40 protein-coding genes and 1 tRNA gene (1 of these 41 running past the window's edge) are annotated in these 57,671 nt (G+C 35.2%); 18 read left to right on the top strand and 23 right to left on the bottom strand.

The genetic code is table 11. From position 1 onward, the window contains the following. Window positions 1-622: 622 nt before the first annotated feature. Window positions 623-1,486, top strand: a complete 864-nt coding sequence (locus IEV50_RS17830; RefSeq protein WP_188416964.1) for a trypsin-like serine protease — start codon at window positions 623-625, stop codon at window positions 1,484-1,486. 487 nt (window positions 1,487-1,973) lie between these two features. On the opposite strand, the gene IEV50_RS17835 is transcribed toward IEV50_RS17830, so the two are convergent. Continuing rightward, window positions 1,974-2,045: transfer RNA gene (locus IEV50_RS17835), tRNA-Arg, on the bottom strand. 234 nt (window positions 2,046-2,279) lie between these two features. On the opposite strand from IEV50_RS17835, the gene IEV50_RS17840 reads away from it, so the two are divergent. Next, the gene (locus IEV50_RS17840; RefSeq protein ID WP_188416965.1) at window positions 2,280-2,525 is read left to right on the top strand and encodes a PleD family two-component system response regulator; all 246 of its coding nucleotides are present in this window, start codon (window positions 2,280-2,282) and stop codon (window positions 2,523-2,525) included. 1,069 nt (window positions 2,526-3,594) lie between these two features. Here the strand turns inward: IEV50_RS17840 and metG are convergent. Next, window positions 3,595-5,700 (bottom strand): methionine--tRNA ligase, encoded by a 2,106-nt coding sequence (gene metG / locus IEV50_RS17845; protein ID WP_188416967.1) that lies wholly within the window; start codon window positions 5,698-5,700, stop codon window positions 3,595-3,597. A 38-nt stretch (window positions 5,701-5,738) separates the two neighbouring features. On the opposite strand from metG, the gene IEV50_RS17850 reads away from it, so the two are divergent. Beyond that, window positions 5,739-6,638, top strand: a complete 900-nt coding sequence (locus tag IEV50_RS17850) for a S66 peptidase family protein (RefSeq protein ID WP_188416970.1) — start codon at window positions 5,739-5,741, stop codon at window positions 6,636-6,638. Window position 6,639: 1 nt separating this feature from the next. Then, window positions 6,640-7,047, top strand: a complete 408-nt coding sequence (locus IEV50_RS17855; protein ID WP_188416972.1) for a DoxX family protein — start codon at window positions 6,640-6,642, stop codon at window positions 7,045-7,047. A gap of 78 nt (window positions 7,048-7,125) precedes the next feature. Here IEV50_RS17855 and IEV50_RS17860 read toward each other — a convergent pair whose 3' ends face one another. The 12 genes from IEV50_RS17860 to IEV50_RS17915 form a co-directional block, all read right to left on the bottom strand. Continuing rightward, window positions 7,126-8,763 carry a RagB/SusD family nutrient uptake outer membrane protein gene (locus IEV50_RS17860; protein WP_188416973.1) on the bottom strand — a complete coding sequence of 546 codons (1,638 nt, stop codon included), beginning with the start codon at window positions 8,761-8,763 and terminating at the stop codon, window positions 7,126-7,128. Between the two features lie 11 nt (window positions 8,764-8,774). Then, on the bottom strand, window positions 8,775-11,885 hold the full coding sequence (locus IEV50_RS17865; protein WP_188416975.1) for a SusC/RagA family TonB-linked outer membrane protein: 3,111 nt from the start codon (window positions 11,883-11,885) through the stop codon (window positions 8,775-8,777). A 197-nt stretch (window positions 11,886-12,082) separates the two neighbouring features. Continuing rightward, window positions 12,083-12,724: a hypothetical protein gene (locus IEV50_RS17870; protein WP_188416977.1), complete on the bottom strand. Its 642-nt coding sequence runs from the start codon at window positions 12,722-12,724 to the stop codon at window positions 12,083-12,085. A gap of 132 nt (window positions 12,725-12,856) precedes the next feature. After that, window positions 12,857-14,242, bottom strand: coding sequence for a RagB/SusD family nutrient uptake outer membrane protein (locus IEV50_RS17875; RefSeq protein ID WP_188416979.1), 1,386 nt, complete (start codon window positions 14,240-14,242; stop codon window positions 12,857-12,859). 11 nt (window positions 14,243-14,253) lie between these two features. Then, entirely contained in the window at window positions 14,254-17,313 is a 3,060-nt protein-coding gene (locus IEV50_RS17880) for a SusC/RagA family TonB-linked outer membrane protein (protein WP_188416981.1), read from the bottom strand. A 374-nt stretch (window positions 17,314-17,687) separates the two neighbouring features. After that, a complete protein-coding gene (locus IEV50_RS17885; protein WP_188416982.1) occupies window positions 17,688-18,353 on the bottom strand; it encodes a hypothetical protein in 666 nt (221 codons plus the stop codon). 82 nt (window positions 18,354-18,435) lie between these two features. Beyond that, window positions 18,436-19,401, bottom strand: coding sequence for a DUF1735 domain-containing protein (locus tag IEV50_RS17890; RefSeq protein ID WP_188416983.1), 966 nt, complete (start codon window positions 19,399-19,401; stop codon window positions 18,436-18,438). 35 nt (window positions 19,402-19,436) lie between these two features. Then, window positions 19,437-20,873 carry a SusD/RagB family nutrient-binding outer membrane lipoprotein gene (locus tag IEV50_RS17895; protein ID WP_188416984.1) on the bottom strand — a complete coding sequence of 479 codons (1,437 nt, stop codon included), beginning with the start codon at window positions 20,871-20,873 and terminating at the stop codon, window positions 19,437-19,439. A gap of 31 nt (window positions 20,874-20,904) precedes the next feature. After that, a complete protein-coding gene (locus tag IEV50_RS17900; protein ID WP_188416985.1) occupies window positions 20,905-24,159 on the bottom strand; it encodes a SusC/RagA family TonB-linked outer membrane protein in 3,255 nt (1,084 codons plus the stop codon). Between the two features lie 463 nt (window positions 24,160-24,622). Then, window positions 24,623-26,164: a SusD/RagB family nutrient-binding outer membrane lipoprotein gene (locus tag IEV50_RS17905; RefSeq protein ID WP_188416986.1), complete on the bottom strand. Its 1,542-nt coding sequence runs from the start codon at window positions 26,162-26,164 to the stop codon at window positions 24,623-24,625. A gap of 21 nt (window positions 26,165-26,185) precedes the next feature. Then, window positions 26,186-29,335, bottom strand: a complete 3,150-nt coding sequence (locus tag IEV50_RS17910) for a SusC/RagA family TonB-linked outer membrane protein (RefSeq protein ID WP_188416987.1) — start codon at window positions 29,333-29,335, stop codon at window positions 26,186-26,188. Between the two features lie 247 nt (window positions 29,336-29,582). Beyond that, window positions 29,583-32,078, bottom strand: coding sequence for a M14 metallopeptidase family protein (locus IEV50_RS17915; protein ID WP_188416989.1), 2,496 nt, complete (start codon window positions 32,076-32,078; stop codon window positions 29,583-29,585). Between the two features lie 83 nt (window positions 32,079-32,161). On the opposite strand from IEV50_RS17915, the gene IEV50_RS17920 reads away from it, so the two are divergent. Beyond that, complete coding sequence (locus IEV50_RS17920; protein ID WP_188416991.1) at window positions 32,162-33,463, top strand: UDP-N-acetylmuramoyl-tripeptide--D-alanyl-D-alanine ligase; 1,302 nt, start codon at window positions 32,162-32,164, stop codon at window positions 33,461-33,463. A gap of 16 nt (window positions 33,464-33,479) precedes the next feature. Here the strand turns inward: IEV50_RS17920 and IEV50_RS17925 are convergent, their stop codons facing one another. Genes IEV50_RS17925 through IEV50_RS17935 form a run of 3 tightly spaced genes read right to left on the bottom strand, consistent with a single transcriptional unit; the run spans window position 33,480 to window position 36,533 of the window. Further along, a complete protein-coding gene (locus IEV50_RS17925; protein WP_188416993.1) occupies window positions 33,480-33,974 on the bottom strand; it encodes a gliding motility lipoprotein GldH in 495 nt (164 codons plus the stop codon). Continuing rightward, complete coding sequence (locus IEV50_RS17930; protein WP_188416995.1) at window positions 33,943-35,382, bottom strand: PSP1 domain-containing protein; 1,440 nt, start codon at window positions 35,380-35,382, stop codon at window positions 33,943-33,945. Before IEV50_RS17930 ends, IEV50_RS17925 begins: the two co-directional genes overlap by 32 nt. A 2-nt stretch (window positions 35,383-35,384) precedes the next feature. Beyond that, window positions 35,385-36,533, bottom strand: a complete 1,149-nt coding sequence (locus tag IEV50_RS17935; RefSeq protein WP_188416997.1) for a DNA polymerase III subunit — start codon at window positions 36,531-36,533, stop codon at window positions 35,385-35,387. A 196-nt stretch (window positions 36,534-36,729) separates the two neighbouring features. Here IEV50_RS17935 and IEV50_RS17940 point away from each other — a divergent pair, with 196 nt between their 5' ends. From IEV50_RS17940 to IEV50_RS17975, 8 genes are all read left to right on the top strand, one after another. Then, the gene (locus tag IEV50_RS17940; protein ID WP_188416999.1) at window positions 36,730-39,153 is read left to right on the top strand and encodes an outer membrane beta-barrel family protein; all 2,424 of its coding nucleotides are present in this window, start codon (window positions 36,730-36,732) and stop codon (window positions 39,151-39,153) included. Between the two features lie 120 nt (window positions 39,154-39,273). Next, on the top strand, window positions 39,274-39,690 hold the full coding sequence (gene ruvX, locus IEV50_RS17945; protein ID WP_188417001.1) for a Holliday junction resolvase RuvX: 417 nt from the start codon (window positions 39,274-39,276) through the stop codon (window positions 39,688-39,690). Window positions 39,691-39,699: 9 nt separating this feature from the next. Continuing rightward, complete coding sequence (locus IEV50_RS17950) at window positions 39,700-40,335, top strand: O-methyltransferase (protein WP_188417002.1); 636 nt, start codon at window positions 39,700-39,702, stop codon at window positions 40,333-40,335. A gap of 112 nt (window positions 40,336-40,447) precedes the next feature. Then, window positions 40,448-41,125 carry a glucosaminidase domain and LysM peptidoglycan-binding domain-containing protein gene (locus IEV50_RS17955; protein ID WP_188417003.1) on the top strand — a complete coding sequence of 226 codons (678 nt, stop codon included), beginning with the start codon at window positions 40,448-40,450 and terminating at the stop codon, window positions 41,123-41,125. Between the two features lie 33 nt (window positions 41,126-41,158). Further along, the gene (locus tag IEV50_RS17960; protein ID WP_188417004.1) at window positions 41,159-41,995 is read left to right on the top strand and encodes a glucosaminidase domain-containing protein; all 837 of its coding nucleotides are present in this window, start codon (window positions 41,159-41,161) and stop codon (window positions 41,993-41,995) included. A 48-nt stretch (window positions 41,996-42,043) separates the two neighbouring features. Next, complete coding sequence (locus IEV50_RS17965; protein ID WP_188417005.1) at window positions 42,044-42,796, top strand: hypothetical protein; 753 nt, start codon at window positions 42,044-42,046, stop codon at window positions 42,794-42,796. Further along, window positions 42,793-43,128, top strand: coding sequence for a hypothetical protein (locus IEV50_RS17970; RefSeq protein WP_229746786.1), 336 nt, complete (start codon window positions 42,793-42,795; stop codon window positions 43,126-43,128). Before IEV50_RS17965 ends, IEV50_RS17970 begins: the two co-directional genes overlap by 4 nt. 124 nt (window positions 43,129-43,252) lie before the next feature. After that, window positions 43,253-44,251, top strand: a complete 999-nt coding sequence (locus tag IEV50_RS17975; protein ID WP_188417006.1) for a DUF3078 domain-containing protein — start codon at window positions 43,253-43,255, stop codon at window positions 44,249-44,251. A gap of 308 nt (window positions 44,252-44,559) precedes the next feature. On the opposite strand, the gene IEV50_RS17980 is transcribed toward IEV50_RS17975, so the two are convergent. Together IEV50_RS17980 and IEV50_RS17985 are read right to left on the bottom strand one after the other, a co-directional pair. Beyond that, a complete protein-coding gene (locus IEV50_RS17980) occupies window positions 44,560-46,983 on the bottom strand; it encodes a DUF5916 domain-containing protein (protein ID WP_188417007.1) in 2,424 nt (807 codons plus the stop codon). 122 nt (window positions 46,984-47,105) lie between these two features. Next, window positions 47,106-47,273 (bottom strand): hypothetical protein, encoded by a 168-nt coding sequence (locus tag IEV50_RS17985; RefSeq protein WP_188417009.1) that lies wholly within the window; start codon window positions 47,271-47,273, stop codon window positions 47,106-47,108. Between the two features lie 318 nt (window positions 47,274-47,591). Between IEV50_RS17985 and ffh the strand changes: the two genes are divergently transcribed. The 4 genes from ffh to IEV50_RS18005 all read left to right on the top strand — a co-directional run bounded on the left by ffh (window position 47,592) and on the right by IEV50_RS18005 (window position 53,111). Next, window positions 47,592-48,929, top strand: a complete 1,338-nt coding sequence (ffh, locus tag IEV50_RS17990) for a signal recognition particle protein (RefSeq protein ID WP_188417011.1) — start codon at window positions 47,592-47,594, stop codon at window positions 48,927-48,929. Window positions 48,930-49,189: 260 nt separating this feature from the next. Beyond that, window positions 49,190-50,728 carry a YifB family Mg chelatase-like AAA ATPase gene (locus IEV50_RS17995; RefSeq protein WP_188417013.1) on the top strand — a complete coding sequence of 513 codons (1,539 nt, stop codon included), beginning with the start codon at window positions 49,190-49,192 and terminating at the stop codon, window positions 50,726-50,728. Between the two features lie 358 nt (window positions 50,729-51,086). Next, window positions 51,087-51,458, top strand: a complete 372-nt coding sequence (locus IEV50_RS18000; protein ID WP_188417015.1) for a hypothetical protein — start codon at window positions 51,087-51,089, stop codon at window positions 51,456-51,458. 159 nt (window positions 51,459-51,617) lie between these two features. After that, on the top strand, window positions 51,618-53,111 hold the full coding sequence (locus IEV50_RS18005; protein WP_188417017.1) for a tetratricopeptide repeat protein: 1,494 nt from the start codon (window positions 51,618-51,620) through the stop codon (window positions 53,109-53,111). On the opposite strand, the gene IEV50_RS18010 is transcribed toward IEV50_RS18005, so the two are convergent. The 4 genes from IEV50_RS18010 to rsfS all read right to left on the bottom strand — a co-directional run bounded on the left by IEV50_RS18010 (window position 53,108) and on the right by rsfS (window position 57,479). Further along, a complete protein-coding gene (locus tag IEV50_RS18010; RefSeq protein WP_188417019.1) occupies window positions 53,108-54,184 on the bottom strand; it encodes a 3-oxoacyl-ACP synthase III family protein in 1,077 nt (358 codons plus the stop codon). The genes IEV50_RS18005 and IEV50_RS18010 overlap by 4 nt on opposite strands. A 71-nt stretch (window positions 54,185-54,255) precedes the next feature. Beyond that, complete coding sequence (locus IEV50_RS18015; protein WP_188417020.1) at window positions 54,256-54,900, bottom strand: LutC/YkgG family protein; 645 nt, start codon at window positions 54,898-54,900, stop codon at window positions 54,256-54,258. 69 nt (window positions 54,901-54,969) lie between these two features. Beyond that, window positions 54,970-57,078 (bottom strand): ATP-dependent zinc metalloprotease FtsH, encoded by a 2,109-nt coding sequence (ftsH, locus tag IEV50_RS18020; protein ID WP_188417021.1) that lies wholly within the window; start codon window positions 57,076-57,078, stop codon window positions 54,970-54,972. A 26-nt stretch (window positions 57,079-57,104) separates the two neighbouring features. Next, window positions 57,105-57,479: a ribosome silencing factor gene (gene rsfS / locus IEV50_RS18025; protein WP_188417028.1), complete on the bottom strand. Its 375-nt coding sequence runs from the start codon at window positions 57,477-57,479 to the stop codon at window positions 57,105-57,107. A 44-nt stretch (window positions 57,480-57,523) separates the two neighbouring features. Between rsfS and IEV50_RS18030 the strand changes: the two genes are divergently transcribed. Further along, on the top strand, window positions 57,524-57,671 hold the 5' end (the start) of the coding sequence (locus IEV50_RS18030; RefSeq protein ID WP_188417029.1) for a biotin--[acetyl-CoA-carboxylase] ligase. 629 nt of this gene lie beyond the right edge of the window; only the first 148 of its 777 coding nucleotides appear in the window; its start codon is at window positions 57,524-57,526; its stop codon lies off the right edge, out of view.

Here is a 57,671-nt window from a genome sequence, read left to right on the forward strand (position 1 = left end):
TTCGTTTCTGTTGGGAGTGCAAAGGTAGAAATCTTTTTTTAACCTCCAAATAAAATAAATTTTATTTTTTTAGCCTCTCTTTAATTCATAACCCCAGCTTTTCAATTATTTCCGCTTCTTCCGAACCGGGTTGCAAAGGTAATAAAATTTCTCCCTCCCACAAGAACTATTTCCAAATAATTCTAAACCTTTTCTTTTAACCTTTCAAACATTTTCCCTTCCTCCGAAGCGGGTTGCAAAAGTAGAAAAAAATCCTTTATAGCCAAAAATTATCTCCCTATTATTCTTCTATTACTCATAACTTCATCATTCTCAATAAGAAAAAAATTAAGCTACCGAAAGAACTTTTATCAACAACGTTTGTTTCACGGCTAGTTTGCCAGCAAAACGAGTATTCCATCTTATCGGTTTATATATTTCAGAATATCAATACATCCAATAATTCGATAACATCAGAAATATCTCCTACATTGTATACAATTCATCATTAAACCAGCCTATGTGTTCCATTGGCGTATCCGTAAGCTATTTGTTTCACTCGAAAGCGTTTTGCAATGGTGGAAACACAAAATGCATAAAAGGACGCGAAACCAAAGCTACCAGTTCAAATTAACTAATTAATATGAGAGCAATAAAAATCTTCCCTTTTTTCCCTGTAGTATCCTTTTGCCTTTTCTTTTGTGGAATTTCCAGGCACGATGCAAATCCCGAAGCTTTGTCCAAACTGGCATCCTCAAAACAGTTCGATTGTGTGGGTAAAGCATTGGAAAATGGAAAATTCATCGGATCAGGGGTGCTGATTACACCGAGATTTGTGCTATCGGCAACTCATGTACTCATGACTGCAAATCAAATGTTCACAAAGAGAAGAAAGCTCAATGATCTCGAACCCGGAGATTTCTCCCTCGATTTTAACGGGAATATTTTTAAGGTTAAAAGAATTATTACCTATACTGGTAGAGGGGATTATAGTACGGAGACCGAAACTGATCTGGTATTGCTTGAACTAGATAGGGATGTTAATAATATTGCTTTGCCTGGGCTGAACACGAAACTCAACGAGCTCGGAACTCAAGTAACTGGAGTGGGCTATGGTATATACGGAATAGTGAATGAAAAAGGGAGACTTAAGATACAGAATTCCGGTGTAAAATCGGCAGGGAAAAATATTATAGATAAGCTCGCTGGAAAAGAAGTAAACGGAAAACCGGCTATGCTACAATTTGATTTCGATAGCCCTTTAAATCCCGCTGTCAGCAAAATGGGATCTGATCACCCAATTGAAATGGAGTATACACCATCGGGTGGAGACAGTGGTGGCGGTTTGTTTAGAGAGGCTGGAGGCAAAATGGAATTAATAGGTATTCTACATTCTACACAAGGGGACATCGAAAACTTCCGAATCAATGGTTATTATGGAGAAGTGTCCAATTGGACACGGGTTTCCGTATTTACGGACTGGATAAAAAGTTCGATTATAAAATAACAAAATGACTTTTTTATTTAAAGCAATGGTACTTCATGTAGACCTTGCATTTTTGATTGTGCTAAAACATCAGGACTATTGCACAATTGCCAGAATAGGCAATCGCCAGCGAAATGATTTTTTCCTTAATGTGATGTTCAAACGCTTCACTATGAGAAGATGTGGCGCTGTCGAAAACGCAGACGATCTAATGGATATTAAATGTTCCATTTGAGCTGATTCAATATGCGATCTTCATGTACAAAATTGAATTAACATCAAATAAAATTTATGCTGTTGGGTGCTTGAAAGGAATTTCGAAATTAAACCCTATCCTTTCCATGACCCTCTAACGAAAGCCAAAAACAACTAACTCATACACAATTTGCCTGTTGATATTGATATTCAAATTGTAACAACAAACGATGCTGAAATCAATTGAATTTGTATGGAGGGAAAAAGAAATCTGCGATTTTACTCGAAATTTCGCAGATTTTGACAAAAATAGTGGTCCCGACGAGAATCGAACTCATATCTAAAGTTTAGGAAACTTCTATTCTATCCGTTGAACTACGGGACCTTTGTAATAAGTGTTAAATAAAATAAACATTTTTCACACTGATTGTCAATTAATTACAAGACAATCTCAGCTATTAGAGCTTTTGCTAAAATCCTATTAATTGTTGCAAATATATTAAATTATATCAGAAATTGTTGGTCATTTGCCTAAACGGATTGGAGCATGCAGGATTTGAAACAAAATGTTCATCTGACCCAATTAAATCTATTTCGGCCATATTAGAATTTAGCCCAAATGTTATTACTACCTGATGTACAACTCGGTAGGCATGAAGGAAGGAAATTGAACGAGAATTTAAAAAGTATGCATGATACTAAAAATATACCGCTGGTTCTAATATCGATGAGGAGCAAATTGAGCTTGATGAATGGCTATGGATGTAAACCTGATGATTTTATAAAAAAGACTTTTGAGGTGAATGAATTAGTAAAGAGGATAACCATTCAAACAGAAAATCAGATCTCGAAAAAAGAAGCTTAAGATTTTCTGGTAGATATATTTAGCTTGCCTGCAATACCTGGACATATCAATTATTGAGTATTAATACCTTATATCAAAACCATATAATTTAAAACTCCTATTTAACATTACCTTCGTGCAAAACGAAGGACATCATTCTATGCACTAAGTCTTTTACATTAAATATGAGACATGGTGTGATAATTTCCTTTAATAAGGATAAAAATTCTGGTATTATACAAGACGCAAATGACCAAGAAATTGATTTTTTTTTGGATTCGAAGGAAAACTCATTTTCTGTCAACGATTTGGTAAGTTTTAGCATCGTAATGACAGAAATAGGATTAGTTGCAAATAATTTAATAATAGTAATGATTAATTTCGGTTCAAATTACGTTTTAAAGACCAAGGAAAACAATACTAACATAGATAATATTGACTTAGTAAAATAGATTTTTATAAAAGATCAAATATAAAAACGCTCTTATTTATATATAAACTTTAATGATTTAGAGGAAAGGAATAATCACCAAATCTATTAAACCTTATAAGTTTACCTAAAGCACTTGAGAAACTTATAAGGTAAAAATTGCAATTAATTAATTTGAATACTTTTTACACCTACTTTCTAAGTCAGTATCATTTACAACTTCGATAGAGGAAGAGCCTTTAACCCTGAAAGCTTTAATATCCGTCATACCTAAAAAGCCAAATACGGTAAAACAAAGTCATAAGCTTGTATAGGTTCATCCGAATAAATTCTACCGTGGCATTACTTAATTTTACTCGGATGGATATCGATGCAAGGACTTGAAATGATATGATGAATCTTTTTAAGATGTTGTTAAATTTATTGGACAAATTTAGAGCTGCTCTTTTAGCTAATATCCTAAACGTTAGTGCTATCATTTTAGATAGCTATTATATAGCCAAAAGCCCCGACAGTAATGTCGAGGCTTAAGAATTATTATTCAGAGTTTTTAAAGTGATTTTTTACAAAAAACACTTTTGGTAAGACAGGTTAAGGATTGTAGCTGTTTCTTTCTAATTAGCTTAGTTGTAAATCTAAAATCATAAGACGTAAACATCTTTATCTTATCACGCTGCCTTCTTCAAATTTCTCAGCCGGAGTAATAAAGGCAAGTTTACCTTCTGAATTTTCAGCCATTAAAATCATTCCTTGTGATAGAATACCTTTGATTTCTCTTGGAGCCAAATTCACAATTATACTTACTTGTTTACCAATAATATCTTCAGGTTTATAATATTCTGCTATACCAGAAACAACTGTGCGTTCATCAATACCAGTATTTACAGTAAGCTTTAATAGCTTTTTAGTTTTATCAACTTTTTCAGCTGCGATAACCGTTGCAACACGTATATCCATTGCAGAAAAATCGTCAAAATTGATGTTTTCCTTTGCCGGAATAGAAGCAACAGCCGTAGCGTTTGAAACTTTACTTTGGTTTAGTTTTTCTACTTGGAAATCAATCGCAGCATCTTCTATTTTTTCGAATAACAGAATACCTTCTTTAATATCATGACCTCGTTTGATTAGTGTTATAGTGCCTGCTTCTTCCCAACCTTGTTTACCGTTGTTTAGCATTTTCATCAGCTTATCGGCTGTGAAAGGCAAAAATGGCTCCATAAAAATTTGAAGATTGGCACAAATTTGTAATGAGATGTACAAAATTGTACGAACACGATCTTCATCTGTTTTTATCAACTTCCATGGTTCAGTTTCTGCCAGATATTTATTTCCCAAACGGGCAACATTCATTACTTCTGATAGTGCTTCTCTGAAACGATAATTTTCAATAGATGCGGATATTTTTGCCGGAAAGGCTGCCAAATCATCTATTACAGCTTGATCTTGTTCTGTAATTTCCATTAAAGTTGGCACCACTCCATTAAAGTATTTATGTGTAAGCACCATAACACGATTTACAAAATTACCGAGAACGGCAACCAGTTCATTGTTGTTTCTGGCTTGAAAATCTTTCCAGGTAAAGTCGTTATCTTTTGTTTCGGGTGCTGTAGCAGTTAAAACATAGCGTAAAACATCTTGTTTTCCCTCAAACTCCCTTAAATATTCGTTTAACCAAACTGCCCAATTTTTTGATGTTGATATTTTCTGACCTTCGAGGTTAAGAAACTCATTTGCAGGAACATTATCTGCCAGAATAAAACCACCATGCGCCATTAACATCGCAGGGAATATAATGCAGTGAAAAACAATATTATCCTTGCCAATAAAGTGTACAAGTTTCGTGTCTTCATCTTTCCAATATTCTTCCCAACCGCACTTATCTGCTTCAAAATTATTGATGTAATACTCTTCGGCCATTGGATTCCAAACATCAAGCTTTGCGTAATTACAAAGTTCTTTAGTGGCAGAAATGTATCCAATTGGTGCATCAAACCAAACGTATAAAACTTTACCTTCTGCATCGCGAAGCGGGACATGAATGCCCCAATCTAAATCGCGGGTCATTGCTCGTGGATGTAAACCAGCATTTAACCAGCTTTGGCATTGACCATAAACATTTGGTCGCCATTCTTTATGGCTTTCTATGTATGCTCTTAATCGGTCTTCATATTTATCTAAAGGTAAAAACCAGTTCTTGGTTTCTTTTAAAATTGGCTTATCGCCAGATAGCGTAGATTTAGGATTGATTAAATCGGTTGCGTTTAATGTCGAACCGCAGTTTTCGCATTGATCGCCATAAGCATTTTCATTACCGCAATTTGGGCAAGTACCGGTAATATAACGATCGGCTAAAAATTGTTTTGCCTTTTCGTCATAATATTGTTCCGTTATCTCTTCTGTAAAAACACCTTTATCATAAAGTGTTTCAAAAAAATCGGCAGCAGTTTGATGATGTGTTGATGATGATGTACGATGGTAGATATCGAAAGACACTCCGAATTCTCTGAATGAATCGCCAATTATTTTATGGTATTTATCTACAACTTCTTGCGGCGTAATTCCTTCTCGTTTAGCTTTTAAAGTAATTGGCACTCCATTTTCGTCAGAACCACATACAAATTTTACATCTCGTTTATTCGAACGTAGGTATCTTGCATAAATATCAGCAGGAATATAAACTCCTGCCAAATGGCCAATATGCACCGGTCCGTTTGTGTATGGCAGTGCCGCAGTTACGGTATATCTTTTTATTTTACTATTATCCAAAACAAATTATTTAATTTGACAAAGATATCGTTTTAACCATGATTATACAGCCCCCGTATTTAAAAAAAGGAGATAAGATTGCCATAGTGTGTCCGGCGAAGAAATTACCCAAAACCATTGATTATGCGATTACTATTTTAAAAAGCTGGGAATTGGATGTTGTTCTTGGTAAAAGTGTTTATGCCGAGGAGAATCAATTTGCAGGAGCTGATGCTTTAAGGGCTTCTGATATTCAAACATTTATAGATGATCCACTAATAAAAGCGATAATTGCTGGCAGGGGTGGTTATGGAACCATCCGAATTATTGATGAGCTGGATTTTAGTAATTTCGTGAAAAACCCGAAATGGTTTATTGGATTTAGTGACATAACAGTAATATTATCGCATATTTTTGCAGCGCTGAAAACGCAGTCTATGCATGCTCAAATGCCTTATACTTTTGAAGATTCTACACCAGAAGCCTTATTATCCCTAAAAAGTGCTTTATTTGGAGAAAAGCAAGTTTTTAAATATAAAAGCGAGTTTAGTAACCGTGCTGGAAATGCTACGGGTATATTAATTGGTGGAAATTTAACGCTGCTTTGCATGCTTCAAGGTTCTCCTTCTGAAATGGATTTTGAAGATAAAATCTTATTTCTGGAAGATGTTGGTGAACATGAATATTCCATCGACAGGATGCTTAGAATGCTTAAAAGGGCAGGAAAACTGGTTAGACTTAAAGGTTTAATTATCGGTGCCTTCAACGAAATTACTCCAGAGAAGATTCCATTTGGACAAACTGCTGAAGAGGTTATTTGCACTATTGTTGAAGAATATGATTATCCTGTTTGTTTTAACTTTCCAACAGGGCATATAGAGAATAATCGTACAATGATAGTTGGTGCAGAAATAGAGCTAAAAATTGAAACAAATAACGTAGAATTTAAGTATTTATAACATGGCAATATTAGATAACTTAGGAAAATACCGAAACACAGGCTTACTGTTGTTGAGGGTTGGTTTGGGCATCATGTTCATTATTCATGGCTTCCCAAAATTAGCGGGTGGCCCTGATGGGTGGACTGGACTAGGCGGAAGTATGAAAGTAGTGGGAGTTGATTTCTTACCAACTTTTTGGGGTTTCATGGCCGCAGTTACGGAAACCTTTGGAGGATTTTTACTTATCGTTGGACTCTTTTTCAGGCCAGCGTGTATATTATTAATCTTTACGATGATAATTGCAGCATTGGTTCACTTTTCTAAAGGTGATGGATTACAAGGTGCAAGCCATGCGATTGAGTTGGCAATTGTGTTTTTAGGCTTAATATTTATTGGACCAGGAAAATATAGTGTTGATAAGAAGTGAGTGAAAAATTTTTGTGTTAATATTTTGGCATAAAAAAAGCCGAGCGTAAATCTCGGCTTTTTGATTAGTTACTTATTCTTAATAACCAGGATTTTGAGTCATACTAGGGTTAGCATTCATCTCATCCTGTGGAATAGGCCAAATATAATGGAAATCCGTATAAGGAAGGGCAACCTTTGCTGCTACTGTTACGGGTCTTAGAACTGCATCCCAGTTTGATCCAGATCCATTTAATGCCGTCACTAAAATTTTTGCTGGAATACCTCCTCCTGTAACTGCAAAATTAGGATCTTGTGATAAACGGGTAATGTCTGGCCATCTTCTACCTTCACCGGCAAACTCAACTCTACGCTCATTTAAAATCGCTTGCGTTAAAGCATTTTGGTTAGCAAAACTCGCAATAGTATATTGGCTAGCTACTGGTACTGCTCTATTTCTAACAGCATTTAATAAATTCAACGCTCTTGTATCCAAAGCATTTGTTCTTGAATAAGCTTCGGCAACATTTAAAAGAACTTCAGCATAGCGTATAATTGGTGCATAATCAGTGCTGGTAGCAGGGTCTCTGTATTTATAATTAAAAAAATACTTAGCACCTGTAGTTGTTTGTTGAATTTGCAATAAACTTCTCCTTGTATCACCAGTAACCCAAAAAGCTGCATTATATAGATTAGGACTAGTAACCACTAAATTTCTGCCAACAAGTGCATTTAAAGCATTTGCAGCTGGGCCGAACATATTTGCCAATGCACCATTTACACCTCCATTTGAAGCAGATCCGTTTTCAATTGAAAAAATAGATTCTGTATTATTTTTAAAGGATACAAAAGGACCATCAGGACTCGCGGTCAAAGAGTAAACCCCATTTGCCGCAACGCCAGTATAAGGCCCTGATGCAGCAGATGTGCCTAATTTTGCACCTTCAGTAATTACACCTGCAAAATCATTCATGTGTAACTTAACACGGACTTTTAATGCAATTGCAGCACCTTTCGTAGCTCTCGTAAAACCAGCAGCAGATGCGCCAACTGGAAGATTTGCTTCTGCAAAATCCAAATCAGCTAGAATTTTAGTATAATCATCTGCAACCGTACCACGAGGAACTGAAATTTGCGAAGCCACAATATCTGTAGAATTTACCCCTACAGTTCTATAAGGAACACCTGGGCTAGCACCATTGCCATCTACATATGGTCTACAAAAATCAATCACTAATTCGTGATATGCTAGTGCTCTTAAAAACCTAGCTTCCCCCGAATATTTATTACCTACAGATGTACTTATAGTACCTGCTGCAGAAGCTGCTGTAACGCCATCAATTACAATATTACATTGATTAATCAACGAATATAGATTGCTCCACATGTTAACGTTATTTGCAGTACTCGAGGTTATTAACGCTTCATATGTGAGCTGATAAAACGTTGCTGTATTTACCATATCTTCGCCACGCATTTCAGATTGCTCGATTGATGCTGCACCAAAAGGATAGCCACGGCCTGCACCACCATTGTAAGTTCCAACCGTTGCTGTGTTATAAACACCTACCATAGCTAATTCTATATTAGCAGCCGTAGAAAAAGCAGAAGCCTCTGACAATGAACTCTTCGGATTAAGTTCTGTAAACTTCTTGCAAGAAGAAACAGTTAAAAGGGATAATAAGCTTACAGCAAAAAACCCACTCGTTAAAATTTTATTTTTAAATATCTTTTTCATATCTGTAGCTATTAAAATCCAACATTTATACCAACAACAAATGTGCGAGATTTAGGGTTTGTATTATAATCTAAACCTGCCTGGCTATTTGTTGTAACGGAAGTATTCAATTCTGGGTCTAATCCCGAATAATTTGTAATTACGAATGCATTCTGAACTTGCCCATATATTCTAACCCTGCTTAAATACAATTTATTTATTAAAGTGGTTGGGAGCGTGTAGCCTAAATTGATGTTCTGACCGCGTATGAATTTACCATCTTCAACAAAACGAGAAACCGTATTTGCTGTTAAATTTGTAAATGCATCTCTACCGTAATAAACCTTAGGGACACTTGTAGAAGTATTTGTTGGCGTCCAACGGTTTAAAATTTCTGAACCGTTATTTAAGAATTTTTGATTTAATAAACTTTCTTGACGAGTTATGTTCATTATTTTATTACCACCAGAAAAAACAAGATAAATGCTAAGATCGAACGATTTATAACTTACCGTGTTATTAATACCTCCGTAATAGGTTGGATTTGTTGAACCAAGTACTCTTTTATCCGTTGCAGCTAATGTACTTGCAGCTCCCAGCGTGCCTGGATTGTTAGGGTCATATAAATAATAGGCCTGATTGGCAATATTACCTTGAATAATTTGTCCATTTGCTTTTTCATATAAAGGATTACCATTTGCCGAATTAACCCCAGCATATTGATATCCATAAAGGGAGCCTATTGATTCGCCAACTCTGTTGATGTTATAACCGGACGCCTGAATAACATCGGCGTTATTATTTGCCAATTGCGTTATCTTATTTTTAACGAGCGTTAAGTTAACATCTGTAGACCAAGAAAAATTATCATTTTTAAAATTAACTGTGTTAACTGAAAATTCATATCCCTTATTGGTCATTTTACCAACGTTTTGGTTAATTCCATTACCTGGTACACCTAATGAAGGTGCAGTTGGCGCAAATAAAATTAAATTATCAACATTGTTTTTGAAATAATCTGCAGTAATATTTATACGACTGTTAAATAAAGATAAATCGACACCGACATTATATTTTTTACTGGTTTCAAATTTCAAAGATGAGTTACCTGCTTGAGAATAATACAAACCACTCTGTGCCCCATAAGTTGATGCGGCAAAAGTGCCCGCGAAAGGATAATTTCCTATATCCGTATTACCTACTTTTGCATAACCACCACGAATTTTGAAATCATTAATGAATTTTAACCCCGAAGCATTTGCAAAAAATTCTTCTTTAGAAACTCTCCAAGCAATAGATGCACCTGGTAAGTTAGCAACTTGGTTACCAATAGGTAAAGAAGAAATTTTATCTGTTCTGAAGGTTCCACTTAACAAATAACGCTCTTTATAACCATAAGTTCCCCTTACGAAATAAGATTTATAAGCATTTTCTGCCACGCCACCGCCAATAGAGAAGGTTGCCTGAGGAAAAGAACTCGAAATAATATTCTCACCACCAAAGAATATACTTGATATTCCAGTACCGCTTGCATTAAACGAACGATATCTTGATTTTTGGAATTCTAGCCCAGCGGTTACACCGATTGTATGATCACCTAAAACTTTGTTATATGAAACCGTATTTGTCCAAACATATCTGAATGATGGAATAAATTGTTGGAATGCATAACCACCAGAACCGCGGCCATCACCATGTAATGGGCTATAGTATTGGTAATCTTCACCATAAGATGCGTTAGTTGATAATTGTGATTTAACATCAAGACCAGGCAAAATATTAATATTTATAAACGTACCACCAATTAAATTAACCGATTGGTTTCTAAAAATGTTGTTATCCAGAACGAACTGAATGTTAGTATAATTATCATCTATCTCTCTAATGTTTGGTCCTTTACCTAAACGAGCCAAGTCTGCACTAAAGTTATAGCTGCCATCTGCGTTGAATGGCGTAGAGTTAGGTAAAGCTCTTATGGCATTACCAACATTACCAGAAAGCCCATTTGTACTGGTTTGAAGCCCGAAATTACGAGTATAATTTATGTTCGCGCTAGCACCAAAGGTTACATGGTTATTTAATGCTTTTTGCTCCAACTTACCAAAAAATTGATATTTATTTTGATTATTTGCCTTGATTATACCATCATAATCAGCATAATTCAATGAAAAATAATAGTTAGATTGATCTGTAGCCCCACTAAATGATAATGCTTGATTTTGTTGAAATGCGTCTTCTCTAAAAACTACATCCTGCCAATTTGTATTTGTTCCATTGTCTACAGCTCCTACCGCAGCGCCAGAATTTGTTAATTTTTCGTTAGCAATGGTCACAAACTCAGATCCAGATAGTAAACTGAAGCGTTTTGATGCGTTAGACGAACTGAACCAAGAGTTATAGTTAACTTTAGGTTTACCTGAAACTCCTTTTTTGGTGGTAATGATGATTACACCTCCAGCAGCTCTAGATCCATATATTGCTGTTGCTGCTCCATCCTTAAGTACATCTACACTTTGAATATCGTTTGGATTGATATCCCCTAGTGGATTTGTAGCAGTAACGCTACTTTGATTACCAGTAACGATTGGCAAGCCATCAACGACATAAAGTGGATCGGAACCATTTGATATACTGTTTGTTCCCCTAATTCTAATACGAGGTGTAGAACCTAAGATGCCATTTGATACGGTAACCTGAACACCCGTAACACGACCTGCCAATGCCTGGTCAAAGCTTGCAACAGGAGCACTAGCCAAAACAGCCCCAGAAACACTACCCACAGAGCCGGTAACATCTTTCCTTTTGACCGTTCCATAACCGACTACAACAACATCGCTTAATGTTTTTGAATCAGAACTCAACGAAATGTTTATTAAATTTGAAGAGCCAATTTGTCTGCTCTCTGGAGCATAACCGAGTGAACTGAATTCAATGGTTGTTGAACCTGCAGAAACATTGATCGAGAACTTTCCTGCTGCCGAAGTAGTTGTTCCGCCAGAAGTTCCTTTAATTTTAACACTCACACCAGGGAGCGGTTGCCCATCTTCCTTGCTTGTAACTGTTCCTGTGATTGTTCTCTCTTGCCCAAATGCGGTGGCCGCAATAAACAGCAAAATGAACAAACTTTGTAGAAGTTTTTTCATAAAATTTAGTTAAGTTTTAATTACTTGGGAACTAAAGTATATAAAACAAAAACGTAATGCAAATTTTACAAAAAAAAATAAACAATTTTCAACTTCGATTGTATCTTTTTCCTGCTAGCTAAAAGACAGAATATCTCTACAATATTTAAATACTTGTACCAAATAATGCATGAAAAATAATAAATTGACTTGATTTACTATTTCAATGTATTATAGTAACTAATTGCATTAATCAAATCCTCATCTTTTTTAAAATTAGTTTTATTCGCCCTAAAAAAGGATTCCATTTCTGAACTTTTATCTTTAAAAAGGTTTAAAAATGAAGATTTATCATTTTTAACTTGATTTATTACCCCATTAATAAACAAAAAATAAGATTTATCATCCATAATTCTTTTTGTTGTAATCGAAGAATTAAAGTCTTTTACATCAATAATACTTTTAATCAATTTTTTTAGGAGGGTAGCTTTTCCTTCAACCATAACTAAATAATACGATAAATTATTAAATGTTTTTACAGGAGGATAACCATTCTTAAACACATCTTTTTCTAAATGAAATTCGTTAACAGGGCTAATAAATTTCATCGAAATGCTATCCTTTCCTAAAAAATATAACTGATCTTCATACAGATTGTATTTCAGGCTTATATTTGAATAAACAATTCCTGAAGCTATTTTAGCCGAACCTAAGCGCCAGTTCGGATATAGCAATTCTGAGCCCTCAACATTAACCAACTTTATTTCTTTAGCAGGGCTACCGTCCTGATAAGTTAGAGCTTGCGCAAGAAGCTGTTTTGTGCTCATGCTTAAAAACAATACTACTAAAAAATATTTCATTTTACTATAATTTAAAACTTTAATAAAGCTACAATATTTACTTAAACCGGGCAAGGTTTACAATTTATCTTTAAATGAAAATGCCCTCAAAAAGGTGTAAACTTTATGAGGGCATTGTATAATTAAAGAATATTAGTAACCTGTATTTTGAGCAATTATGTTTCCTGAAGTTAAAACTTCTCTTTGTGGAATTGGATATAAAGCTCTATATGCTTGCGAAATTCCTAAGGTTGATGTAAGATTGAAACGTCTTAAGTCAAACCATCTATGTCCTTCATGTGCTAGCTCAATTCTTCTTTCTGCTAAAATAGCAGTTAAAACAGCAGCCTGAGAAACCGACACAAGAGGTGTTAAACCTGCTCTAACTCTGATTACATTTAAATCGGCTAAACCATCGGCAATTTTTTGAGCGCTACCTTGGCGCACTCTTGCTTCTGCACGTATTAAATACATCTCTGCCAATCTAAACAAAATCACATTATCATCGCCGGTTGCAATACGAGTAAATTTTCTGGTTTTTGATAGAGGAGCAACAGTTGTAAAATTGATTGCTTGTCTAACATCATTTGCTTCATGCGCTGTATTTAAAGCATTTGATGAACTGATTTCGTTACGTCCACCAGCAGCAGTTGTGTAATAATAAAATGCAATACTGTTTTGATCGGCCGAATTGTAATCCAGTTCAAAAATTGATTCTGCAGAGTTTTTAGCAGCCCAAATATTACCATAATTAGCAGTAGTTAATAATGAATACCTTGCACTACCAATTACAGTCGTAGCTAAAGCTTCAGCCTCTGCCCATTGTTCTCTGTACAATTGTACTCTGGCTTTTATAGCATTGGCAACATCTTTCCCAGCTCTATTTGTAATTCTATTTGCAAAGGTTGGAGCAGCTATTGCAAAATCTAAATCAGCTAAAATTTGAGTGTAAACTTGCGCTTCTGTATTTCTTGCAATTGGCGTAGCATCAGATTCTGTAAGCGTAGGTGTAAGTTTTAGAGAAACACCAACTCCATTAGCTTTTCCATAACCATCATTAGAGCCGCCAAAATACCTCAATAAATCGAAATACATTAAGCCTCTTAAGGTTCTTAGCTCTGCAAGTGTTGCATCTTTGTCTAAAGCCGCATCCGTAATGTTAGGAACCGCAGCAATCATAGTATTTGCATTATTAATCCCATTATAGATGGTGTTATACATATCACTTATGTTAACATTATCTGTAAGGATCTGATTATTTGCAATTTGTGCGTAAGTTGGAAAAGTACCAACATGAATCAAATTTCCACCACCTAGTTCAGCGAAAGCGTTGTATTGCAAGCCGTAATAGTTTCCGCTTTGTAAACTATTGTAAACACCAAACAATCCTGCCCTTACACTTGCAACATTAGTAAATGCTCCAGCAGCATCTAACGATGCTTGAGGCTTTTGCGCTTCCAATTCCTTTTTGCAGGAAGAGAAAACAGCAGAAGCTGCAAATAAGTAAGTTAAATATTTATATTTTATATATGTTCTCATATCAAGATTCATTAAAAAGTTAAGTTAAGACCAAAAGTGTATGTTCTTGCTTGAGGATAGGTTAAGAAATCAGTACCAGGAGCAGTATTTGTAACTGAGAATGTACTTACCTCTGGATCTAAACCTGAGTAATTTGTAAAAGTATAAAGGTTTTGTGCTGAAGCATATAATTTTATTGCTGATACCTTAAGTGCGTTTAACACCTTAGGGCCAAAGTTATAGCTTAAGCTAACATTCTTTATTCTTAAAAAATCACCATCTTCAAGAAATCTATCAGATACCCTTCTATTATTGTTTGGATCTTGATAAACTGCTCTAGGCACAGTCGTATTTGTATTGGTAGGCGTCCATCTATCTAATGTAGTAGCCAACTGACCAAAAACACTATTCATACCTTCACCAAACGAGCGTGTATTTGAATAAATCTGATTACCGCCCTGGTATTGTAAGAAAACAGATAAATCAAAGTTTTTATACTTAAAGTTATTGGTAAAACCACCTTGATAAGTTGGCACACCTTTACCAATAATTTCTTGATCTAATGAGTTAATTACACCATCACCATTTAAATCAGCAAATTTGATATCACCTGGTGCAGTAGATGTTAAAGGACTTGCTGTTACGGCTTGTACTGGTGAAGCAGCAATTTCTGCAGCACTTTGGAAAATACCTAAAACTCTATATCCTCTAAATGCGCCTAATGATTGGCCGGCCTCTACCCAGGAAGCGAAACCCGCTGCAAATGGATTGCCAGAAAGCTCAACAATTTTATTTTTATTTAAAGAGATATTGAAGTTAGTTGTCCAAGAGAAATCTTTTTTATTAAAAATAACACCTGTTAATGCAACCTCTAAACCTTTATTTTCTGTTTTACCAAGGTTTGATTGAATGGTGGTGAAACCAGATGAACCAACAAGTGGTTTACCTAAAAGTAAATCAGATGTTTTTTTCTGATAAACATCAACATTCAAAGTTAATCTATTATTAAATAAACCTAAATCCAATCCTAAATCTAAAGCTGCAGTATTTTCCCAGGTTAAATTAACATTACCCAATTGAGTTGGTGCCAAACCTGGATTTTGAAGATAATTTGAACCTCCACCCACTAATGGCAGCGAAGTAAAGTTTCCAATTTCCTGGTTACCTACAATACCATAACTTGCTCTAATTTTTAAATCGCTAATAGCTTTAACATTTTTTAAGAAAGATTCTTCAGACATTCTCCATGCACCTGAAACTGCAGGAAAAAAACCATATCTTTTTTCCGAACCAAATCTAGATGAACCATCCAAACGACCTGATGCCTGGAAAATATATTTTCCTTTGTAAGAATAATTTGCTCTTGCAAAATATGATTCTAAAGCATTTGACGTACCACCAGAAGTTGCAGTTGTTCTAACAGAACCTGCCGACAGCCTTCTGATATCATTACCAGGAAATCCTGTTGCAGATGCTAAAATATTCTCGTAGTTTGATTCTTGATAAGAAAAACCTGCTAATAAATTAACACTGTGTATGCCACCAAATACTTTGGCATAATTTAAAGTATTATCAAAAATATAGTTAACCTCTTGGTTTTGGCCTTCTGTTGCCGAACCACCTGAACCAGAGCCTGCATTGGTAAGCGTTGATAAGAAAGTTCTATCTTTCGAAGTAAAATAATCGACAGATGCCTGAGATTTAAAAGTTAATTCTGGTGTAAACTTATATTCTGCACCACCCGATGCCAATAAACGATTACTATAAAATTTGAAAGTATTTTCATTGGCACCTGCAAGTGGATTATCTACAGAAGAAATTGCATCTCTGCCATAAGTACCATTTGCATTATATGCTGGAACGTGCGATCCTAACAAAAATGCACCACTAACAGTACCATTAATATTATTATCGTTATTTAATCTATTATTTACCGAACTGCTAAAACTTGTTGATAATGTTAATTTTAATTTATCGGTTGCTTGATTATCTAAATTTAACCTGCCGCTAAATCTCTTGTAACCACTACCAATAACCACACCCTTCTGATCGAAAAATGACGATGAGATAGCAAACTTGGTTTTGTCATTTCCTCCACGAGCATTAATTTCATAATTGGTAATTGGAGCTGTTTCGAAAATCAAATCTTGCCAGTTCGTTGTTGGATAATCATTTGGGTTAGCACTTCTTACACCACCACCTATTCTGCTATCACTATAATTCGCTGTACCTCCGTACCTTGCATTAACCGCATCATTCATCAATTGAATGTATTCTGGACCAGTAAGAGTTGGAAGCGTTTTAGCAACCTCCTGAATGCCCGAATAAACATTTACACCAATTTTGGTATTCTGATTAAGACCTCTTTTCGTGTTAATTAAAACCACACCATTAGCACCTCTTGAGCCATAAATAGCAGTAGCGGCAGCATCTTTTAATATTTCCATTGATTCGATGTCGCTCGGGCTAATATCACCTAAAGAGTTCGTTAACTGACCACCGGCACCAACCTGTGTGTACGAACCAGTATTTACCGGAATACCATCGATTACATAAAGTGGTTGGTTACTACCAGAAATTGAACTTGCACCACGGATGTTAATGGAAATACCACCACCTGGAGTACCAGATGCTTGTGTAACCTGAACACCAGCAACCCTACCCTGTAAACCTTGTTGAGGGTTTAATATTGGAGTGTTTTGGATATCGCTAGAACTTACAGAACCTTGAGCACCAGTTAAACTTCCCTTTTTTTGCGTACCATAGCCAACAACAACTAACTCATCTAAATCTCTTGAAGAGCTTTGCAACGAAACATTAATAACATTAGTATTGGTTAAAGAAACTGTTTGAGAGATAAAACCAACATAAGAAAATTCTAAGCCAGTTGATTTTGAATTTACAGTAAGTGAATACTTACCATTTGAAGAAGTAACGATGCCTCCTGGGCTACCTTTAATTCTAACACTAACGCCAGGGATAGGTAATCCGTCGACCTGTGATGTAACTACCCCAGTAATTGTTCGTTCTTGAGCTACCGCAGTAAATGCAATAAACACCAACACGAACAAACTTTGTAAAAGTTTTTTCATGAAATTTAAGTTAGGAATGAAAATTAGTTTGTATTAAAGAAATAAATATAGCCTTGAAAAAGTATTTTTAACATAAATTAACAGCATATACTATAATTGTGATTTATAAATGACAAAAAATTTCAAACATTCATTATTTCCTCATTTTTTCTAATCTAGTTTTAATGAAGTCGAATAATCTACAGAGCTACGTTAAATTAAAATGGTCAATTTTAATAAAATTATTTAACCGATATAATAGTCAAATATTTTGCTTATTCTACTTCATTAAAGTTAAAGATGCGACGCTATTTATTACTAAATTACTCTGAAGAAAACACAATCAGGTTTTAGACTAAATGATTATTAATAAATAAAGACGCTTGTTTTAAGAGTTAGAGGCCATCATAGAAAGTCAATAATTTTATAATGCCATCATTTGATTTTAGATCAATTTTGTTATCATTTATAAATTTGCCTAATGCATCTCCATTACCTAATGCGGCAATAATTGATTTTTCGTTATTCTTAACTTTCAGAAATTTTTTATCTTTTGTTAAAACATAGTAATTGATGGTTTCTGACACTTTTTTTGTAACAGAAGCAGATGCATAGCCTTTACTTTCTATAACTGTTTTTGATAACTTTTTCAGAAACTTCACTTTACCATCATAAATTACCTGATAAAATGTTTTTTCAGTCATGCTATCCATTGGTGGAAAGCCATTTCTATAAATTTCCTTCGAATTGGTTAAAACGAATTCAGTAGGCATATCATTAAATGAGTATTCTTCATCATTTGCACCCTTGGCCACTACAATATCTTCAAGCAAATCATATTTAACATTTTCGGTAAGCGGATTAATACCAGCAGAAAATTTTACAGTAGCTTCCTCCCACTCAGGGTATAAATATGGTGAACCTTCTAAATCTGATCTTGATTCTTTAACCGTAATAAGATTTTTATACGTGCCAACTGTTTTAACCTGTGCGTGAAGCCCTATGCTTGCAAATAACAAAGCGACTATTAAAACTTCTTTTAAAGAGGATTTACTTTTCATAACCTGATGTATAACTATAAAACAAATATGCAAAAAAAAGGCCTTCAATTAATTGAAGGCCTAAAACTAAAATTACTAAGTATTATCTGGTGCCTTTGTATTTAATTACAAGATCTGAAACAACCCTTGGTGTTGTAACCGGATTCCAGTCAAAATTTAATGTAAAAGTTTTAGTGGCTGGATCATATTTATTAACAGTTCCAGCTGTATTTTTAAGCGTTGGAGCACCTAAACAAGACATTGTTACTAAATTAGTAGCTGGATCTATTGTTGCTCTTAAGTTAGCGATACCACCTACGCCACCCGTGCCACCGAACCAAGTTAAATTTCCTATTTCAACAGTAGTTGCATTAATAGTAGTTAATGTTAAATCAGGATTCCCTGCCAATGTACCACTTAAAGTCCCAACTTCTTTTACTCCCGGAGCAGTATATCGCTGAATAAACCCACCTGATTGTGAATAAACACCGTCATAAGCATTTTTAACACTTATAAGAACAAAAATTTGACCTTGAGTAGCCGAAGTGGTTCCATTACCTGAATTGGTTATTTTATAGGCTAAAGCATACTTTTTACTAAAATCAAAAAGACCAAAATTTAAATTAATAGCGAAATCTTTAGCAAAATCACCTGCGTTAAGCGCCATGGTATAACCAGTTGAAGTTTTTGTTAAACCTGCACCAGAAGTATAAAGGCTTTCTGGTAATGTTTCATAAGTATTTGGCACACCTGCAGAAATAGGATGAGCTGCATTATATGCTGTTATCAAATCAGGCGCTGCGGTTAAAGTAACCGAACTAGAAATACTAAGCGCATCAGCACTAACAGCATCTCTCCTTACATTGAAAACGTTTACAGAACCAATACCTGTAGCAGCATCTAAGAAAAGAGACTTTTCTGGCCCATCTATAATCTTAATAATTGTTTTTCCTGTAGTTTGCGTTTTTTGCGCATCGCCATCAACGAAATCATCTTTCCTGCAAGACGACACGAAAACCGATGTCAATACCATTCCTAAGGAAAAGTATTTTAAAAAATTTTGTTTCATAATTTTATATATTAAAATTAATTATACTTTAACTATTATAAATCCCACCACATTCTGGCATCCTGAGTATTTCCACCAGTTAATTTAGCAACAGCTGCAGCATAACTTGCACCATTTGTTGTTATTTCAGCAGGAGCATATACATATCTGCGTGGAATTTGTTTCGTTGCATTGGTTGCTGCGATAGCGGGAACTAATGCAGGAAATCCTGTTCTACGATAAATATTCCAAGCTCTTAAACCATTAGGATAACTAGCGATGTATTCTTGAGTTGCGATATTTTTCAAATTACCTGCTGTACCAACAGCACCGATTGCAACATTAGCGTTGGTTAAATAATTTGCTGATGGAGCACCGACACCCCACTGCTCGTGAGATAAAGTAATACCAGCTAAATACAAAGTTGGTAAAACTTCAATTGTCCAACCCATATTGGCAGCTTCAGCACGCGCTAAAGTTACTTCAGCAGCTGATAACATTACATAAGGGCTACTTTCCGTACGTAAATCTCCTCTTAAAACACGAGCCCAAGTAGGGTTACCATCAGTAAATGCTGTAGCAACTGGTCTTGTAACACCATAAGGAACGCCTAAACTTGAAGAAGCGGTACTACCCAAAACTTCAGAAGCACCACCATAAGCATTTTGTCTTGCATCGCCTCCCAATGTTGTTGTTAATAAATCAGTCATTGATTTGCTTTCTGCCAAATCTTTACGACCGTTATATTCATTAAACAATGGATTTTTGTAATTTGTATTGTAGGTAATTTTAACATTTTGAGCATTGGTCGTAATGTATCCACCAGCATCTGCCAAAGCAGCTTTAAATTGTGTAGCAGAATAATCTGCTGCACCGGGATACCTTTTAGATAATTGCAAAGCCATTAACATCCTTAATGAGTTCGCAAATCTTTTCCACGAGGCTACGTCACCATTGAACACAATATCTCCAGTAATAGCTGAATTATCAAATGCGGCAACTGATGATGTCAAAGTTGATATCATACCTTTATAAATAGTTTCCTGAGCATCATAAGCCGGTGCATTGAACTCAATACCTTTTAAAGCCTGACTGTAAGGCACGTCGCCCCAACGGTCGGTAATTGACCAAAAAATGTACTGCTGAACAATTTTAGCAACCTGGTTCATATTATTGCTTGTATTCAGAATCTGAATATTCTGCAAATCATACAATGCGCCGCTGTAAATACCCGCAAAACCGTCTTGAATTAAGGTATAGTTAGAAGCATCCGGATATTGTGTTTCTGAAAAATACTGTCCATAATAACCTGGTCTAACCGTATATGAATAACCCGCTAAACCTACAAGCGTATTCGTCAATAAAGCTGATGTATTAGCCTGTGTTGTACTATTCGGATCTACGTTGGTTTGACCAAAATCCTCCAGCTTTTTACATCCTGCAGATGCTACCAAAAACAAGCCTGCAAATGCATAAATAAATATCTTTTTCATATCTTTTCTTTAAAAAATTTAATCGCCCCTTTTAAAATCCTATTTTCAAATTAAATCCAAAACCTCTTGTACCAGGCAACTGAGATGTTTCTCCACTTGTTGCAGAAATCTCTGAAGGATCGAAATCTTTTGTTTTGGCATAAATTAATACAGGGTTTCTTGCTACAACAGAGAAAGTAGCATTTTGAACAAAACTGGCAATGCCCAATTTCTTAACTGGGATACGATAACCAATGGAAACCTCACGCAACTTAATGAATGTTAAATCGTAGATGTAATCATCAAAAGTTTTTGAATTATACAAGCCCTGAAAATAATCTTGTGCTTCTAAGTAGTATGTTTTGGGCTGACCAGAAGTTGCATCAACACCATCTACACGAACACCACCACCATCAGCAACTTTATCGCGGATTGGATTTCCTTTATCATTATTACCGGCCGTACGAGCAGTTACTCCACTATAAGCACCCCATTGATTTGATAACGAAACAAATTTACCACCAAATTGATAATCGATATTTGCAGCCACATCAAACATTTTGAAAATTGTAAAAGTATTTTGCAAACCACCTGTATGCTTTGGCAGTACACTACCAAAATAAACGTTAGGATCATTTACGAAATGACCTGAGGCATCCAATAAAGGAACACCATCCGCATTACGTTTTTTACCGTTACCCCAAATTTGCCCCCATTCGTAACCTGCTTCATGAATCATGAAAGGCATAGTAGTACCCCAAACGTTATTTACGTTAGTTACCCTAGTAACACCGTATTTTGCACTTACTTCTACAACTTTATTACTAATCAAGTTTGCGTAAGTTGCATTAACACTCCACCTAAAGTTATCATTATTAAATGGAATAGCCTGTAATTGAAACTCTAAACCATGACTGGTAATTTTACCAATATTTGTTAGAATTGACGTAAAACCACTTGCGCCATTTACAGGAACTGCTCTTGGATAATCTGTTTCTGTCTTATCCCAATAAGTAGCAGATAAGTTTAATCTACTTTTGAAGAATTTTAAATCTAGCCCAACCTCAGAACTTTTTGCAACTGCACCTTTGATTGCAGGATCTACTAATGCATCTGGTGTATTCTGTAATAAATTACCATTAAATTTTAAAGAATTTACGCCATAAGAAAACCCTGGAAAACGGTATGCTCCAAACCTACCAGTGCTTTCACCTAATGCCTGAGGAATCTCACCATAAGACCCTCTAATTTTAGCTTCAGATAACCATCCAAAACCTTCTTTCGGTAGTAATTCAGAAAATACAAAAGACCCACCTATCGATTTTGATAATACAGCATTATTGTCTGCTGGTAGTGTAGAAAACCAGTCGTTTCTGATAGATGCATCTATGAAAGCCAATCTTTTGTAACCAACAGTTGCACGAGCTAATAATGCCCTATATTTCTCAACATATCTATAATTACCTACTGTTGGGACATCTAAAGAGTTACTTATTGTGAACAAATTTGGTATAGATAAACCCTGATTTGTATTGGCATTAACATAATTATTTTCTCCTTTAAAAATATCTGTACCAGCTGTCACATCTACAGAGAAATCTTTAATTTGTTTTGTGTAATGCCCTAACAATTCATAGTTTTCTCTATTCGAATATGTGTTTTCTGTAGAATAAGCTGCTTTTAATCCTGTTTGGTTACCACTTGTTTCCAATTCAGATCTGGTTTTATTCTCAGAATTTGTTGTAAGCTGCTGCTTACGGTAAGTGGCTGTAAAGCTTAAATCGTTGTTTACCTTATAGATAAATGATAAATTACCATAAAACCTGTCTGATCCCTTGTATCTGGTATTTAGGTCGCCAAAAGTATAAGGGTTATACCAGTAGTTACCACCATAAAAAGCTTTAGGATTAGATGGGTCATATCCAGTTGGGTCAGAGTGATTCCAACTTGCATAAACCGTTTCACCTGGTAAACCCGGAACGGTTAATCCTCTTAATTCTTTCATGATATCCATATCAACATCACGATGGAACCATTGAGAAAATGAACCTGTAGTTAAATTACTATATGCATCATCTATATTACCATTCAATGCAGTTTTTACGTAATTTATGTTTGCAGCTACCGTAAAGTGTTTATTAAGATCATAAGATGAATTAAAGTTCAAAGTGTTTTTATTTTGGCTAGAACCAGGTATTAGACCTTGAGTGTTCTGATTACCATAAGTCATTTTCAAACTATATCTATCTCCACCACCACTGTAAGAAATAGAGTTGTTAAAGGTAACACCAGTTTGGAAAAAGTCTTTAGCATTATCTGGATTAGGCGTTAAACTTGCTGTCTTATATGAATACTGAGTACCTGGATACCAAGCATACCAAGGGATGTATTCTTGACCAACCATTTTAGGTCCCCAACTTGAGTCATCACTATAATTCGGATAATATTTACCATCTAGAGCCTTCCATGCAACAGGGTCAGTCGATTTCCAAGTATATTTTGTTAAATCTTGGCTATTTCCTCCAGCATAAGTATTTTGATAGTTTGGAAGAATATAAGCATTTTCAAAAAGCGCACCCAAATTTAAGGTTAAACCTAAACCTTGAGTTGATTTACCTTTTTTAGTAGTGATTAAGATTGCACCACCAGCAGCTTGTGAGCCTAATAAAGCTGCTGCTGCAGGACCTTGTAATACGGAAACGTCTTCGATATCATCAAGATTGACATCATCCGCATTTGGAAGAATAGTTCCATCTACCACATAAAGTGCCCCAACTCCTGTACCAAAACCACCAGCGCCTCTAAGTCTTACCTCAGTTTGTCTGCCTAAGGCTGCAGCCGACTGACTTCTTACTTGAAGACCAGCAACTTTACCCGCAAGTGCATTGTTTACGTTAGTAGAACGAATGGTGTTTAGTTTTTCTCCAGAAACAGTTTGCGTGTTCGTTACTTGAGAACGTTCTGTCGTTTTTGTACCATAAGCACCAGTAACAACAACCTCCGTTAATTGATTTGCATCTGTTTCTAATGAAGCATTTAAAACGTTCGATGATCCAACCGAGACTTCTTTTGGCTTATATCCAATAAAAGAAAAGATTAGAGTTGCACCATTGTTAGCTCTGATGGAGAACTTTCCATCGGCTCCTGATACAGTACCACCTTGGATACCTTTGATTTTTACACTTACTCCAGGAATGGGTGTTCTATCTTCCTGTGCAGTAACTGTACCTGTAATTGTCCGCTCTTGAGAAATTGCCGAAAAAGCAATACATAGGAGCATGAACAAACTTAGTAGAAGTTTTTTCATGTTTGTGAAATAGGATTAGTTAATGATTTAGCGCTAATGTATAGTTAGTTAGCAATAACACCAAATGTTTTTTAACTATATTTAACAATTAAGGCCTAAATTGTTAAAATCCTACTGATAAGTGTTAAAAAATTGCTTACACAACCAATACAACTGTATTTTTAGTTAAATATCGAAGGTTATTTGTAATAAAATTTCATTAAATAGTATATTTAGATAGATATAATATCAATAATTAAATACTTTCTTCATTAAATATAAAAAAAATCTAAATTTTAAATAGATTGTTGTTATAATAATTAAGACATCAAAAGAATAGCACTAATATCTATAAATTATCTTAGTTCTCTCTAGTAGAGAAGTACGTATAGATTAAAGTGTTAGTTTCATAAACATAAAGTTTGGACAAAAAAAAGCAGGTCTTACTTTTGATAAGACCTGCTTTTAGTTTAAGAAAGAATAATTATTTCTCCCAGAAAATTTTACTGCTAAAAATGTTAATTTGAGGAACATTTGCAGCATTACTTGCTAATTCATTTTGAGGATAAGGTAATCGCAAAGGCAGTTTGCCTCCGCTCACATTATTTAACCCAATCGGAATATTGGTTGGAAAACCAGTTCTACGATACTCAGCCCATGCTTCGTTACCATTAAAACCGTTGTTTGCAATCCATTTTTGAGTAATAATTGCTTCAAATTGACGAGCAGATGTTGTTGCTAAAGTCCAACTCACCAAAGGCGATGTAGAAGCAGTATAATAAGTATTGGCTGCAGCAGCAGTAGAACCCAATAATTTAAATGACTCTTCGATACCTGTTTGATAAGCTGTTTGTGCAGCTGCAGCCCCACCTGGAAGATACCCTTTTAAATACGCTTCGGCTTGCAAGAAAAATGCCTCAGAAGCTGTAAGTAGATATGCAGGTTTAGCAAACCCACTACTTGCACTTGAAGGAAGAACGCCTGCACCCACTGCTGAGTAGTTGTCTTTTTTGGTTGTTGGAGTTGCTGTTGTACCTGGGTAAACACCAGTATATGTTTGCGTAGCAGGAATTGGTGTTACAGCTGGTCTATAAATCAATCCTATTCTTGGGTCAGCTACTGTTGTCAAATAATCAACGGCAAATTTATTTGCTCTTGTAGCTTGATAGTTTGATGTTTCAGCACCAGTTACATTAAATCCGATTTGACCATATAATGGATTAAATTTACCTGCTTGATTAATGTATCCTGGATTAACACCAGCATTTTCACCAACAGCTAAAAAGGTTGCTCCAGATAATGATGCAAATCCTGCAGTTACTTTTGCAGCACGAGAAGGAATTAAAGATTGTCTTAACAATACGCGTAATTTTAAGGTATTTGCAAATCTTAACCACTTGCCCATTGAAATTGTTACAGAAGCACTACCAAACATAATATCGCTAGATGAAGTTGGATTATCAGCACCTGCCGCAACATTGATGCTAGCAATACCTGCGTCTATCAATGTAAGAATACCATCATAAACATCCTCTGCTTTATCATACTTTGGTGCTGACGTTGTTGTCCCTTTCAAAGCATCAGTAAATGGCACATCACCCCAAGTATCTACAAGCAGCTGGAAATTATAAGCCTGCATTATCTTTGATATGGCTAATGCATTCTTTTTACCTGAAGCTAACGCTTGCGCTTCTACATATTTATAATCATTTAATCCACCTGCATATAAAGATGTCCAAACCGCATCATAGGTATTAGGTGTTAACTGATATGTTTCTTGAGGCTGGTAAAACAAAAAGTCGGGAGATTGACCCCAGTTTCCTGTTAAAAGATTACCTAAAACATTTAAATTATTGTTAACAACAGTACCAGTATTACTAAGTGCTGCTGGCAGAACTAACTCTGGAGTTGTTGTTGTAGGGGTATTTGGATTATCATTGATATCCAAAAAGTTCTTTTCACAGCTTGTTACCGCCATTGTTAGCGATAATAATGCTATCCCTTTTATAATATGTTTAATTTTCATATTTCTAATTATTTATAAATACTAAAATGAAGCATTTAAAGTTATACCAAATGTTCTAGTAGAAGGAATGCTTGTAAACTCTCTACCCTGAGAATTACTCGTTCCAAAAATACTTGCCTCTGGATCGATGTATTTATTAGATTTTGGTGTCCATAATAAAATATTAGCTCCATTAACAGAAAGACTAGCTCTTCCAAAAGGAGTTCTTGCAAGATATTTCGCTGGTATTTGGTATCCAAAAGATACATCTCTTAATTTTAGAAACGCCGCATCAACAATGCTAGATTCTGCAAAACTATTAAAGTTACCATACCAGAAATCAAAATTACCACTACGTGTTTTTACTGTTGTATTTGGAGTAAATACGCCTGGAGAAGTTTCAATTACAGAATTAGGCCAGATAAATCGCTCTCTTCCATATTGAGTTGTCTCTTCTGTAGAACCTGTAAAGGTTAAGGTACTCTTAGTTCCTGAATAGATTACATTACCCGATCTGAAATCAAGAGTAGTAGATAAAGTGAACCCTTTGTATGATAAAGTATTGTTAAATCCTAAAATATGTTTTGGACTAACTTGACCTAAGTTTTTCAAAGTAGGATCTAAACGAATGTATCCTGAAGTTGCATCAACAACAACATTTCCATTTCCATCTCTCAAATAAGCCGAACCTACTAACGAAATTGGTTGACCAACGATTGCTGTTGGAACTGGATCTCCTCCGCCTAAAGGTAATTGTTGGGCATTTTGATATAATGATTCTACTATATTTTTATTGTAGGTATAACTAAAACTAAAGTTCCATGAAAAACCATCACGGTTTCTAAAAGGATTTCCTTTTAATGAAATTTCAACACCTTTATTACTAACAACACCAGCATTAACTGTAGCTGCTGTAAAACCTGTAGATGAAGGAATACCAACATTGATAATTTGTCCGTCTGTAGTCGTTTTATAATAAGTAAAGTCTAATCCTAATTTGTCTTTAATAAAAGATAATTCTGTACCAAGTTCGTAAGATGTAGTAAACTCGGGTTTAAGATTTGGATTTGGAGTTGTATTAGATAATGAGAATGCTGCAGTAGAACCGTAAGGGAATCCAGCCCCAGCACCAAAAGTTGGTACTAAATTATAAGGATTGGCATCAGAACCTACTTTAGCATAACTTGCTCTTAATTTCCAATAAGATAGTACATCACTATTTTTTAAAGCATCGATTGCCTCAGTTGCAATAAAGCTTAAACTGGCTGAAGGATAAAAATAAGAATTGTTATCTGTTGGAAGTGTTGAGGATATATCATTTCTTAACGTTCCATTTAAGAAAACATAATTTCTGTAGCCAACAGTTAAATCACCAGCAAAGCCAATAATACGGTTTTTAAATGATGATTCACCGCCACCTAATTCTCCTACACGATTTGACAAATTAAAAAATCCTGGAGTAGAGATTGCACTTGCAGAAGCAGTTAAATTACGGCTATCATTCTGGCGAACATTATTTAATAGAATCAACGTAGCATTAAAGTCTTTATTAATATCTTTTTTGAACGTTAATAATAAATCGGAGTTCACAATTCTATTTGAAAATGCATCTTCAATGATTGCGCCAGGCGTAGCTGTAGGACGTTGACCTGTGCCAAATGTTGTTTTTTCAAATGTTTGCTTTCTTCTATCTGAAGAATAATCAGTACCTAATCTATAAGTAACGTTTAACCACTTAGCAGGATCATAAGTTACTTGAAAGCTTCCTAAAACGCGATCTAAATTACTATTAAATCTATTATTTTCTAGGGCATAATAAGGATTTGGTTGATAACCATTAAAGAAACCTTGTGTTGTTGCAAATTCATAATTTCTCCAGTCTTTAAAATTTTCTAAATTAATTTGACGACTTACGTTTAATACATCATTAATAACAGTAGCATTACCAGTACCAGTAAATGAGGTATTAGTTAAGTTTTTATTATAACTGATATTCGCACTAACATTAACATTATTCGCTAATTTAGTTGAACCAGATAATTTGAAGGTATTTCTTCTGAATTTATCCATCGGAACAACACCTTTAACTTCATTATCTGATAACGAAGCATAGAAAGAACCTTTATCACTTCCACCAGAAAAAGAAACTGAATTTTGAATATTTGTACCTGTGTTAAAGAAGTTTTTGGCATTATCAGGTACAGCACTATATGGAATCATTAGCTTATTACCATTGGCCAATGTCGGTCCTGACTGAACCATTGAACCATCTAATCTTGGACCCCAGTTAGTATTTTCAATTTCATCATATATCGAAGGGTTTCCTGTACCATTTTCATATCCAGAGCCAAATTCATTTTGTAATTCAGGTAACTTTTGGACATTATCCATATTAAAGGAAGAAACAACATTGATTTCTAATTTTTTATTTCTTAATGCCGCATCTTTACCTGTTTTAGTAGTAATAATAATTGCCCCATTTCTACCTTGAGAACCATATAAAGCGGCTGCATTTGGCCCCTTTAAAACAGTAACTGACTCAATGTCATCTGGGTTAATATCTCCAACGCGGTTTCCAACATCCACCTGATTCGCTGAACTAGAAGAGGGTTGTGTTGCTGAGTTATCGATTGGGATACCGTCAATAACAAACAAAGGCTGTCCTTCACCCTGCAAAGATCTTGTTCCACGCATCGTGATACGTGTTGCAGTATTTACACCACCGCTTGAACGCCCAATTTGAACACCTGGTGTTTTACCAGAAAGACCGTTGATTAAGTTTGTCTGTCTACCTGTTGTTAAATCGGCACTTTTGATATTATCGGCAGCATAACCCAAAGAGGCCTTACTTTTCTCAATACCAACTGCAGTAACCACAACTTCACCAAGTTGTTTGCTATCAGACGCTAATGTAGCATTAATAACACTTGAGGAACCTACAGATATTTCTCTTTGTGCAAATCCTAGACTTGAAAACACGATTGTATTTGAGCCAGATGGAAGCTTAAGGGAATAAGTTCCGTCTGCTCCGGTTGAAACACCAACAGATGTTCCTTTTACTTTTACACTTACTCCGGGAATCGGCAATTTATCGTCCGATGAAGTAACTGTACCTGTGATTGTTCGATCTTGTGCCATTGCCGTTACAGCAATAAACATAAGTATGAACAAACTTTGTAGAAGTTTTTTCATAATTGTAAATAGGTTAGTTAAAATTTGTTAATAATATGCTAAAATATGGTTAGTTAATTATACAACCAAATTTTATTTAACAATTTTTAACATTTAACATTTAAAATGCTGAAAAAATATCTTTTCTAATAAAAACTTAATTTTTGAATATTCCTAAAAGATTTAAGAACACTTTTAGGAATATTTTGGTTGAAAAATTCTTCAAAATAAACTTCCATTTATTTTTTTAAAAGAAATCTATTTTATATTAATAACTACAAAAAATTATATTTCCAAACAAAGCTTTGCCACCTTCCCAAAAATTCCTGAATAATGGGTCATTTGCCAAATACACTATATTTCCTTTGCCAGCATCCTGAACACCTATTAATAAGCCCGTTTTCAAATCTTCTCGTACTTTTTTACCAACAACACCAGCCATTAAACTCTTATCATTTAATTGACCAACATTCCATCCTTTTAAAAGTGGCTCATAAATTTTGCGATCGGTTTTAAGTGTGTAATAAAATTTTCCTATACCATAAGCGAAAGGATGGGAGGCATCCATATTAACCTTATATATGGCGCCCGGAATCGTATTCTCATAGTCATCATTATCTTTATTTTTGAATAGCAACTTACTCGGTTCAGGTTTTTCGTCTTTTTTAACAACCGCTTCTTTCTTTTTAATATCAAAACCCTTTTTTTCTAAAACACTTTCAATAGCATCCTCCATTAAAACCAATTTTCCGCCTTTGTTAATCCAGCTTTTTAAACCTTCATCTATAAAGCTACCGTAACTACCATCTGGAAGTATTAGTGTGTTAATTTTAGTAATATCAAGATTATTAATATCGCGGGCATTAATTATGCTTGGCGTTAAACCTAAATCGTGTTCCAGAAAGTACCAAACTTCGCCAAAAGCTAGAGACGAAACTTCATTTCCTGATACTATTGCAATTTTAGGTTGTTTCAATATCGGATAAACAGAAGAGCCAAAATCTTTGCCCTTATCTACAAACCCTGTTGCTATTGCCAGAATAGGTTTATTTAGTTGTGCAGAAACCTGAACAATTTTATTTTTAAGATCTTTTACTGATTTTTCATTTTCAACACGTAAAACGATTAAAGTTCCGGCGGCGTAATCCTTTCCGTTAACAGAGAAAGGTTGATCGGCTTGTCTTACTTTTATATTCTCCTTTTGCAAAGCAATAAGTAATTGTAAATCTTCGCTATTTCCCCAGCCAAATAACCAGGCTAATGGTTTATCCAGGTTTGAGGAAGTTATTTTGTTCTCATCCAAAGTTGAAAACTTACCTTTTATACTTTCTTTTGATGCATAAGCTTTTAAACCATATACATAAGGTAGTGCCCAAGCTGTAATATCATAGGTATTAGAATCTGTTACCAAAGTTTTAGGCTCTAATAAAACATTGGCAAGCACAGCCTTGGGTTGCAAAACATTTACAATTAAATCATTTCTACCCAAGGTAAAACTTTCTTCTTTCTGCGTATCGTAATCATAGCCACGTGCAGTTTTATCTCCTCCGTAAGCAAATTCAATTTTATTTTTTGTTAGTAGCTCTGCTAATTTTTTTAATCTGGATATATTATCTGGTTTAATAATGTAGCTTTTATAAATTCCTGGGGCAGTTGTTAAAGCCTGCTGAAAATATTTTTTATACTCATCTAATAACTTGCTATGATTTAGAGAAGTAACCTCTAAAGTTGACATGCCCGTTGTAAAGTGATGAGCAATACGATCTTTTAGGGTTAACGTATCTCCATCGTTTGTAACCACTGATAAACCTGCCCTTATTCCACCTTGTTCATAAGTCATTCCGATAGATCCATTATATAAAGGATAGGTATCGCCATAAGACGGATATAATAAATCAAAACGCTCTTTGGTAAAATATTGCCATCCCTGTTCATCAAAATATTTAGCATTATTTTTACCCACTACAATTTGAAAACTCTTTTGCCAAGGCGTAATATCCTGATGTACAGGCTCTGCTGCTGGAGCAAAATAATAAGGCTCATTATAGCTTTGCTCATGAAAATCGACATGAACTTGAGGCATCCACTGGTTATAAAGCGCTAAACGCTGTTTACTTTCAATTTGTGTTTGCCAGGCCCAATCTCTGTTTAAGTCAAAATAGTAATGGTTTGGTCTTCCGCCAGGCCAAGGCTCAATATGTTCTCTTGAAGTTGGATCAGCGTTTGGCTTTTCGCCTACAACACTGTTGAAATAATTTGCATAACGATCTCTTCCATCTGGATTTAAGCAAGGATCGATAATAACGACAGTATTTTTGAGCCACTCGTTTGCTGACTGATTTATTCCAGAAGACAAATTATAAAGCATTTTCATTGCCGTTTCAGTAGAATTTGCTTCATTTCCATGCACATTATAGCTTAACCACAAAATAGCTGGTTGTAAAGCTAAATCAACATTTTTGGTGGTGCCGCTTGCAAGCGACAAATTATTACTGCGAATTTGTTCTAACTTATTTATATTTTCTGCTGAAGAAATTACAGCTACCAAGAGTGGGCGGCCTTCATTTGTTTTGCCATATTCTATTAACTTAACATTTTTTGAAGCCGCAGCCGCCGTTTGCCTGAAATAATCGGCTACTTTATGATGTGGCGTAAAATGTGTTCCAAGTTCGTATCCTAAAAATTCGTCGGGCGATTTTACCTGAGCTCGTGCAAATAAAATGGAAGACAGGACTAAAACGAAAAGAGTAAAAAGTTTCTTCATAATTAATAATTTTATCTAATGTAGTAATTTTGTTTTTTGTTGCTGCGAAAGCTTAGTTTTACAACACATATTTTTCAATTATTATGATTACAACCGAAGAATTATACAATCATTATCTTAAAAACCCTATTATCTCTACCGATACCAGAAATATTTCTGAAGGTTGTATCTTTTTTGCCCTAAAAGGCGACAATTTTAATGCAAATGAATTTGCAGCACAAGCAATTGAAAAAGGTGCTGCTTTTGTAGTGATTGATGAAAAAAAACATGCAAAAAATCAAAAATGCTTATTAGTTGCTGATGTGCTTTCTGCTTTGCAGGATTTAGCCAGGCATCACCGCAAGCAATTAAATATTCCTGTAATTGGTTTAACAGGTAGTAATGGTAAAACAACAAGTAAAGAATTGGTAAATGCCGTTTTAGCCGAACGTTATAAAACCTTCGCTACTTTTGGCAATCTGAACAACCATATAGGTGTACCACTTTCCATTTTATCAATTAAAAGTGATGTAGAAATAGCTGTGATTGAAATGGGCGCAAATCATCAAAAAGAAATTGAATTGCTTTGCACCATTACGCAACCAACTCATGGAATAATAACTAATGTTGGTATGGCTCACCTCGATGGTTTTGGTGGATTTGAAGGTGTGAAGAAAGGAAAAGCCGAACTTTATACATATCTAAAAGGAAATAATGGTTATACATTTATAAATAGAGACAACCCTTATTTAATGGAAATGAGTGATGCAGCAGGTTTATCTAAACTCATATTTTATGGAACCGAAAATGGTAATACGATTAAAGGCTCACTAAAAAGCAGTGATCCTTTTATTGAAGTCGAATGGACAAACCACGAAATTTCATCATCAGTAAAAACTAATTTAACGGGAAGTTATAATTTCGAAAATATTCTCTCCGCAATTTGTATCGGCGATTTTTTTGATATGAATCCTAAAGAAATTAATTCTGGCCTGACCAACTATGAACCAAAGAATAATCGATCTCAATTAACAAAAACAGAAAGTAACACCGTTATCTGCGATTTTTATAATGCTAATCCAAGCAGCATGAGCGCTGCATTAAATAATATAACTGTTTTAACTTCTGATAAAAAAATTGCCATTTTAGGAGATATGTTTGAGCTAGGCCCAGAATCAGAAATTCAACACCAATTAATTGTTGAGCAAGCTTCAAAAAGTGAATTAAATGAAATTATTTTTATCGGGAAATATTTTTATGCCTTTAAGGATAAGTGTAAAGGCTTATTTTTTGAAACGCCAAATGAAGCAGCAGCTTATCTCAAAGAAAAACCAATTAAAAATAACTTGGTATTGCTAAAAGGTTCGCGAGGTATGAAGCTTGAAAGTTTGTTAGAATATCTGTAAGTAAGCAGCTCAGCTATTAATTACCTTGCTCGCGCACCAGAATACCGACATCAGCAATTTCTAAAAGTGGATTATCCCTCATGTTTTGCTCAATTTCTATTTCGAACTTCCCTGCATGAGCAAATTTATAGTTTGTAAGTAATGGAAGTGTGTAATTAAACACATTTCCTGAGCCGCTTCCTAACCATTCGCCATCATTTTTTGCTAATTTGTATTGATAACGCTTAGTGATTTGATTTTTTCCATCTTTAAAATGAACAATAATAAAAATATTTGCATAGCGATAATCAGCCGTATGCCTTAATTTGAAGTAAATGTTATATGGTTTTGAATTGTCCTTGATTTCAAACTGCGATTTAATGTGGTTGCGATACGTCCATTTTCGTTCAGGAATTTCGACATTACTATCAATGATGTTATTCGTGCAACCTGAAAAAAGCAGCACGAACAACATTAAAACCATTAAAAAATTCGGTTTATTATTCAGCAGCCGGTTTATTATCTGAACCATTAGTATTGTTTCGGCGATTATTATTCTTCCTTCTGTTATTTCTATTCTTATTTTTGCTAGGTTGAGCAGCTAGCTCTCCGCCTTCAACCTTTAAACCTTCTACTTTTGCAACAACATTTTTAGGCATTTGCGGTTGCTGAGGTTTTGGAGGATTTTGTGCTCTTGCACTTTGCTGTTGAGGCCTTTGCTGATTCGGATTTTGAGGTTTAGGCTGCACAGCTTTTTCTGCGTTTGGAACCCGTTCTCTCTTGGTTTGAGTATTATTCCGATTGTTTTTCTGATTTCTATTCTGGTTTTTATTTTTAGAGCGTTCATCCAAACGGGTTAAACTATCTTGACCAACCACGTTTTCGTAATCAAAAGATTTCTCTATTACAACTGGTGCCGCAATTTGAATGGCTTCTTCTTTTAAATTAGGCGCTTTTTTACCTGCCTTATTCATCACCATAATTTCTTTAACACGAGCCGCAGCTACCGGAATCCAGTTTTCATCTCCTTGGTAACTAAACCACATTATTTTTTTAAAAATATCTGTCTTTTGGTGACGGGCATAACCTGCCTCCGTATCTAAGTTTTCTATCCTGTCAGGAATATCTTTTAAAGCATCAAGATAAGTATCTAACTCATAATTTAAGCAGCATTTTAGCTTACCACATTGGCCGGCTAGCTTTAATGTATTTAAAGAAAGGTTTTGATATCGTGCCGCTGCTGTAGAAACGGTTTTAAAATTGGTTAGCCATGTAGAGCAGCACAATTCACGCCCACATGAGCCTATTCCACCAAGGCGACCGGCTTCCTGACGCATACCAATTTGACGCATTTCGATACGAATTCGAAAATTTTCGGCCATTTTTTTTATCAACTCGCGAAAATCTACCCTACCATCGGCTGTATAAAAAAATGTAGCTTTTGTTTTATCAGCCTGGTAATCTACATCACTAATTTTCATTTGCAACCGTAAATCCAATGCCAGCTTACGGGCTTTATGCATGGTTTCCCATTCCATTTCCTTCGCTGCATTCCATTTTTCAACATCGGCCTCGGTTGCTTTGCGATAAATCTTTTTAGTAACCTGATCAAGCGAAGTTTTACGCCGCTTCATTTGCACGCGAACCAATTCGCCAGTTAGTGAAACATGGCCAACATCAAACCCACCTGTTGGTCCTTCAACAGCAACCAACTCGCCAATTTCTAAGTAAATATTATCATTATTTAGAAAAAATTCTTTTCTTGAACCTTTAAACTTTACTTCTGTAACCTGAAAAGGCTTATAACTTGAGGGCATATCAAGGTTTGACAGCCAATCGTGAACCTCCATTGTTTGGCAACCACCGGTACCGCATGAGCCATTGCTCTTGCATCCATTAGGTGTGCAACCACCACCTGTTGAACAACTTCCACATCCCATAATTAATTATATATATATTGAATCCCCGTGGGGAGTGTTTTAAACTTGATAATTTTTACCAATTGTAAAGATACATCTAAAAACAGAATTTTCGGGTTTGCGTTTCTTTCAATATGGTAATGCGCTGTTTCCAATTCGGCAATAATTGCCTCGGCCATAGGCAATGTAAGCACATGAGCACTTAATTTTTTTGCAGTTTCCATAGTTAAAGGCGGCAATTTTACCAAATCCCCTGCACCGCTAATGATTAAACAGCATTCGCGTAAATAATTTATACCATACTTTAAAAAGTTCTTTTGATTTTCCCTACCCCATTTGGCAGCTTCATCCGTAAAATCAATTAAATCAGGTACTTTATTACTAAATCCATTACGCAACCAACCCGTAAAAATACCCGATCTATCCACCTGTTTATCAGCAGCTAATGCCTTTGCTTCAATTAAATTACCATCAGCTAAAAAAGAATAATCTGTAATTTGGTTTTCTGTTAATCCACTGTTTTCAAGCAAAAATTGTGAAATTTCACCCCCAGTTAATTTCGGAATTTTAATAATTTGAGTTCGCGATAAGATCGTAGTTAAAATTTGATCCTGACTTTGAGCAACTAAAATAAACAAGGTATTTGCAGGTGGTTCTTCGATTAATTTAAGTAAAGCATTGCCCGACTTATCTAAGTATTCGGGCAGCCACATTATTAAAACCTTAGTTTCAGCTTCAAAGGCTTTATAGCTTAGTTTTTTAATTATATCATGGCACTCCGCAATCGGAATATTGGCTTGTTTATTCGCAGCTTCTAGTTTAGACCTCCAAATATCCATATCAAAGTAGGTATCCTGCAAGAGCATACTTCTCCATTCTTCCAAAACATCAACAGCGGTTTTTGTACTTGGTGATGCAAAGAATGGATAAGAAAAATGTAAATCAGGATGGATTAGGCGCTCATATTTTCTACAACTTGAGCATACGCCGCAACTATCATTTTCTTCTTTTTCAATACAGTTAATGTATTGAGCATAGGCTATTGCCAAAGGTAACGCACCAGAGCCTACAGGCGATAAAAAGAGTTGAGCATGGCTTACACGGTTTTCTTTTACCGTTTGTACCAACTGCTGCTTAATTCTTTGCTGACCTATTATTTCTTTAAATTGCATTTGGTGCAAAGTAAGAAATAGATATGAAATGTTAGTAATACTCTACAAGATTTTGACTTTTTTCAAACTACTTAGACTTAAAGCAATATTTGATAATGGGCTAAAGATTTAACAACCATATTGAAGATTATTTATCTGAATTTCACTACATTTGAAATTCAATTGTCCCAACTAAACTAACTATTATATAACAAAAATGAACTTTTTGAAGTCTTTGTTATTGCTTATTTTATTGCTCTCAACAATAACAAGCTTTAGCCAGAAAAAAGTTAAAACGATTAAAGTAATTGTTTTAAATGAGAAAAATATTCCTTTCCAAAATGCGACCGTTGAGCTTTTATATTCAAAAAATTTGGGTTTTATAAAAGCCGCGAAAACAGATAAAAAAGGTATTGCAATTTTTAATCAACCGATGCAGGGCAATTATGTTTTTAATGCCAAGGCTATAGGTTATGAATCCCACAAAACAACAATTATCAAATCTCCTTTTGTGCTATCGAGCGTAAATATAAAAATATTACCAAGCAACCAGGTATTGAAAGAAATTACCGTAGAAGGACATAAATCACCCATTCAACATATTCAAGGCAAAATCGTTTTAAATGTGGATGCTGTGATATCGAATACAGGCACAACTGTATTAGAGTTACTGGAAAAATCTCCTGGTGTTATGGTTGATAAAGAAGGTAGCATCAGCCTGCAAGGCAAATCTACTGTTTTAGTTATGATTGATGGTAAGCCAACGTATTTATCAGGTAGTGATTTAACAGGCTTACTAAGCAGTATGAGTTCGTCGCAAGTGAGTCAGATTGAATTGATTACAAATCCTTCTGCTAAATATGATGCCAGCGGTAATGGTGGAATTATAAATATTAAAACCAAAAAAAACACACAGGAAGGTTTTAATGGTTCTATTAGTATAATTGGGGGTTGGAGCAGAGATTATAAAAACAACAATAGTTTATTATTAAATTATAAAAGAGGCAAAATAAATGCCTTTACAACAGCAAGCTACAACACAAATAATAACTTTACAGATATTTCTGCCTTTCGAAGTTACTTTGGCCAAAATAATGCAGTTACAGGATTGCTAGATCAATCTACCGCCATAGCAAATTTAACACGCTATCAGTTTTTAAAAACAGGTTTGGATTTTTACGCTTCCAAAAATACCACTATAGGGCTATCACTTAGTGGTACCTTAATAAAAAGAGAAGGAAATAGTGATGCCATAGCTACATGGAAAAAAGCATCCGGCAGTGTAGATTCTACAATTTCTACAGTTAGTAATAGCTTATTTAAGTTCAGAAATGGAGCGGCTAATATTAACCTAAAACAAACCATAGGTACCAACCAGGATTTATCGTTTGATTTGGATTTATTAAGGTACAGTTTGAACAATAATCAGGAGTTTAACAATAAGCTTTTAACAGTAAATGGTTATAATTTGGGTACTGATATGGATATTCCATCAACAATAAAAATATTTTCTGTCAAAGCAGATCATACAATCCATTTCGATAAAGACACGCAACTAGAATCAGGATTTAAATCATCATCTATAAGTACTGATAACATTGCAGACTATGTAAATGTTAATGGCTTGGTTCGATCTGTTGATTTAAACAGAAGCAATCATTTCCAATACAAAGAGAATATTAATGCTTTATATAGTAGCTTCGAGCACAGGATAGGTAGGGTTAATGCGCAATTAGGTTTGCGCTATGAGCATACAGATTATAATGCACATCAATTAGGAAATAGCTTGAAGCCAGACTCGGCCTTTTCAAGGACTTACGGCGATTTTTTTCCTTCGGGTTATCTAAGTTATAATGTAGACTCTATTAATACCTTAACATTAACGGCCAGCAGAAGAATAGATCGCCCGGTCTACCAAAAGCTTAATCCTTTCATTTTTATTGTAAATAAATATACACTGCAAAGAGGAAATCCATATATATTACCCCAGTATAGTTGGAACATGGAAATTACCCATAGGTTTAAGCACTTTATAACAACAACTGTTTCTTACAGTGTGATTAAAAATTATTTCTCACAGCTTTTCCTTTCTGAAGGCACAAACATTTTAATTTATACCGATGGAAATGTAGGACGTATGGATAACCTTGGCGTTTCTGTATCGTTGCAATTTTTACCTGTAAAATGGTGGTCGTTTAATGGACAAGGAAATTTTAATTACAAAAAACTAGAAGGTTATCAGAACATTAACTACCAATCTTCGGTAAACCAGTTTCAATTTAGTGCAAATAATCAGTTTAATATTACTAAAACCTTAAACGCAGAACTTTCGGGTTATTATATCACAAAAGCTAGAAATGACCTTCAGGAATTACTTTATCCAACAGGGCAAGTTTCGGCTGGCCTATCAAAATCCATACTCAAAGGAAGGGGTAGTTTAAAATTTAGCGCAAGAGATATATTTTTTACTCAAACTATGGAAGGTTTAACAGATTTCCCACAAGCACAAGAATATTTTAAACTAACAAGAGATAGCCGACTTTTCGTGGTGAGCTTTAATTACCGCTTCGGAAAACCGTTAAAAGTTACAAAACGTTCTAATGGTGGTGCTATAGAAGAAATGAAAAGGGCTGGTTCTTAGTTTAAGCAAGCACTCTTCTAATTATGGTTTTTGCGTTAAACCCACCGTTTAGCCTTCGAATTTGTAGTTAAAATATGTATTCTTAAAAAATATTACCTTTGTGGCCTTTATAATTTTTATATGGCCCGAATTCTTGCGTTCGATTATGGAACAAAACGTATTGGTATTGCTGTTACCGATCCGTTGCAGATTATTGCAACAGGCTTAGATACCATACATCCTAAAGACGCTATTGAATACATAAAAAAATATCTGTTAACCGAGCAGGTTGAAGCCTTTGTTATCGGCGATCCTAAACAGATGAATGGCTCAGATTCTGATTCAAAACAGCATGCAAAAGGCTTTTCTACATTACTAAAAAAAGCATTTCCAAACATTCCGCAGCATTGGGTAGATGAACGTTTTACATCGAAAATGGCACAACAGGCCATTATGCAAAGCGGATTAAAAAAATCAGACCGACAGAATAAGGAAAGAGTAGATACCATTGCGGCAACCATTATTTTACAATATTTTATGGAAACAAAGCGTTTATAACCAAACAAAATGAGCCTGATAAACGACGATTTACAAAATTTGCTAATCAATTATTGCGAACCTGAAAGCGAATTGCTTCAAAAAATAGATCGCGAAACTAACCTTAAAGTTTTAATGCCAAGAATGTTATCCGGCCATTATCAGGGCAGGGTTTTAAGCATGCTAAGCAAAATCGTTTCTCCAGATAGGATTTTAGAAATAGGTACTTTTACTGGATATGCTACGCTATGCTTAGCAGAAGGCTTAACAACAAAAGGCATAATATATACATTAGATATCAATGCAGAGCTGGAAGATATGGTTCGTGCTAACTTTGGGAAATCAGAATACCGAGATAAAATTAAATATATTTTGGGCGATGCTATCAAGACCGTAAACGAATTAAATGAAGTTTTTGATATCGTTTTTATTGATGCGGATAAAAAAAACAATGGTATCTACTATGATTTAATTTTTGAACGTGTTCGCCCAGGTGGGATAATCATTGTGGATAATGTGCTTTGGAGTGGAAAAGTACTTCATGAAAAACAAGACAAAGACACCAAAAATATAACTAGTTTTAACGATAAAATAGCTGATGATGAACGTGTTGATAAGCTAATTCTCCCGGTAAGAGATGGCTTGTTTGTGATTAGAAAAAAATAGAACATTCGTAAATGCGAGAAAAGAAGCCATTTTTAATTTGGTAAAAGTTTAATTCCTGATCAATAGTTTTACGATTGCTTCTTTCCACATAATGATTAAAAAAGCAAAAGAAATGAAAATACTATTTACCTTTTATCTTTTTATTTTAACAACAGTTATTGTAAAAGCACAAAGCACTGAAGATTATGTTGCAGAACATGTAAACTTTGCTCAGGCTTTAATGCGTGATCATAAAATTCCTGCCAGTTTAATTTTAGCCGTAGCTATTCACGAGTCTGCTTCGGGCAATAGTAAAATAGCACAACACTTAAATAACCACTTCGGGGTAAAAGGTCCGAATAATAATGATGATATCCGTTCCTCTTACCGTGATTATGAAAATTCCGATGAATCTTACAGTCATTTTATAGAAATTATGGAAACGCGATTACCTTTTAACAAATTATTCACAAAATATGACCAGTTTGATTATAAAGGTTGGGCAAGAGGTATTCAGCGTTGCGGTTATGCACATAGCAGAAGTTGGGCAAGCCAGGTTATCGCTTTAGTTAAAAAATACGAACTATATCAATACGATGAACGGCCAGAAGGCTATGAAGAACCTATTTATGCGACAACAATATATCGTAAAAAAATAAGTAGACGAAAAGCAACAAATGGCTATACAGTAAAATCAGGAGATAACTTAAGTATTATTGCTAAGAAAAAAGGTACTACGGTTAAAGCAATAATGCAAAAAAATGGCATGAAGAAAGTCAATCTTAAACCAGGACAAAAAATCAAATTGTAATTTTGCAACCAATCAAAGCCTAATTCTTTTAAAATGAAAATACAATATATCTATGTCGCTTTAATTCTTATTTTACTTAGTTCATGCGGAACGCGTAAATATTCTAAAAACAATAAGCAGATAGAAAAAGCTTCAAACAAAGCCAACAACAACACCTATAAAAGTTATAATACATTAAGCTACATAGATGAATTTAGGGCGGTAGCAGTAGAAGAAATGAACGCTTATGGCATTCCTGCCAGCATTACTTTAGCGCAAGGCATTTTAGAATCTGGAAGTGGAAATAGCGATTTAGCCAAATATGCCAATAACCATTTTGGTATAAAATGTACTTCCGATTGGAAAGGGAAAAATTATTTTAGAGATGATGACCAGAAAAACGATTGTTTTAGGGTTTATAAAGATGCGAGAGAATCATTTAAAGATCATTCAGCGTTTTTAAAGCGCAAACGATACAGCGCATTGTTTCAATTAGATAAAAATGACTATAAAAGTTGGGCACAAGGCTTAAAGCAAGCTGGTTATGCAACCAACCCAAAATATCCTGATATGTTAATCAACACGATAGAGAAGTATCAGCTTTATCAATACGACCAATCAGAAACCGAGAAGCAGAAAATTGCCCGCGAGGATAAAGTCTTTACCGAAATCAATCAAAACATTCCGCAGGAAAAAGTAAAATTTACACCCGTAGATACGCCGCCACCCGGAGCCAAACCAATTTTGGCTGATGGAACTTACACCGTAATTAAAGGCGATACGCTTTATAACATTGCCAAACGATTCAATATTAGTATTGAAGATTTAAAAATTTTAAACAACATGGCTACCGATGCAATTAAACTCGGCCAAGTATTGAAGGTTAAATAATGTTAATCAGAATTGTTGCTGGCAGGTAAATTGTAGCTTTGTTACCCAATGAAATTTTTAATTGCTTTTATAGCCTTTTTTAGTCTTTCGGCGATGCTTTATGCACAGACAAAACCTGTGCAGGGTATTGTTATTGATAAAGAAACCAAGCAAAGATTGGCTAAAGTTTACATTTACAATATCCGAAGCGGGGCTGGCCTTTATAATACTACCAAAGGCGAATTTAGCACTTTTGCTATTCCTGGCGATACACTTGTTGCAGCATTATCAGGCTATGGAGTTGATACGCTTGTTTTTAAAGGTCAGCCGGCGGCATATTTCCAATTAAAATCTTTAGGCATACGCTTGAGGGATGTTTTAATTCAACAGAAAAAATTATCGCCACAAGAACAATATGAAAAGACGATAAAAGAATACCGATATGCAACCGTTAGGGGAAGCAGTAAAGATTTACTAAATCTTGGAAATGGGGGTGTAGGTTTAGGTATTGATGCCATTTACAATTTATTGAGCAGACAAGGTAAAAATGCTCGTCATTTACAGAAAATACTTGAAAAAGACTATCGGGAAGATATGATCGATTATCGCTTTACACCTGGTTTAGTGCAACAAATTTTATCGATTAAAGATCCTGAGCTTAAAGATTTTATGCAGCAATATCGGCCAACCTATCAGTTTGTTTTGGATGCCACAGATTATGCTTTTAATCTTTTTATCAGGAATGCTTATAAAAGTTACAGGATAAACCCACAGGCTTTGCGTTTACCGCCGTTGCCGCAACTAAGCATTGATAAGCTGTGAAAGCACCCATTCTAATTATAAAAAATTTGCCAGCTGCCGGAATGGCGATTTTTCCGTTTATTTTACTAAAAAAAGAAACTTACCGGAAAGATGAACAAATTATTAATCACGAAAAAATACACCTCAGGCAACAATTAGAATTATTGGTTTTACCTTTTTACATTCTTTATCTTTTCAATTATTTCATCAACCTTATCCGGTTTCGGAAGCACGATTTAGCATATAGAAAAATCATTTTTGAACAAGAGGCTTATGATAATGAGAACGATTTGAATTACCTTAAAAATGGTAAATGGTTTGGGTGGATGAAGATTAAAAAACACGAGAATTAAGTATTCCTTTTAGATATTTTTTATCTGTTTATATAATTCTACAAATGGTAAAAAATCAACAAAAAAGCAAATTCATTACGTTAAACTTTTAATCTCTAATTAATTTTCTTTTTATTTGTAGCCAATGAAGAATTTTTTAGCTTCTCTAATTATAATTTTTAGCCTTAGTTCTGCAAAATTACATGCTCAGGAAATTGATACGATTCCTATCAATACAAAAGGCATGAACATTAAGCTTAAACGGAGCCCTTTGCCAAGCAGAACATTGCCTCTATCTTTCGAGCCGGTAAAACTTCGCCCTGCGGTTGTAAATGCAAAAGTAAACTACTGGAAAACCAAAACTGCAATTGCTATTAATATTAACCAGGCGCAGTTTAGCGATAACTGGCAAGGTGGCGGAGTTAATTCGTTAGCTGTTGGCGGGCTGTTAAATTATAAAGCAGAATACAATAAAAACAGTTACAGTTATGTTACTGAACTTATTTTGCAATACGGAAAGGTAAAAAACAAAGGTCAGTTGCAAAAGAAAACTAACGACCGTATTTTTTGGGATAATAAAGCATCTTTTCAATTATCAAAAAACTGGTATTTCTTCGGTTCCTTAAATTTTGAATCTCAGTTTGATAACGGCTATTCTTATTCAACTGTTAATGGTTCAGAAACTGCTACATTAATCTCAAGATTTATGGGGCCGGGTTATTTAACAGAATCAATAGGTTTTGAATATAAACCAAACAAGTATTTCTCTACAAGGATTGGTACCGGAACGGCCAGACAAACTTTTGTTTTGGATAGAAATTTAATTAAAACCAATCCAAAAAATTTCGGGGTAGATAGTGGCAAAGTTTTCCGTAACGAACTGGCTTTCCAAATTGTAGCAGCATTTGATAAAGATATTTTTACCAATACCAATTTAAAAGCAAGGTATGCGATGTTTATACCTTATGAAAATATAGGGTGGTTGCAAATTGATCATAGGCTTGATGTGGCATTAACTGCTAAAATTAATCGCTTTATGAATACGAGTTTAACTGGTGTGATATTGTTTGATAAAGATACTAACCCAAAAGTACAAGCCAGTCAAACATTGGCTTTGGGCTTTGCGTTTGTGTTTCCGAGGTAGTTGAATCAGAAGAATCTGCCAATTTACCTCACCCTGTCAATGTTTCTGCTTTGGCTACAGCTGTCGCTCCCTATCTTTGAAGAGAGGGATTTGATGGACAATGAGTAAATCAATAGGTTCAAAACACTAATTCGTTGCCCTCTCTTCAAGGGGAGGGATGCAGTTAACTATCAACAACCCTTCAAAGGGTGAAGATATAAATAAAGCTGTTGCCACGGAAACGCAGAACGCACTGAAAAAAGAGTTGTGTCATTTCGAGCGAAGAGGAGAAATCTTTGTAACTCGTAAGAACCATTACAGCGTCATCTTCAAATCTTCTTGTGTTTGCCTTTCAAATCCAAATAATCTACATAGTATAAAACCTTTACCGATAGACTATTATTTTGAGGTGAATTTAAAATTCCGCTCAGGTTCTTATTGTAGCGTTGGGTATAATATGTATCGTAAGTTTCTGCAGCATCTTTATAGGATAATGACAGGGTACTGCCGGGCGCAAATTGCCAGGTATAAATTAAATCGATATTAAATACGTTGTAGTTCCGGTCTGTGCCAGTTGGGCTTGTTCCTTGGTAATCAGTTAAATTACCATCAGGTTTTAGCAAAAAGAAATCCTTATTTCTTCTGTCGCTCCAATAGTGTCTTAAAACCACTGTAAAACCCATTAAATTGGTAAACGTATATTTTGCATCAAAAGAATTTTCAACCGTTCGTCTGTCATACTTAGAAAAAATAGCCTGATTACCTTGCGAAGTAACCCAGTTTACAAAATCATAATTCGGGTTGAAATTCAAATCCAATCCGAATGCGATTTTATCATTAACCCTTAAATTTTGGAAAAAGTAAAAATTGTATGATTTACCTTTAAAAAGCTCTTGTTCCTGATAGCGAATATTTCCACCGAAATTATAGGCTTTAGCACGATTAGGGTTTATGTACAAACCAATACCAAAACTCTCTGGGACTTTATAAAACTGCCCGTTTCTGGCTTCATAAAAATCATTACGTTGCGCATCATAATTAGCATCCAACTCTGCTGACCATAAGTTTTTAAACCTAACATACGAACCACCATTTACACCAAAACTTTGATAATCGCCCGGTGTAACCCGCCTAGAATACGACATGTTAAACCAGTTTTGCCATTCATTGTACCACTTGCTTGGTTTAAAAACATTGTAGCCTAAACCAATCCGCTGATCTAAAAAGTTATTGTTGGTAAAAAAACCCATATCCGATGGGTCGAATTTATCATCGGCAAATACCTGGTTATAACTCCAGGTAAAGTTGCCGCTTTGCTTGCCAAAACGAAGGGTGTAACTATAACCTGTACTTGTTTCTTCGCCGCGTAAATAACTCATTTTACCACCGCCATTAATAAAATATTTGTTGTTTTTGTTATTCAAATTAAAAAGTAAAGCACTTACGTTAGCATCGTAAGCACTGCCTTGCCTTAAAACATTTGTATTTATAAATGTTGCTGAACTATTGTTTTTTAACGATTGATCGAAAACTAAAATATTATAATTGGTTAATGGTTGGGTTTCTACATTACGAAGATTACCATTTACATCTTCTACCTCGGTTTGCATGCTATTCGTTATCGCATTGAAAATACCAATACCTAAGCCTTTAGCCGTACGCCCCGATATTTTAGTTGCATTTAAAACTTTAGCCTCCGTTTGGTCTTTAATAATTTTATCACCGCTGTTTACGCCAGAATAATTATAATAAGATGGGATGGAACCAATACGCTTGGAATAAAACAAATCTCCTTTATTAAAAAGTTCTGTTCCTTCGGTAAAAAACTGTCTGTTCTCATTAAACTTAACTTCAAATGGCGTTAGGTTTAAAATTCGATTATCAGATTGAACCTGCCCAAAATCGGGGACTAAAGTCATATCTAAAGTAAAGCTATTGTTGATGCCATATTTAACATCCATACCGCCATTAAACCTTGCCGTTGTATTTTTTACACCAGGAATATTTGCCGGATAATGGTTTACGTAGGCTGAAAGATACGGAGAAAATGAAAGTCGAAGCGGTGGCTTAATATCCTTTATACCTGTAAAAAGTCCTTCCTGATTAATAAAGCCATTAACTTTTGGATCTACAAAATTCCAAAAAGTTTGCACATTGGTTCTTTGAATTCTCCGACTAAAATTTAATCCCCAGTTTTGAATATCCTTACTCGAAAAACGTAGTGCCGAATATGGAATTTTCATTTCACAAGTCCATCCTAATTCATCAATTTTTACTGCACTTTCCCAAACGGCATTCCAGTTTGGGTCTTCATCGCCAACTTGCGAGTATTTTGCATCAAACTGAACACCAGCAGCAGTTACAAAAAACCCATTACCATTCATTTTATCGTAAAATGGATCTACAATGATGGATATAAAATCGGCATTGCCAATGTTATCCCGAGAAACCAGCTCATGTGAAACACTATCCTTGTCATCGTACATCCGAGCGTTAACATAAATGGCAACATCGTCATACATTACTTTCATTTCTGTTCGTCTATCTTTTTTATCTACTCTTCCGGGTACTGGTCTGATTTCAAAAAAATCAGTAGCGATTGGCACATTAACCCAACAAGCATCATCCAAAACTCCATCAATTTTAGGCACTTCAGCACTTCTTACAGCAGCTAATTGTTTCTGTTTTGATGGGTCTTGCGCATAAGATAAAGTATAAGCAAGCAGTAAAAACAGTATTAAATAGAATTTCATAGGTTTGGTTTAGTCTACATAAGACTAGCACCATAAAGAAATGTTGCACGAGAAAGGAAATTAGGATGCAAAATTTAAACGTTTTGGAACAAAATGCCTTGAAACTTGAGTTAAGAAGATTTTTAATTACAACTATTTTTAACGGTTTGTAACAAGCCGCTGTTTTTAAACCCGACAGCAGCGGCAGCCCCGAATATTTCATGAGGGCTATAGCGAATGGCGGGACTGGAGTCTGCCAAATGCAAATGAACGTTCATTTCCAAAAAATAGACCTTTAAATTAAAATTCATTGTATAAAATCTTTTATTTTTTGGAGCGCAATGCCTCTGCAAACCAATTAATTTCTTCCTGTGTTTCGCTCGTACACTTTGCATCGTCGTACCTCCTCGCTGCAGGGTACCGCTACACCCAGGGCTAGGTGGGTAAAGCAGTAATCATTTTTAACGGTTTGCAACAAGCCATTTCCAAAAATTAATCCTTCGCATTCGTTCAATTAACATTTTTGCCTTTGAGTTGCAAAGATTTACAATCAAAATTTGATACATTTGCCTTTCATTAAAAACAAGTGGCTTTTGCTTTATGGCAATAGGCCAATAGCTTATAAAAAGATGTTTGATAATTTACAGGACAAGCTAGACAGAGCATTTAAAGTATTAAAAGGGCAAGGTAATATTACGGAAATTAACGTGGCAGAAACCATGAAAGAAATCCGTAAAGCATTATTAGATGCCGATGTTAACTACAAAACAGCCAAAGCATTTACCGATGATGTAAGGCAAAAAGCTTTGGGGCAAAACGTTTTAACAGCGGTTTCGCCAGGGCAATTGCTTACCAAAATAATGAATGATGAACTTGCCGCTTTAATGGGTGGCGAAGTTACGGAGTTAGATACGAAAGCAAATCCAACCATTATATTAATTGCCGGTTTAAACGGAGCAGGTAAAACTACTTTCGCTGGTAAATTGGCCTTACATTTAAAAGGTAAAGGCAAAAAACCTTTATTGGTGGCAGGTGATATGTATCGTCCTGCAGCGGTTGATCAATTGGAGGTTTTAGGAACTTCGGTTGGTGTATCGGTTTATGCAAACCGCGATTCGAAAGACCCTGTGGCAATTGCTTTAGAGGGTATAGCGCATGGTAAACAAAATGGTAACAACGTAATTATTATCGATACAGCTGGTCGTTTAGCGATTGATGAATCGTTGATGAACGAAATATCGGAAGTTAAAGCCAAAACACAGCCACACGAAATTTTATTTGTTGTGGATTCAATGACCGGCCAGGATGCGGTAAATACAGCAAAAGTGTTTAATGACAGACTGGATTTTACCGGTGTTGTTTTAACCAAACTAGATGGTGATACCCGCGGTGGTGCTGCGCTTTCAATTAAATCGGTTGTAAATAAGCCAATTAAATTTATTGGTACCGGCGAAAAAATGGAGGCACTGGATGTTTTCTATCCAGACCGTATGGCATCGCGTATTTTGGGTATGGGTGATGTGGTTTCACTTGTTGAACGTGCTCAAATGCAGTTTGATGAAAAAGAAGCTGCAGAATTACAGAAGAAAATCCGCAAAAACAAATTCGATTTCAATGATTTCTACAACCAGATTCAGCAAATTAAGAAGATGGGTAATATGAAAGATTTGATGGGCATGATACCAGGTGTAGGTAAAATGATGAAGAATGTTGAAATTGAAGATGATGCATTTAAATCTATCGAATCGATTATTCAATCGATGACGCCTTTTGAAAAAGAAAACCCTGATAGCATTCAGCAAAGTCGCCGCTTAAGGATTGCAAAAGGCTCTGGTCGTAAAATTGAAGAGGTTACCAAGCTGATAAAACAGTTTGAAGATATGCGTAAAATGATGAAACAATTTTCTAACCCTGCCGCAGCTGCAGCAATGATGAAAAATATGCCGAAAATGCCTCAAGGAAGGTAGTTTAAGGTTTAAGATTAAAGCGAAGCTAGCATATAGTAAATATTTAAATCCTAATCAGAAATGGTTGGGATTTTTTTGTGTACTAAGGTTTTTATTCGCACCATACATTTCAGTGCCGTTGGTTTCAACCAACAAAAAAGATTAGAGTTTGAATAACAAAATTAGAATTTATATTATCTAAACAATTCCTATATTAGCCTCAACAATCAATTATTCATCCCCGAATAATATAACATCCCAACATTTTCAAGGAATTTTTAATGCTTGTAAAAACTTATGGGAGTGCCGTTTACGGAGTAAATGCTTTAACAATAACCATCGAAATAAGCATAAGCGCAGGAAATAAATATTTCATGGTTGGCTTGCCTGATAATGCTGTTAAAGAAAGTTTGCAGCGGGTAGAAAGTGCCATTCATATGGCTGGTTTTCGCATGCCTCGTCAAAAAATTGTCGTAAATCTTGCACCTGCCGACATCAGAAAAGAGGGTTCGGCTTATGATTTACCAATTGCAATTGGAATTCTTGCCGCTTCTGGTCAAATCCCGTCAGAAGATTTAGAACATTATTTCATCATGGGCGAATTGTCACTCGATGGTGCGATTCAACCAATAAAAGGGGCATTACCCATTGCTATCCAAGCCCAACAAGATGGCTTTAAAGGTTTCATTTTACCCAAACAAAACGTTCGTGAAGCGGCAATTGTTGAAGGACTTATTGCTTACGGTATTGAAACTTTAGCCCAAGTAATTGCTTTCTTTAATAAAAGTGAACCGCTTGAGCAAGTTAAGATAAATACGAGAGAAGAATTCCTTAAAAACATCGGGAATTACGAACACGATTTCGCAGATGTTAAGGGACAAGAAAACATTAAACGAGCGCTTGAAATTGCCGCCGCAGGTGGCCATAATGTTATTTTAATTGGCCCACCGGGTGCAGGAAAAACGATGCTGGCGAAACGCCTGCCAACTATTTTGCCCCCCTTAAATTTACACGAGGCATTAGAAACCACCAAAATCCATTCTGTAGCTGGTAAACTTTCTGCAGCCGATGCGCTCATGACGGTTAGACCATACCGCTCGCCGCACCACACCATTTCCGATGTTGCCTTAGTTGGCGGCGGTATGAACCCTCAACCAGGGGAAATATCTTTAGCACACAATGGCGTTTTGTTTCTAGATGAATTGCCCGAATTTAAAAGAACGGTTTTAGAAGTAATGAGACAACCCTTAGAAGACAGGAAAGTTGCCATTTCAAGAGCAAGATTTTCCGTTGAATACCCTGCAAGTTTTATGCTAGTCGCATCAATGAACCCATGTCCTTGCGGTTTTTACAATCACCCTGAAAAGGAGTGTGTTTGTGCACCGGGTGTAGTACAAAAGTATCTAAGTAAAATATCAGGACCACTTTTAGATAGAATCGATTTGCATGTGGAGGTTACACCTGTTAATTTTTCAGAATTGGCATCATCCCGCGAAGCGGAAAAAAGTGAACTGATTAGAGCAAGAGTAATTAAGGCAAGAGAAATTCAAGATCATCGCTTTGCAGATAAAGAAGATTTGCATTATAACGCTCAAATGAGCCCTAAAATGGTTCGTAAAGTTTGCCAAATTAGTGAGGCCGGAACAATCCTTTTAAAATCGGCCATGGAGCGATTAGGTTTATCAGCTCGTGCTTACGACCGAATTTTAAAAGTAGCCAGAACCATTGCCGATTTAGATGGAAGCGAAAATGTAGAATTGGAGCATCTGGCAGAATCTATAAATTATCGCAGTTTGGATAGAGATGGCTGGGCGGGTTAACTAAATCTGTTTTCTTATTCGTTTTTGCCGAGGCTAAATAGAGAAACTATTCCTTAAGCTGAAAAGGCTATTGCATGATTATTCTGCTAAACTAAACAAATCAAAAATCAATACTCCTGTAGAAGCTTTCAAAAGAGCTACGATTCCAAAACATCATTTAACAAAGACTAAAAAATGAAACAATAGTCTGTATTTCAGATAATTAAAATTAAAATTATTTTTTATTTGGTTTGATTTTGCTGCTGTTTTCAGCTCTTTAAAAGTCTTTTGGCATAGTCGTTGTAAACAGGCTGTTACAAATAAAAACCGAATCTATCATCTCTACCCTAATAGATTCATAACCTTTCAAAAATATAATATGAAAAAGACAGTTCAAATTTTTAGCATGCTTTTAATAGCATTAACAGTAATGGTATCGTGTAAAAAAGATACAGACCCTGCAGACCGAGATTTCTTCGTAGGTACTTACAGAGGAACGGTTTCCTATAATAAAGATGGTACACAAATAAACAGTACTGATGGCAAAGTAACTGTAACCAAAATTAACGACACCTATAGTTTCTTTTTTGGCAACAATATTCCTGACATTACAGGCGTTAAATTTCAGGAAAGCGGAAATACATACATAAGTGTTGGTACAGGCGTTATTGGTATTACGATAGATGCCAGCACCTTAAAAATAGGTGTTTCAAATTCGAATGGTACCTGGACGGCAAATTGCACCAGGTAATTTTATAAAATAGAAAAGTCCCGATTAAAATCGGGACTTTTTTGTTTACGGCAATTAAGACAAGATTAAACTTTTACGTTATTGTAGCGTATTGTTTAATTTGAGGTACAGTATTTGTACATTATTTTAAACTAAAAAATATCTGCATTCCATAATACAATGATTAAAAGCTTAAGATTTATACTTATTTTTTTTGTTCTCGCTTTTCTCTCTCCTAAAAATTCATTTGCAAATTTCGATTTTAACACCAACTGCTTAAACGCTTATAAAAGTATTTTTGAACTTAAACTCGGCAACGCAAAAGCGTATATCGCTACAGAAAAAAAACAACATCCTAACAACTCTATTATACCATTATTAGAAAATTATGTAGATTATTTTACTTTAATTACTTCGGGAAGTAAAGTAGATTTCGATAAGTTAAAAGGAAATAAATCAGCCAGATTAGATAAAATAAATGATGACGATAAAAACTCGCCGTATTATTTGTACGCTCAAGCCGAGATAAATTTGCAATGGGCATTAATTCGGAGTCGTTTCGGAGAATATTTTAATGCTGCAATGGAAATTAGAAAAGCAAATAACCTATTGCTTGATAACAAAAAAAAGTTTCCAAACTTTTTACTAAACGATAAAGGCCTTGGCTTAATTAATACAGTTTTAGGAAACCTTCCCGATGGGGCTTTAAAAAGTGCTTTATCAACATTCGGTATAAAAGGTAATACACAAACAGGGTTAGCAATACTTGATAAACTTGCTGAAAATTTGCCAAAGTCAACCTACGAGCCTTTTTACGAAGAGGTAGTTTTCTATTACGCATATGTTCTAACCGATGTGGCCCATAGTCCTGCAGCTTATGTAAAAACAATGAAATATACCGAGCGTATTGCAGATACTAGCCTTTTAAAATCATACCTTCAGAGTTATGTTTGTATAAAGACAGCACACAATGATGAAGCTATAAATATTCTGGCTAAAAAACCTGAAGGCGGAACTTATCAGTCGTTTCCATATCTTGATTATTTAGAAGGTATTGCTCATTTAAACAAATTAGACTTAGGTGCATCAACTTATTTTAATCGGTTTTTGCAAACTAATAAGGGCGTAAATTTTATAAAAGACACCAATCTCCACTTAGGATGGATAGCACTGTTAAAGGGTGACAAATCCGGCTACACGAGCTTCATATCAAAAGCTAATAATTCTGGCTACACATACAACGAAAAAGATAAACAGGCACAAAATGAAGCATCAGCGCCTGCCCCGCCAGCAGATTTATTAAAAGCAAGATTATTATATGATGGTGGTTACTTATCTAAGGCCTTACAGTTATTAGATGATAGAAAAGCTGCTGATTATAATTCTGATAAAGATAAAACAGAATTTAATTACCGATTGGGAAGAATTTATGATGACTTAGGAAAGGATGACCAGGCGCTTAATTATTACCAGGCAGCAATAACACAAGGAAAAGGCCTTAAGTATTATTTTGCAGCAAATGCAGCTTTACAAATGGGCAAGGTGTATGAGAAAAAAAACAATAAAGTTAAAGCAAAAGAGGCTTTCAATAATGCGATATCTATGAAAAATCATGAGTATGAAAGCAGTATCGAAAGCCAGGCAAAAATGGGTTTAAAAAGAGTTGGATTTTAAAATCGGTAAATAAAAGCATTAATGTGCATACCAGCACCTACTGATGCGAAGACTGCAACATCTCCTTTTTTAACTTTATAACCCTTAACCTGCTCTTTTAAAACTAAATCTAATAAGGTTGGGATAGTTGCTACCGAACTATTTCCAAGCCAGCTGATGGTCATAGGAACAAGATTTTCTGGAACGCTGTCTAATCCATACAGTTTAAATAAACGCTTCATAATGGCAGCATCCATTTTGCCATTTGCCTGGTGTACGAAAACAATATTTACATCTTCAACACTCAACCCGGCTTTATCTATAACTTTTTTAATTACCTGAGGAACTTGAGTTACGGCAAATTCGTAAAGCTTACGTCCATTCATTTTAAGATAGAAATTACCGCTATTTTCATCTGGATTTGAACTTTTACCCATAGTAAGTAAACCACCATGTTGAAAAGAATGAGTTTCTGTTTTATGCGCCAAAATACCATTTTTTTCTTCAGAAGAGGTGCCTTCAAAAATTACAGCCCCTGCACCGTCAGAAAATATCATGCTATCTCTATCATGCGGATCGATAATTCTCGATAATGTTTCCGCACCGATAACCAGTACACGCTTTGCATCACCACTTTTAATAAAATAATCTGCCTGAATAGTTCCCTGCACCCAACCTGGACATCCGAAAATAACATCATAAGCAACACAATCTGGGTTTTCTATGCCCAACAATTTTTTAACTTTTGATGCCAGCGAGGGCAAAATATCTGTACGATTACTGTTTAAAGGAATATCACCAAAGTTATGGCAAAAGATAATATAATCTAAAGTTTCCTTATCAATTTGTGCGCTTTCAATTGCTCTTTCAGCAGCTTTTGCTCCGATTTGATTGCTTAGCTGATCAGGATGTACATAGCGTCTTTCTACAATTTCAGTTATCTCAGAAAACTTGTGAATGATTTCAGTATTTTCTTTTTCCAACCGATTTCCATTTTCGAAAAACGTAGAATTTAAGAATTCATTACCAGAAATAATATTTTCAGGAATATAGCTTCCCGTACCGATAATTACAGTATTTATTGTTTTGCTCATAATTATAATACCGTATACTACAACGGTATGTAGTATAAAAATATGGTTAATAAATTAAAAATGGAAATAATTTAAGAAAAATCATCTATAAGAAATACAAATAACTCTTTTGGGCCATGAGCGCCAAGCACTAAAGTTTTCTCAATATCAGCCGTGCGGCTTGGTCCGGTTATGTTGCTAATCATAGATGGAATTTGATTTCCGTATTTATTTTTAAGCAATTGAAAAGCATCTTTTAAATCTAAAACAAGCTGGCTTGTTCGTGCAATTACAATATGATGGTGAGGGAAAATACTTAATCTTCTGCCGGCTGCACCTTCATTTGTAACCATTACACTACCGTTCCGGGCAACTAAAGCTTCACACATTGTTATACCTACTTCAGCCTGTTCAAAATCTTTATCCGTTTGATAAAAAGGAAATTCGTATTTGGCCAAGAAGTGTTGCAATTCTGGTTCCCAGCAATATATTTTACGCCATTTAAACTTATCAGCGAGCTGAAGCATGTTTTCGATAAAATCGATACCATCTTCACAAAAAATAAAATTACCTGATACTGCCGTTAGTTGTTCGGCAAACAAAACTTCGAGCTCATCAATATTTTTTTTGTACAATGGCGTATCCTCTAAGTTTGGATAAGGATTTTCACGCTTCTCTAAAAGCGCTTTTCTTATCTTCTTTAGCATTTGTTCTTTCGCGGTTGTATTATCCCTCATTGTTTAAAAAAAATAAAACCCCGGGGTTTTTCACCCGAGGTTTCAAATATATTAATATCAATTTAATATTTATTCATTTTCTGAAGCAGGCTTTAAGCCTGTAACTTCCTGATTGATATCAGAACTACCAACCCCATCATGAATTAGACCTTCTGCAGCAGGTGTTTGGTCGCCTGTACCATTAACAAATTCATCATAAGTTGTACGCGTATCAAATGGTCGTTTACCTAATATCTCTTCTAAGTCAGCCTGGAATAAAATCTCTTTTTCCAATAGTTTCTGAGCTAGTTTTTCTAAACCTTCTTGTTTATCGATCAATAATTGTTTGGTTTTGATGTAAACATCACCAATCAGTTTACGAACCTCAACATCAATTAATTCTGAAGTTTTCTCAGAATAAGGTTTGTTAAAATTGTATTCATTTTGAGGATCGTGGAATGAAACATTACCAACAGCCTCATTCATGCCATAAATACTAACCATAGCATAAGCAAGTTTGGTAATTCGCTCTAAATCATTTTGTGCACCTGTAGATATACGACCAAAGGTGATATCTTCAGCAACTCGCCCACCCATTGTCATACACATACCATCAGTTAATTGCTCGGTTGTATATAAAAACTGCTCTTTAGGTAAATATTGTGCATAACCTAACGCGGCAACACCACGAGGAACAATAGATACTTTAACTAATGGATCTGCGTGTTCAAGAAACCAGCCTGCAATTGCATGGCCTGCTTCATGATAAGCAACGATACGTTTTTCTTCTGGAGAAATAATTTTATTTTTTTTCTCTAAACCACCAATTACACGGTCAATTGCATCTTGGAAATCCTGCATATCTACCGATTCTTTGTTTCTACGAGCTGCAATTAGTGCTGCTTCATTACAAACATTGGCAATTTCAGCACCTGCAAAGCCTGGTGTTTGAGCAGATAGTTTTTTAGCATCAACTTCTGCCGAAGTTTTTATTGGTTTTAAGTGAACATTGAAAATATGTTCACGGCCTACTAAATCAGGTTTATCAATAGAAATTTGTCTGTCAAAACGACCTGGGCGTAATAAAGCAGAATCCAATACATCTGGGCGGTTGGTTGCTGCAAGAATAATAATTCCTGAGTCAGTTCCAAAACCATCCATTTCAACTAGTAGTTGATTTAAAGTATTTTCACGTTCATCGTTACCACCCATTACGCTATTTTTTCCACGAGCACGACCAATTGCATCAACCTCATCAATAAAGATGATACATGGTGCTTTATCTTTAGCCTGCTTAAACAAATCACGTACACGTGAGGCACCAACACCTACAAACATTTCTACGAAATCAGACCCTGATAGGGAAAAGAAAGGGACTTGAGCCTCTCCGGCAACAGCTTTAGCCAATAATGTTTTACCTGTACCCGGAGAACCAACAAGTAAAGCCCCTTTAGGAATTTTACCGCCAAGATTTGTATATTTTTTAGGGTTTTTAAGGAAATCTACAATTTCCATGACCTCTTGTTTGGCTTCTTCTAAACCGGCAACATCATTAAATGTAATGTTAACCTGGCTTTCTTTATCAAATAATGTCGCTTTAGATTTTCCGATACTGAAAATCTGTCCGCCACCGCCAGCACCACCGCCCATGCGTCGCATAATGAAAATCCAGAAACCAATTAATAGTAACACCGGTAAAATGATACTTAAAAACCAGCTCGCTAATGGATTACTACGATTTTCAGGTTGAAATGAGATTGGCTTCCTACCGGCAGGTAAGTTTGCTTGAGATTCTTTTAATTTGGCAGTTAAATCCGAGAACTTTCCGCCAACTTCAAAATAAACTGTTGGTGAAGTTGCATTGGATATGTTTAAAGCGCTATTGTTTTTAGCTGTTTTATATTGTGCTTTGCCTAGACTATCTTTTTTGATGTAAACTTCAGCTTTAACTAAATCTTCGGTTTGAAAGGCAACAATTTTATCAACATCCCCAGGTAAAAGCATTTGGCTTTCAAAAGTTTCATAAGTTACTTTTTTACCCGTATCGCTCGTAAATAAAAATTGTGCGGCAATAATGGCAACAATAATGGCTGCATAAACCCAAAAAATATTAAACTTAGACCCTTTTTGAGGCTTTTTAGGAATGTTGGGCAACTTCTTTATTGGTTTGTTTTCGTTAGTATTTTGATTATCGTTCATTGTCTTGTTCAAAAGGTGTGGTACGGTTATGCGCTTTGATAGTTTGTGCTTTCAGCGTCACCCCATAATTCTTCAATGCCATAAAAGTGGCGCTTTTCGGTTTTAAAAATGTGCACAACCACATCGAAATAATCTAAAATAACCCAATCTGCAGATTCAAAACCTTCTTTATGTCTTGGGTCTGCTTGAGTTGCTTTATATATTTCTTTTTCAACACTATCGGCAATAGCTTTTACCTGCGTTGCTGAGTTAGCACTAGCAATAATAAAATAATCTGCTACAGATGTATGAATGTTTTTTAGATCCAACCGCACTATATCTTCTCCTTTTTTCTCTTGTATGCCATGTACGGCCAACTCAGAAAGGTATGTAGAAAGGGCTACTATTTTCTTTTTTACCATTAAAATGCTTTAATTTTGGAATTACAATAATATAAATTCAACACTTGCAAAATAACACTTTTTCAACACTATTTGTTGGTCAAAATTTAATCAAATTAAAAGAAGTTGATTCTACGAATAACTATTTAAAGAATTTGGCTTCAAATTCCGAGCCATTACCCGAAGGAACTGTAATTATGGCAGATAATCAAT

Origin of the sequence: Pedobacter mendelii, assembly GCF_014635725.1 — a bacterium.
Classification (GTDB): Bacteria; Bacteroidota; Bacteroidia; order Sphingobacteriales; family Sphingobacteriaceae; genus Pedobacter; species Pedobacter mendelii.

What these genes read in the sequence shown, in the direction of transcription:
- IEV50_RS17830 (WP_188416964.1), top strand. Translation starts at nt 623, where the DNA reads ATGAGAGCAATAAAAATCTTCCCTTTTTTCCCTGTAGTATCCTTTTGC.
- IEV50_RS17840 (WP_188416965.1), top strand. Translation starts at nt 2,280, where the DNA reads ATGTTATTACTACCTGATGTACAACTCGGTAGGCATGAAGGAAGGAAA.
- IEV50_RS17850 (WP_188416970.1), top strand. Translation starts at nt 5,739, where the DNA reads ATGATTATACAGCCCCCGTATTTAAAAAAAGGAGATAAGATTGCCATA.
- IEV50_RS17855 (WP_188416972.1), top strand. Translation starts at nt 6,640, where the DNA reads ATGGCAATATTAGATAACTTAGGAAAATACCGAAACACAGGCTTACTG.
- IEV50_RS17860 (WP_188416973.1), bottom strand. Translation starts at nt 8,763, where the DNA reads ATGAAAAAGATATTTAAAAATAAAATTTTAACGAGTGGGTTTTTTGCT.
- IEV50_RS17865 (WP_188416975.1), bottom strand. Translation starts at nt 11,885, where the DNA reads ATGAAAAAACTTCTACAAAGTTTGTTCATTTTGCTGTTTATTGCGGCC.
- IEV50_RS17870 (WP_188416977.1), bottom strand. Translation starts at nt 12,724, where the DNA reads ATGAAATATTTTTTAGTAGTATTGTTTTTAAGCATGAGCACAAAACAG.
- IEV50_RS17875 (WP_188416979.1), bottom strand. Translation starts at nt 14,242, where the DNA reads ATGAGAACATATATAAAATATAAATATTTAACTTACTTATTTGCAGCT.
- IEV50_RS17880 (WP_188416981.1), bottom strand. Translation starts at nt 17,313, where the DNA reads ATGAAAAAACTTTTACAAAGTTTGTTCGTGTTGGTGTTTATTGCATTT.
- IEV50_RS17885 (WP_188416982.1), bottom strand. Translation starts at nt 18,353, where the DNA reads ATGAAAAGTAAATCCTCTTTAAAAGAAGTTTTAATAGTCGCTTTGTTA.
- IEV50_RS17890 (WP_188416983.1), bottom strand. Translation starts at nt 19,401, where the DNA reads ATGAAACAAAATTTTTTAAAATACTTTTCCTTAGGAATGGTATTGACA.
- IEV50_RS17895 (WP_188416984.1), bottom strand. Translation starts at nt 20,873, where the DNA reads ATGAAAAAGATATTTATTTATGCATTTGCAGGCTTGTTTTTGGTAGCA.
- IEV50_RS17900 (WP_188416985.1), bottom strand. Translation starts at nt 24,159, where the DNA reads ATGAAAAAACTTCTACTAAGTTTGTTCATGCTCCTATGTATTGCTTTT.
- IEV50_RS17905 (WP_188416986.1), bottom strand. Translation starts at nt 26,164, where the DNA reads ATGAAAATTAAACATATTATAAAAGGGATAGCATTATTATCGCTAACA.
- IEV50_RS17910 (WP_188416987.1), bottom strand. Translation starts at nt 29,335, where the DNA reads ATGAAAAAACTTCTACAAAGTTTGTTCATACTTATGTTTATTGCTGTA.
- IEV50_RS17915 (WP_188416989.1), bottom strand. Translation starts at nt 32,078, where the DNA reads ATGAAGAAACTTTTTACTCTTTTCGTTTTAGTCCTGTCTTCCATTTTA.
- IEV50_RS17920 (WP_188416991.1), top strand. Translation starts at nt 32,162, where the DNA reads ATGATTACAACCGAAGAATTATACAATCATTATCTTAAAAACCCTATT.
- IEV50_RS17925 (WP_188416993.1), bottom strand. Translation starts at nt 33,974, where the DNA reads ATGGTTCAGATAATAAACCGGCTGCTGAATAATAAACCGAATTTTTTA.
- IEV50_RS17930 (WP_188416995.1), bottom strand. Translation starts at nt 35,382, where the DNA reads ATGGGATGTGGAAGTTGTTCAACAGGTGGTGGTTGCACACCTAATGGA.
- IEV50_RS17935 (WP_188416997.1), bottom strand. Translation starts at nt 36,533, where the DNA reads ATGCAATTTAAAGAAATAATAGGTCAGCAAAGAATTAAGCAGCAGTTG.
- IEV50_RS17940 (WP_188416999.1), top strand. Translation starts at nt 36,730, where the DNA reads ATGAACTTTTTGAAGTCTTTGTTATTGCTTATTTTATTGCTCTCAACA.
- ruvX (WP_188417001.1), top strand. Translation starts at nt 39,274, where the DNA reads ATGGCCCGAATTCTTGCGTTCGATTATGGAACAAAACGTATTGGTATT.
- IEV50_RS17950 (WP_188417002.1), top strand. Translation starts at nt 39,700, where the DNA reads ATGAGCCTGATAAACGACGATTTACAAAATTTGCTAATCAATTATTGC.
- IEV50_RS17955 (WP_188417003.1), top strand. Translation starts at nt 40,448, where the DNA reads ATGAAAATACTATTTACCTTTTATCTTTTTATTTTAACAACAGTTATT.
- IEV50_RS17960 (WP_188417004.1), top strand. Translation starts at nt 41,159, where the DNA reads ATGAAAATACAATATATCTATGTCGCTTTAATTCTTATTTTACTTAGT.
- IEV50_RS17965 (WP_188417005.1), top strand. Translation starts at nt 42,044, where the DNA reads ATGAAATTTTTAATTGCTTTTATAGCCTTTTTTAGTCTTTCGGCGATG.
- IEV50_RS17975 (WP_188417006.1), top strand. Translation starts at nt 43,253, where the DNA reads ATGAAGAATTTTTTAGCTTCTCTAATTATAATTTTTAGCCTTAGTTCT.
- IEV50_RS17980 (WP_188417007.1), bottom strand. Translation starts at nt 46,983, where the DNA reads ATGAAATTCTATTTAATACTGTTTTTACTGCTTGCTTATACTTTATCT.
- IEV50_RS17985 (WP_188417009.1), bottom strand. Translation starts at nt 47,273, where the DNA reads ATGAATTTTAATTTAAAGGTCTATTTTTTGGAAATGAACGTTCATTTG.
- ffh (WP_188417011.1), top strand. Translation starts at nt 47,592, where the DNA reads ATGTTTGATAATTTACAGGACAAGCTAGACAGAGCATTTAAAGTATTA.
- IEV50_RS17995 (WP_188417013.1), top strand. Translation starts at nt 49,190, where the DNA reads ATGCTTGTAAAAACTTATGGGAGTGCCGTTTACGGAGTAAATGCTTTA.
- IEV50_RS18000 (WP_188417015.1), top strand. Translation starts at nt 51,087, where the DNA reads ATGAAAAAGACAGTTCAAATTTTTAGCATGCTTTTAATAGCATTAACA.
- IEV50_RS18005 (WP_188417017.1), top strand. Translation starts at nt 51,618, where the DNA reads ATGATTAAAAGCTTAAGATTTATACTTATTTTTTTTGTTCTCGCTTTT.
- IEV50_RS18010 (WP_188417019.1), bottom strand. Translation starts at nt 54,184, where the DNA reads ATGAGCAAAACAATAAATACTGTAATTATCGGTACGGGAAGCTATATT.
- IEV50_RS18015 (WP_188417020.1), bottom strand. Translation starts at nt 54,900, where the DNA reads ATGAGGGATAATACAACCGCGAAAGAACAAATGCTAAAGAAGATAAGA.
- ftsH (WP_188417021.1), bottom strand. Translation starts at nt 57,078, where the DNA reads ATGAACGATAATCAAAATACTAACGAAAACAAACCAATAAAGAAGTTG.
- rsfS (WP_188417028.1), bottom strand. Translation starts at nt 57,479, where the DNA reads ATGGTAAAAAAGAAAATAGTAGCCCTTTCTACATACCTTTCTGAGTTG.